This window comes from Terrimonas sp. (assembly GCF_003075435.1).
Taxonomy (GTDB): Bacteria; Bacteroidota; Bacteroidia; order Chitinophagales; family Chitinophagaceae; genus Agriterribacter.
In genome coordinates, this window is sequence record NZ_QCZJ01000016.1 from 1 (window position 1) to 57,671 (window position 57,671).

The window sequence follows — 57,671 nt, forward strand, 5'->3', positions numbered from 1 at the left end:
GTGGGTCAACATGCAAGAATGTACTTTGACAATACATGACCATCCCTAATCAGAGTGGGTCAACATGATCAGGAATGATGGGTCAGCATGTGCAGGAATAGTGGGTCAGCATGTGCAGGAATATACACCAGGCTTACCCGCCAGCCCAAAATAATGGACTTTTCCTTTTTGACTACAACATTCTGACATTTGGCTACATCTGTTTTTTGATGGCTTTGCAATTTTGCGGTATTAAAGAACAGGAAAATTAAAACAGTATCAGCACTTTTAATCTCAACACCAATTTCACAAATAAATTCAAAATAAAATGAGTACAAAAACCAAAACCGCATTGGTTACAGGCGGGAGTCGTGGACTGGGCAGAGATATGGCGTTAGCCCTTGCCCAAAAAGGTATTGACATAGTTTTTACCTACCATTCAAACAAAGCAGCAGCGGACAAAGTTGTATCAGAAATTCAATCGCTTGGACGAAAGGCAACCGCTTTTCAGTTGGATACAAGAAATATAAGCCAGTTTGACGGCTTTATTAAACAAGCTACCGAACATTTACAAAAAGAAACAGGAAGCCCGGATTTTGATTTCCTGGTTAACAATGCAGGAACGGCTTTATACGCACCTGTAAAGGATACTACCGAGGCACAATTAGACGACACGTTCAATATTCACTACAAAGGCGTGTTTTTCCTGACACAAAAAGCATTGCCGTTTATTAATGACGGAGGCGGAATTGTGAACGTATCAACAGGGCTTGCACGTTTTGCAATTCCGAATTATTCGGTTTACGCTTCAATGAAAGGTGCAATAGAAGTGCTTACCCGTTATCTGGCAGTTGAATTAGGTGCAAGAAAAATCCGTGTAAATGCAGTTGCACCCGGAGCTATTGAAACCGATTTTGGCGGTGGCGTTGTGCGGGATAATAAAGAGATGAATGCTTACATTGCAAATGTTACAGCTCTCGGGCGGGTAGGTTTACCCGAAGATATTGGCGGTGTAGTGGCATTTCTATGCACCGATGACGCACGTTGGATAACCGGGCAACGCATTGAAATTTCGGGCGGACAGGGGTTGTAATAATTATCTTTGCACTATGGCAAATACAAAACCAATACGAATAAAATCGATCAGCGAATTTCACCAGTTGCGAAATTTGCCTGCACCCGGACACCCGCTTATCAGTGTGGTAAATGTGGCAGACTTTTCATATTCCGAAGAAACAATGAATATGAAAGTGATAATGGATTTTTATTCTATCTCCTTAAAACGGAATTGCGGTAAAATCCGCTACGGGCAAACACAATATGACTTTGATAAGGGTGTGATGTATTTCATTGCACCCAATCAGGTTTTTAGCGTGGAGAACAGCCCGAACGAACCCCGGCCAACGGGCTCTATGTTGCTCATTCACCCTGATTTTTTTTGGAATACAGCGCTTGCCAAAGCAATAAACCGATACGAATTTTTCGGCTATGCCGTAAACGAGGCCTTATGGCTTTCGGAAAAAGAAGAGTTCACGATTATTGGCATTATGCAAAACATTCAGCAGGAATACCACAACAGTATTGACAGGTTTAGTAAACAAATCATTGTTTCACAAGTGGAAAGTTTGCTTAATTATTCGGAACGTTTTTACAATCGTCAATTTATCACAAGAGAAAAAAGCAATCACCAGATTCTTGACCGATTGGAAAAATTGCTTTCCGACTACTTTAACAGCGATGATTTGGTTTCAAAAGGGTTGCCGACAGTTCAACATATTTCGGACACACTAAACACATCACCCAAGTATTTAAGCAGTTTAATGAAAGTTCTCACAGGGCAAAGCACACAGCAACACATACACGACAAACTTATTGACAAAGCCAAAGAAAAATTATCTACGACTAATTTATCCGTCAGCGAAATTGCTTATGAACTAGGCTTTGAACATTCACAATCATTCAGCAAACTTTTCAAGACAAAGACGAACGTTTCGCCTTTGGAGTTCAGACAATCGTTCAATTAAATTTTTTCCTTTCCTCTCTTTTTTATTTTTTGGCAGACAATCGACCAGGCCCGGCAGACAGCGGACGACAAAAGCCACTTACCTATAAAATGGGCTGTTGAGGTTATACCTTTTTTCTTGCAAGTTTCCCGTAACGCAGGACTTATATTTTGAAATTATCTTCTGGTGCAGGGTTGGTAGTGTTGCACTGTGCATTGCCGTTACTTTCTGCTAACTCAACAAATCCCTCATGCACAGCATTTTCTATCGGCTAAGGCCTTACCGGTAAATAATTAGTGCAACTTACTCTTTATCTTCTCCAGCGCCGCTTTAGCATAACTGCTTACCACCAGCCTCCCGCTAATAGCAGCGCGTTCAGGAAGAAGTGTATCCCAATCATCTGCATCACGCCATAAAATTTTTTTCATTTCAGCCATCGCTTCGGGATTGGCATGCATCAATTCATTGGCAAGCCGTTGAATTGATTCATCCATATTTTCAAGATTGGAATGCAGTTCGGCATACAGCCCTTTTCTTCTTGCCCACTCCGCGGGGCGCCACATTGCAGCGTCAATTGCCAGTTGGCTGAATGCTGCCAATCCTATTCTTTTTTCAATAGCAGGGCCAACCACAAAAGGACCAAAGCCTATTGATAGTTCGCTGAGCTTTACATCGGCGCCTTCTAACGCTATTGCATAATCAGCAGCGGCTGCAAGCCCAACACCACCGCCCACACATTTACCGTGTATCCGGGCAATGATCAATTTTGGACATTTGCGCATCGCATTAATTACATTCGCAAACCCACTGAAAAATACCCTTCCTTCTTCTGGTGTAGTTACTGCTTTTATTTCATTAAAAGAAGCCCCGGCACAGAATGCTCCTTCGCCTGCTGATCGTAACACAATCACTTTTGTTTCTGTATCCAAACCGGCACTGTGTATTTCCTGGGCCAGGTCTGCAAGTATTGCTGCCGGTAATGCATTACCCTGGGGATGAAAAAATTCTATTGTTGTAATGCCATGCTTTGGTTCAACTTTTACATATCCTTCCTTAATCTGGTGTATCATGTATAACGTTTAATGATTATTGTAGAATACCTTCAACACAATTTAATTATTATTTTAAAAGATACGAAACGTTTACCGGTATCTTTGCGGCAAATAAATCAAGCAGGTTCATGAAAAATTATATCGCTTTTCTTCTTTTGATGGCAGCATACGCCTGTAGCAATACAAACAATAACCAGCCGGCAGATGAGCATAACGCGTCGGTACCTAAAACAGCATCAGACAGCCTTTACAAATCTGTAATGGACGGGCATGATGTAAGTATGAAAAAAATGGGAGAAATTGTCCGGCTGAAAACGTTGATCTCGCAACAAAAAGATTCAATAGCCGGGCTGAAAACAAAGAATCAGCAAAATACAGCGGCGTTTGATATCGCTTTTAACAACCTGGTGTATGCCGAAGAGCTGATGAATAAATGGATGCAGGATTTTAATCCTGACAACGCGGGAAATTCGGAAGATGAAAAGCTGGTTTTCTTCAAAAAAGAAAAAGAGAAAATAGATACCGTAAACGCCCGGATCGACAACAGTATAGAAACAGCAAAAAAAATTACGGCTGCCAGGCCGTAATCCTCCATGAAAAAATATCGTAAACGCAATTATATTTTACCGTCTATCTCTTTGCTGATCACTTCAAAAATTTCATCAACAGTACCTTCACCCTTTATGTGTTTCACCTTGTCAAACTTCAGATAGTAGTCTGCAACAGGGGTGGTTTTCTTATGATACTCGGCTATGCGCGCCTTAATTACTTCTTCATTGGTATCATCGCTTCTGCCGGAAGTTTTGCCACGCCCTAAAAGCCTTTTAATCAATTCAGCTTCAGCCACATCAAGCGCCAGCATTAAATGAATGGCTGTTTTCTTCAGCTTCAGCAATTTATCAAGCGCCTCAGCCTGGGCTTCAGTGCGGGGAAAGCCATCAAACAAAAAGCCCTTTGCATTCGGGTTGTTGTCAAGGGCAGAGCTGATCATTCCTATAACCACTTCATCCGGAACAAGTTGTCCCTTATCCATAAAGCTTTTAGCTTCAAGGCCTAATGGGGTTTGAGCGGCTATTTCGCTACGCAGCAGGTCACCGGTAGACAAATGCTTTAACCCGTATTTCGCAATTAATTTTTCAGACTGCGTGCCTTTTCCGCTGCCGGGAGGACCAAACAAAATTAAGTTGAACATGTACTTACAAACCTTAGGTGAGCGGCAAATATAAAGGAACGTATTAATAAAGCGTTAACAAAAGCAGGAAATGTTGGTTTTAAAGCCCCTTATTTTAACAATCTGCGATTATTTCAATATAGTATATTCATGAGTACCTTCCGTAATTTTGTAAAATAAGAAAACAGTGTATATGCGTTTACTCACCGTTTTTATTCTGCTCTTGCCATTGATTATGCATCAATGCAGCTTTTCACAATCATCTAAAAAAAATACAACAACCATTATGGACAATAATACCAATAATAAAAGCAAAATATATTCCCGCACCGATACTTCAAAAGTTAACCTTACGGATGAGGAATGGAAGAAAACACTTTCACAGGATGTTTATTATATAGCAAGAATGAAGGGAACAGAAAGGCCCTGGACAAGTAAATTTGAAAAGTTTAATGAGGTGGGAACGTATTATTGCGCGGCCTGCGGTAACGCGCTATTTAAAAGCGATACCAAATTTGAAAGCGGGTGCGGGTGGCCGAGCTTTTATGAGCCTATCAGTAAAAGCAGCATCATATATCTTCCTGATCATTCACACGGAATGGACAGAACAGAAGTAGAATGCGGACGTTGCAAAGCGCATTTAGGACATGTGTTTGAAGACGGACCCCCTCCTACAGGTTTGCGCTATTGCATAAACGGCGTTATACTCGATTTTGAAAAAGCTTCAGAAGCGGAGAAAAAGTATAAAGCGGAAAAGAAATCATAATTGCCGGGGTTAATATTAACACCTCATCCTCCTATCCTTTTCCTTGCGGAGAAGGGTAGTGCAGTGGAATATTTCCAAACTATATATCCGCCACTTCAACATTTACATGAATTTCATGCTTACGCTTTAACAACCTCAGGTTCTCTCGTTTTTTAATTTTAAATTAACTCCCCACCCGATCCACCTCTTCTCCCGCACCGCCCGGTCTTTGCGGCAGGGATTTGAATTGCTTACCAAAACGGTATGTAAAAGATAAGGTGCAAACCCTGCTGTCGCGGGTAATCTTGAAATATTCCTGCGCATTGTAGAAAGTAGTAAGCCCTGCCATGGACTGTGTATAAAATATATCCCTGGCTGTTAGTTTAACTGTTCCTGTATTCTTAAGCACCTGTTTAGCCAAACCAATAGAAACCTGCCCCGTCGGGTCAAGCACCTCCTGCAGATCCTGCTGGCTTTTTGTGGTATATATACCAGATAATTCAGCAGACCAGCCTTTGCCCAACCTGAACTGGTTGGTAATATTTGTATTCATTTGCGTGAACGACACATTAAAGACTCTCCATAGCTCGCTCTTCATTCGTTTATACGTTACCGTTGCATCTGCCGATATAAACCACCACGAAAAAACCGATGACTGGAAACTTACAGTCAGAGAAAGGCTCTTCATCTTACCAACATTTCCTTCTGTATACACAAATGAACCGGTGCTGTCTTTCAAAAAAACCTGCGAGAAATAATCTTTCACAATACTGTAATCCAGGCTTGTAGTCAGCATGCTTTTATAACTATGGCTGATGCCGGCGTTCCAGGTATACTGTGGTTTGTAAAAGGGGTTACCGCGCTGGTAAGTATATTTGTTTATTACAAAAACAAATGGGTTCAGCTTTTGAAAAGCCGGGCGTTCAATGCGCCGGCCGGCACTAATGGAAAACAGGTTGACAGAATCTGCCTGCCAGCTGATGAATGCAGAGGGAAAAAGCCCGCCGTAATTCCTGGAGAATGAAGAATCTTTAACAATACTATTTCCTGCCTGCCTGGCTTTATAACCGGTAAGCTCATAACGTAACCCAAGCTTTGCCCTTATTCTGCCCGACTGTTTTTCCGCGTCGGTATATAGCGCGTGAATATTTTCATCGTAGAGAAAATGGTTGGTTTTTCCATAATCCGGTTGCCAATCGTTTAACTGCATAAAATAATACTCAGCTAAATTGTTTGTCCTGATATAAGAAGATTTCCAGCCTGTCTCCATTTTCAGATTGTTACTGAAGCTTTTTGTATAGTCGGCTTTGGCGGCATATATCCTGATGCGGGCATCAAGATCACCTTTTGAAGCTTCACTATACCCTCCCGGAGCATCAAGATCGTTTTTAAAAACCTGCATATTGCTGATGTCATAGTCAATATAATCAAAGTCGGCGCCTAACTCGCTGGTAGTGGAAAATACCTGCTTCAGATTCGCGTTTATACCACCATTTTTCCATCGCACATTATTATCGCTGTGCGTAAGAATTACAGAATCAGCGCTGCCGTTGTTATTTAACCATTGAGCCGTTGCATCTCCCGGATTTTTTCTTGACAGTGCAAGTGCCGATACCATAACGCCGAGCGTAGTTTTATTGCTCAATGCATAATCCGCACCCATTCGTAAAATATTATTTTTACCTCTTGCTGTCATAACAGTCGGCTGCTGCAATACAGATTCAACAGTTGTTTCGTCTGCCTTATAATACGTTCTCAGTGCATACAGATCCATAAAATTTTTATTAGCTGCAATGTTATAGTTAAAAAAGTAGTTGAATTTGTTGTTCCTGTAATTCAGAGATATGCTGTTGTTGCTTTTGTAGTAACGCCCCTGGCCATACGAAAGATTTGCACTCCCGTTAAATCCTCTCTGCCGGTTCTTTTTTGTTTTGATGTTGATAATGCCCGCATTGCCCGACGCATCATATTTGGCAGGAGGATTATCCATCAGCTCAATCAGCTCTGCCTGGCCTGCATTCATGTTTTCCAGTAAAGTAATTAATTCGGCACCCGATATATACAGCGGTTTCCCATCCATCATTACCAGCACGCCCTGTTTTCCCTTCATGTTGATATTACCCGATCTGTCAACAGTAATACCGGGAGATTTCTCAAGCACATCCAACACCGTTGCTCCTGCATTTGTTATTCCCGCGTCGATATTGATAACAGTTTTATCGGGTAATTGCTGAATGGGAGGTTTACGTGCTGTGAGTTTTATTGCTGTGAGTGTTTTAGCCCCGGAAGACAACACAAATGTTTTTTCATTTACAGATGCTGCTGCAACAGCTATTTTTTCAGAAATGAAACTTGCGTATCCTGCCATACTTACTCTGCAAACATATTCTCCCGGCTCTATATCCTGTATCGTTGTTTTCCCTTCTTTGTCAGAAATTTTATGCCGGATGATCGTTGAATCCGGCAATTTCAAAAGCTCAATAGTTACATTGCTTAGGGGAGCCTTCTGTTCGCTTACCGCGTATAATATAATGCTGCCCTTTAATTTTGGCTGGGCTACAATGCCGGATAGCATAGCGATGGTGCAGCATAATAAAAACAATTCTTTCATAGCAGATAACAACTAAATTACAATGCTATGCATTGCAGAACTATAACTTTTGTTTCAACGGAAAAATAATGCGATGAATGAAAGAAAATGTTTATCATGAAGTTAAAATCTGCAGCCTGGACCCTTATTACTTATCTGTATATACATTCTGTGTATTTTTGCCGCTCAAAAAAATAAACTGATAATGAACTGGCAGCAATACCTTGATTATACACATGAAATCTTAAGCGAAGAAAAACCTCAACCTCCCTATGACAACCCGGATTATCATCACTACACAAAAATGAATGACGCCCGTATGCGGAGGTGGGTTAAAACAAACCCGGTAACAGAAGAAACAAAAGCTGTTTTACTACAAATACAAAAGCCGCAGCAATGGATTGTTATTACCGAGCCCTGGTGCGGTGATGCGGCGCATATAGTGCCGATCATTTATTTAATGAGCGTGCAGAATAATAATATTACACTTCAGATTCAATTGCGTGATAGTAATTCTGAAATAGAGCAATATCTTACCGGCGGAACAAAGTCGATTCCAAAATTGATTGTCCGGGATGAAAAAGGCAAAGACCTGTTTAGCTGGGGACCCAGGCCCAGGGAAGGACAGGAGCTTTATCTTTCATTAAGAGCACGCAAAGCAGATTTTGAAGAAACGAAAGTGGCTATCCAAAATTATTACAATAATGATAAGTCGCTAAGCACACAAAAAGAAATTATTGCTTTGCTGAAAGAGCAACTTGCATAAGCTGCTTCATACAACTTCAGCAACATTATTTTTGATTGATCACTGTTTCAATAACCAGGAATTCGCTTTCTTTTTCGCATGTAATGTTTATGCTGTCTGTATCCCAAATGCCTATTGCATCACGTTGAGGAACTTTTGTTCCGTTAACGGTAATAGCTCCTGAAATATTAAAAACAAACAGGCACATATTTTCTTCGCGGAAATGATAGGGTATTTCTTTTCCCTTATCAAAATACCCGATCGATAGCTTTGCATTTTGATTTATCCAGCAGTGCTCTGCACCTTCTTCATAAGAAACGATGGTAGCCAGTTTATTTTTTCTTTTCTCTTTAGGAAAGTTCCGGGTTTGATACCTGGGATTAATGTTTTGCTGCTTCGGGTAAATCCATATCTGTAAAAAGTTTACTTCTTCTTCACCTATATTATATTCTTCATGTTTTAGCCCGCTGCCCGCGCTCATGATCTGAATACCACCTTCTTCAATTACAGTACTATAGCCCATCGTGTCTTTATGGTTCATCTTTCCTTTCAGTAATATGGAAATTATTTCCATATTAATATGCGGATGAATCCCAAAGCCTTTGTCTTTCACGAGATAATCATCATTAAAAGCGAACAATGTTCCAAAGGCGCTCCTTACAGGGTTTTGATAGTTACTGAAACTAAAAACAAAATTGCTTCTAAGCCAGCCGGCATCTTTTTTACCCCGCTCTGATGCGGGAAAATATTGTGTTTGCATAAACTTTCTTTTTCTTTTATTGCTACATTAAACGTTAAGCATCAGATAGTACACCTGATCATCTCATGTCTTATGTTTCATTCTCACAAATTCCTGCGTTTATTTGCGGCAGATGATTTAAGATTACAGTCATTAAGAAATTAAGAAACATAAGTATCCTTAATTCCCTTAATCTCTTAATGGTTGTACAGACTGTATACATATCAATACTCATCATTTAAAAACCAATTGGTTTGCCAGGTTAATTTCATCCTGTGTTATAGTATGCCCCATGCCGGGATATACCTTTTCGGTAACAGCAGCGCCCATCTGTTTTAATATACTGGTAGTAGCATTTACCCGTTCTACCGGCACATGAAAATCAGGGTCACCTGTTCCTATAAATACCGGTGTTTCTTCAAAGTTACCTTTATAGTTTTCAGGATAAATTTTATCTCCAATTAAACCGCCGGTAAAAGCAACTGCCCCGCCATATTTTGAGGCATTGCGTGCTATATACTCCAGCGCTAAGCATGCGCCCTGCGAAAATCCGAGAAAATAAATTTTATCTTTTGCTATTCCCTTTTCAATGGCTTCCCCTGCTGCTTTCCCTACAAGTGCCAATGCGCCAGCCAGCCACGGCTGATTCTCTGCTACAGGCGCTAAAAAGGAATAGGGGTACCATGTATTATTTGTTGCCAGGGGCGCTAATAACAGACAATCTTTTACATTAAGATGCCCGGCTAAGGATAGAATATCTTCAGCGCTGCCGCCACGGCCGTGCAGCATTATTAGTGCTTTAGCCGGGTTCTTTATATTTCCGGATATTATAATATTTTCTTTATGCATTTTTTATTATTAGCAGTTGTATACTTTATTTCAATACAGGCAACACTCTTTCAATCTCAGCTCTTGCAGGTTCATATTGTTTAGGCAATTTTAATTTGCTGCCTAATTGTATCAGCGGTTCATCTACTGTAAATCCGGGATTATCTGTAGCTATTTCAAAAAGCACGCCACCCGGTTCCCTGAAATATAATGAGAAGAAATAATCACGGTCAATTTTGGGTGTTATCTGCAAACCGGCACTTAATATTTTTTCCCTGAATGCCATCTGCACATCATCAGTTTCTACCCTGAAGGCAATGTGGTGATTAGTGCCTGCGGCATTATAACCACGCTTCCCTTTTTCATCAACCAGGATATCTATTGTTGACGCTGTTTCTATAGCATCAGTTATAAAGCGATACCTGTTCCCTTCCTGCCCGGTTTGTTTATATCCCAAAATATCAGTGAGCACTCTTGCTGTTGGCTCAAGTTCTTTTAAGCTTAGTGTTGTTCCCTGGAATCCTTTGGTAGCAACGCTTTCAGCAACTTCACCTGTTACCCATCCTTTACGGTTATCCGTAGTTTTCGGCACTACCAGTGCCAGGTTTAATCCATCGGGATCTGTGAACGGGAGATATATTTCCCCGAAACGTTCAACTGCTTCTTGGGTTTTGATATTGAATTGTTTAAAGCGTTCTTTCCAGAAATCTATACTTCCCCCGGCAACAGCATATGCTATTTCAGTAGCCATTCCCACACCATTGGTGCCCTGTCCTATTCCTTCCCACGGAAAAAATGTTAAGATAGTTCCGGGTGTGCCTTCTTCATTGCCATAATAAAAATGATAGGTACCGGGATCATCAAAGTTTACGGTTTTCTTAACCAGCCTCAGCCCTAATACTTTTGTATAAAAGTCATGGTTACGCTGGGCAATATTGGCAATAGCCGTTATATGATGCAATCCTAAAATTCTGTTTGACATAGTGTGATCTTTATAGATGCAAATTTTGCACTATGCCTGCTCAAAAAAAATAATATAGATTAAGTTGTCTGTTACGCGCGGGGCAATTATTTCTGATGTCTTTAAAATACCGGACCGCAGATTATTTACTTATAAAGTAGTTATGCATAAACAGCATTTGGTATTGAACGGCATTGGTCCAGTAAGCCCAGTTATGCGCACCCGGTCTCACAATATAATCATGCGGTATGTTGCGGTATAAAAGTTCCTTGTGCAGATTTTCATTCACTTCATAAAAAAAATCACTGCTACCACAATCAATAATAAAGGAAAGAGAAGCTGGGGTAAGCAGGTGAAGCATATTGATCACTGTATTTTTTTCCCAGCGGTCTGGGTATTGGGCGTAAGGGCCAAGGCGTTTTGCCATATCCCAGTTATTGGGAAAAGGGCGTATATCAACACCCCCGCTCATACTGCCGGCAGCACCAAACACATCCTGGTGCTTAAAGGCCAGGTATAATGCACCGTGTCCGCCCATACTCAGCCCGGTGATGGCTCTCCCTTTTCTGTCTTTAATGGTTTTGTATTTTGAATCAATCCAGCTAACCAGCTCTGTTGCAATATATGTTTCATAACGAAAAGATGAATCAACAGGGCTATCCCAATACCAGCTACCAAAATTTCCATCAGGACAAACGATAATGATGTTATAAGTATCAGCTAATTTTTCAACACCGGTTGCCTTTTTAACCCAATCGGCATAATTGCCGCTATAACCGTGCAGTAAATACACAACAGGCAACGCTTTGGCAGCAGCATAATTATCTGGTTTTATCACTACCGCCTTAATATTTTTATTCATGATATTGCTGCGGGTTTCAACAGTATCGGTAATGGCGGCGTGAAGCTGATATTGAAATCCGAGAAGAAAAATCAATCCTGACAAAAAAGTTTTCATTGTATATACTTTGAATTAAAATTAATGATAGGTTATGAATTTGCAAGCTCATTATAATTTTTTAGTAGTACATTGAACAAGTCTTTATATAATACTTTTTTATGAATAGAATTTTCATGCTTTTATTCCTTTCAATGATTGTTGGTTTCTCTTACTCACAAGCCTCACATACCTACAAATGGTTTGACCCGGCTCAATCCGCATTTCCTGTTATTGAAGGCAGAGGATGGCAAGCTGAGTTAAAAGATGCTTACGACAGGTTTCCTGCAAAAGCAGAACAAACAGTTAGGAAAGAAGTATGGAAGCTGTCAAAAAATGCTGCAGGAGAATATATACGATTTACGACCAATGCAAGCGAAATTGTTGTTCGCTATATAGTATCCGGTGGAAAAAACTTTGACCATATGCCGTCTACCGGCGTGAGCGGGGTTGATCTATATGTACAGGATAATGCGGATAACTGGCATTGGGTAAGGGCAGCTTACAAATTCGGAGATACTATCGAGTACAGGTATTCTGGTTTTGCTTCACCTGCTCCGGTAAAAGAATTCCGGTTATACCTGCCTTTATATAATACACCTGTATGGTTGAATATAGGCGTGCCGGAAACCAATACATTTTCTGCATTACCTGTAAACAAAGAAAAACCTTTGGTGCTGTATGGCACTTCTATTTTACAGGGCGGCTGCGCCAGCAGACCGGGATTAGCATGGACAAATATTTTAGGAAGAAAGCTGAATATGCCTATTATTAACCTGGGCTTTTCCGGTAATGGACGGCTGGAGCAACCGGTAATTGATCTGATCAATGAAATTGACGCGAAACTTTTTGTACTTGATTGTCAACCGAACCTTGTTGATAAAAAACAGTACCCGGAACCTGAGCTTGAAAACCGTATTCGTAATTCGGTAAAAAGCCTGCAATCAAAACATCCCGCTACGCCAATATTATTGGCTGAACATTGCTGCGGTTTTCCTGCTGTAAATCTTGATTCTGCCTCTGCAAACCGGTATATATGGACAAGCGAAGTGATGGCAAATACTTTTTCAAAAATGAAAAAAGAAGGGGTAAAAAATATTTATTTACTCACGGCAAAAGATATAGGCTTTGATATGGAAAGCACGGTAGACGGTACACATCCTAACGATATAGGTATGATGAAGTACGCGGAAGCGTATGAAAAAGCTATAAGGAAAATATTTTCTACAGGCAGGTAAAAGACTAAAATCAGAGCTGTTGTGAAAGGATAGGGCATGCCCTGCTATTTTCCACTGACTAAATTCCGTATCTGATCATCAATTTGTTTTGCTTTGATTCTTGCTTCTTTAAGCGGCAGTCCAACTTTCATTTCGGGCCTCGTATGTTTTATAGCGGTAAGCCAGGCATCTTTCATTATACCTTGCTTTTCTGCAACCATCTGCAAAATTTTTTCTCCGTTGGGATAAGTTGATATAATATCATTAATGCTTGCGGCGCCGGCAATTTTATCTTCATTAAGATATAGCAAAACCTGCTTTGCCATCAGCCAGTGCCCTTCGTCGCCGGGATGAACGCCGTCTTTGGCTAAAACAAAAGAAGTGTCTTTCGCCCGGTGATCCAGCAAATATTTTTTCATGGGAAAATGAATATCCGCTACATCCCATTCTGCCCTGTAGCGCTGGCTAAGCAGCCATTCACTATACCTGTCAAGCACTTCAGCATAGCCCGCATGCCCACCGTTTTTTTCATCAAATATCGGGGGTGTAAGGTGAACCATTTTTGCACCGGTTTTAATTACTGCATCGTGCAGCCAGATTATACCTACTTTGAACTTCTGGAACCTTTGCTCATCAAATGGCTGGTATATACCATCATTCATGCCATAACTTGCAAATACGATATCAGGCTTGATAGCAGCAAGCACCCGCGCTAATCTTTCGTGCAGGTCTGGTCTTGGAAATCTTCCATCCGCATGCCCCTCTTCCGAAAGCCCTGAAACCGTTTCGCTCGGCAGTCCTACATTTATAAACTCGTAATGTTTACCGGGATAATTAATGGTAAAATAAGTTTCAATATCTGTAACATATTTACCGGCATAGGTAATACTGTTACCGATAAAGAGTATACGCTTTACTTTTTTAGGAAAGGGTCCGGCATTTCTATACGAGATGGTAAGCACACCGAATAAAGCAATGCAAATAATACTACAATATTTTTTCATGATTGATCATTAAAAATCAATGCTCGATGGTTATATCTTTTGAGACAGACTGAAAATCTTTAATCCCGTCTTCCGTTACTTTTGTTTGCCAGAGATTAGTTTTCTTAAGTGCTTTCATTTCCTTTAAAACAGCAAAACTTTTATCGGTAATATCATTCTCCCCAATATTCAGAATATTGAGTTGTTGAAGTTTACCCAATGGTGTTATTATTTCATCAGCAAGTTTTGTTTGCTGCATATCTAACTTGTTAAGCATGCTGAAGCTGCCAATGATTTGTAAAGCTTCTTTTGACAGTACACAATGTTTTACATCGAGCTGGTATAGCTGTTCTTTTACTGCATAAAGCTTATTTAACAGATTGACTATTTCAGATTCAGTTGATTGCTGCACCATAACAAATGAAGCCTGCAACAGATTGCTCTCAGATGATACAGACCGGAGAATAATACCGGCTTCTTTAAGTTGCTTTAAAGCAGCAGAATCTGCTGCCGCTGCAACAGGAAGAATGATGTCTTTATCATTTGCCGCATCAATACCAAGATAAGCAGATATGAGATATTTGCTTTTATCATCTGCATGCTGCTTTGCAACATTTTTTTCATAATCCGCTCCCGTGTTTATCCACCATTTGATAAGTGATATCTCTACAGGTGTTAACGCCGGTTGATTATCCGCAGGCATAAATTTAGAGCTGGTAACAGGCAGGGTTACACGATGGAGCAGTTCGCTCTTTTCTAAATCTGCAGCAATAACAGCAGCGCCGCTTTTGCCTCCTTTTGTTATGCCATCTTTGCTGCTCAAATCAAGATCGCCTTTTTGTTTGCCGGGGTTATGACAGCTTATACATTTGTTATTGAGTACCGGCTGAATAATATCTTCATATACAATTACAGAATCTACAGAGGCAAATGTTTTTTTAGGGATGGTTTTGGGTGCCGCGCCAAAAATTTTTTGCAGAGAAGCCGGCAGGTATTTCGTCAGGTATCCTTCCCCGTGAGTCATGTTGCCACCAAGGTGCCCACCAATAGCAATCAGTATGGTAGAGATAATAAGTAAAGCATTGCTGGTTTTTTTCCCTGGCTCAGGTTTTCTCCTGGTTAACCAACAGGCAAAACAAACAATAGCCGCTGCAATACCTATCCATTTATGCCAGGAAAGTGTATTTGCATCATAGCCGCCCTTGCCGGATAATAAAAACCCGGTAACTATTGCAAACACAGCGCCGGCAAAACCGGCAAGCAATGCTATATCAATTGCTTTATCAAGCAATATGCTTTTGCGGTACGCTGATATAATAACCAGCAATACCGCAAATACAATAATACCTATCGGAAGATGAACAACAAGAGGATGAAACCTGCCTAAAAATTGCGACCAGTCTGTTTGCATGGATATTTTTTAAACTCTCTCCAGTTTTACAGGATATGTTTTCTCAGCATTCCATTGGCATACATACACATTCTTTTCATCATCTACGCATACATCATGGCCGTGATAAAAAATCGCACCATCCATGAACATGGGTTGCAATACGCCATTTTTGTATACAGGCTTTGTACCGCCGGGGTTTGAAACTACTTTATTATTCTTGTCAAGTATAGTAACAAACCCGGATTTCCCCCCATTCATTTTTCCGCTGTCTCTAAAGTTTGACCAGCACACGCCGGCATAAATATTTTCTCCGTTAATAACCGGGCGACATACATAAGCGCCCGGAAGCTTTACTGTTTCTATATATTTACCATCAAGCGTGAAAAATTTAAATGCGTTCTCATTACGCGAGGTGCAAATTAATTTGGGTGATGATGGATTACGTGTATCAACAGCAATACCATGCGCCTGGCTCAGGTTATGTTCGGGATTGACGTTATTGTGCCCGCCAAAGTGCCTGATATATTCTCCTTTGTGATTGTATTGAATAATATAATCAGAGCCGTAGCCATCTGCCACATAAAAATCACCGTTCGGTGCAACGGCAGTTTCGGTTGGCTGAAATTTCTCATCATCTTTATATACACCTATAGTTGCAGGATGACCCAATGCAAATACAAGATCACCATTGATCGTTGTTTTATACACAGAACCCGATTGTCTTCCGCCCTTACCATTTCTGCCGAGATAATAACCGCTATCGGCAATAAACAAAAAATCTTCACCGCCTTCATTGGTTAGTGTTAGCCCGTGCCCACCTGAATATTTTGTGCCCCATGAATCAAGCAGTTTACCTGATTTATCATATACAAGTATATTATTCCTTATTTCGTCTCCCAGCATTACCAGCCTGCCTTTAGAGTCCTGCACCATTTCGTGGCAGTTAAGCACCGGTGTTTTTGAAGGGTCAAGATCACCCCAGGTTTTATTTACCTTATACCTGAATGCTCCGTGACCGATGATGCTATCGTCATTTGGGTTTGTTTTGCCAATAATATTAAATCCTGCTACCGCTCCGGTTGTAAGCATAATTGTTTTTTTTAGAAATGATCTTCTGTGATTGTTATTATTCATAATGCAAGAAATATAAAATGGTTCAATTTACACTGTTTTAGTGAATATCGGTTGTAAGGGAAAGGGTTATTGCAAGACCGTTTCCAGTTCATCAACCCAGTATTTATCTCCTTTATATATACCCAATAAGTAATTGTATTGGTGATGAAAGTCTGATTCATTTAAACAGCGTTTCAAAATTCTTAACGCTTCTACTGCTGCCCCTTCTTTATCTCCCCTTTTTACTAAAGCCAGGAGATCGCTCTTGAGCAATTGAATAGTTTGTTCTTTCCAATCACTAACAATATAAATGAGAATCCAATAATTCCATAGTTCTTCGTGATCTTTTTTAAAAACCTTTTGGATGTATGGAATTAGCGGTTTTCCTATTGAAGCAAGTAGTTTAGCAACATCTCTAACAACTGGCCAATTGCCATCTTGTAAGAACTCCAAAAGCTCACTAAGGCAATGGGATAACCTGGCATATCCTAAATGCCGTATTACAATTCCCGCCTCATAGGATTTTATATATTTTGCCGAAACCAATTCTTTTAATTGGTCTTCAGTAAGACTGTCAAATATTTTCAATGTTTCAATTTGATCATCGGGTTCTTTATCCCATGAAACATTTGATAAAAGGTTGTCAAGCGTTTGCATCGTTCGTTTTTAAGGTTGTTGATTGAACAAAAACTAACGAAATAATTCCCCTTTTTTGCAAAACCGGCTTCAATTGGTTTGCCGGGGAGCGTTATTGATGATATGAAGTAAAATTACAAATGATAAGATTATAATTGTCAGCCTTTATGCTTATAGGGATTCGAACCTTGCATGAGGCTTAATCAAGGATATGATACCTATACAGTTGCATGCAAAAGATATAGAAAGCGAATTATAAAGCCGCCAACCTTATGACCTTAGTAACACAGGGCAACAACTCAACATTAACCTTATTAGCATCATTGAAGGTAATAAGGTGAGTTAAGCGATCAACTGTCTGTTACTAAGGTAATAATGTTTAGATGCTAAAAGCAGTTGCATGAGGCTTAATCAAGGATATGTTATCTATAAAGTTGCATGCAAAAGATACAGAAAGCGAATTATAAAGCCGCCAACCTTATTACCTTAGTAACAGGGCAATATCTCAACGTTAACCTTATTAGCTTATGATATCCCATTTCAATGTTTTCTGATATTGTTTTAAAAACTTATTATACTCTTCCGCAATGCTCATTTTTTGATGATGGATTGGTTGATTAAGTATGTATTTACATACCTTGTCCACATCTGTTTTTGAAACAGAAAAGGCAGATGCTGATTGTTGCCATGCAAATCTCTCCGTGCATAATTTATTATCGTGAATAAATTTTGCGGAACTGTCTGATATAATAGTAAGCATTGTCTCCTCTGATATCTTTGATGAACGGGATACAAGAAGATGCACATGTTCAGGATTGGCGTAAATACTATATGTTTTTGAATTATTGTTATTAACGATGCCCGTAATGTACTTTTCTAATCTTTCGCGATAATTTTCTACGATCAGCGGCATACGGTTTTGCGTTATCAAAATAAAATGAGTGTAAAGATTGTAATATTCTATTTTCATGGTTAGCTATATTGAAGGTAATAAGGTAAGTTAAGAGATCGCTTATTTGTTACTAAGGTAATAATGTTTTGGGTGATAAAGTGTTTTGATCAGACGCGTTTCAAATTATCCAGACGGTTGCGCCGGCAAAACGTAGGATATACAGGAAAGGGGATAGCCAAACATCCAACTATTTGCTTATAGGATTCTTAACCTTATTGTTCGGAATCCTGCGCAATGAATATAAAGCTACCAACCTTATTACCTTAGTAACAGGGCAACATCTCAACGCTAACCTTATTAGCTTATCATTGAAGGTAATAAGGTTAGTTTAAGCGACTACCTGTCTGTTACTAAAGTAATAATGTTTAGACGCTAAATGTTTTTAGCCCCTTGCAATTATTAAATAGCCTCTTCCTATTACATTTCAACTTTTCGTTTTTCAAAGACATTTTTAAAATGGATAATTTTTTAATTGCCTCAAATAACAGCAGCGTATAAACTCACCCTATCACCCCCTTCACCACTTTCCCCGCCACATCTGTAAGCCTAAACTTTCTCCCCTCCGAATCATACGTAAGCTTTTCATGATCTATGCCCAACAGGTATAACAAGGTAGCCTGGAAATCATGAACGTGCACAGGATTCTTCACAATATTATATCCAAACTCATCTGTTTCACCATAAGTCAATCCCGGCTGCACACCACCACCCGCCATCCACATGGTAAAACAGCGTGGGTGATGGTCTCTGCCATAATCATCTTTGGTGAGTTTGCCCTGCGAGTAATTTGTTCTTCCGAATTCTCCACCCCATACTACTAAAGTATCATCTAATAAACCACGTTGTTTCAAATCTTTTACCAATGCCGCCGATGCCTGGTCTGTGGCCTTGCATTGATTAACCAGCGCTTTGGGCAAATTGCCATGCTGATCCCAGCCCTGGTGATACAACTGTACAAACTTCACATCCCGCTCAAGTAACCGCCGTGCCAGTAAGCAATTGGCGGCATAGGTTCCCGGCGTTCTTGAATCCGGTCCATACATATCAAAAACCCAATCAGGCTCATCAGACATATCTGTTATTTCAGGAACAGAAGCCTGCATTCTGAAAGCCATTTCATATTGCGCTACGCGATTGGCAATATCAGGATCCCCAAATGTTTCCATCTGCGCCTGGTTCAATGCTTTTAATGCATCAAGCATTTCTCTGCGATCAACCGCTTTATAACCTTCCGGATCGGAGAGATACAATACCGGATCTGACCCCGAGCGGAACTGAACGCCCTGGTATTTGGACGGAAGGAACCCATTTCCCCAAAGTCTTGCATACAATGGCTGATCTTTGGGTGCATTGTTTGAAACAAGAACAATAAAAGCAGGCAGGTTTTCATTATCAGATCCCAAACCATAACTTATCCATGCACCCATACTTGGCCGCCCTGCAATCTGGTTACCTGTTTGCATAAAAGTAAGCGCCGGGTCATGGTTGATCTGGTCCGTATGCATTGATTTTATAAAACAAATATCATCTGCTATAGCGCCGGTATACGGCATCAATTCGCTTGTCCACGCTCCACTCTTACCGTTTTGTTGAAATTTAAAAGAAGAACCAACCAACGGCAACGCAGATTGTTGTGCGCTCATACCGGTTAGTCTTTGCCCTTTTCTCACAGAATCGGGCAGATCCTGTCCATGCATTTTTTCAAGCATGGGCTTATAATCGAAAGTTTCAAACTGAGACGGGCCTCCGCTCTGGAAAAGATATACCACTCTTTTTGCACGGGCAGGGATATCGGGAGCACCCATTACACCGGCGCCTGCTATAACGGGGCTTCCTTTTTTTACAGGATTGCCTGTTTGTCCTGTAATCAACGAGCCCAATGCAACTGCACCCAGGCTCAGCGATGCTTTTTGTAAAAAAGACCGCCTGTTGAGGTTGCTTGCAATGAGTTGTTCGATTTCTTTATTCATAGCTTTTTGATTTAAGGTGGAAGGTGTAGGGTGTAGGGCCGAAGCGGCTACCCTACGCCTTATACCTTAAACCCTTTACCTTTTCGTTACAAATGCATCCGAATTCATGATCGTACTCACCATCACCGTTGTTGCCGCAAGCTCTTCGGGTTTTAGGTTTTTGCTTATTTTATATTCTCCGGTCGCTAACCAGCCTTTCATTTTCGTTTTGTCTTTACTGAATTTATTATACTGCGCTGTGTATAAGCCTTCGAGAATTGCTGTCTCTTTTTGGGTTGGTTTAATACCTGTTAAAGAACGATATGCATACACGATCCTGTCAGTTTCATTGCTATACTTTTCAATAGCCCGTTCAGCCAAAACTTTTGCCGCCTCTGTAAACTGCGGATCATTCAATAAAACCAGGGCCTGCAGAGGTGTGCTCGTTTTTTGACGTTGCACAATACAACTGCTTCGCAGCGGCGCATCAAATGTACCTAACGATGGGGCAAGATTGGTGCGCCGCCAGAATGTATACAAGCTTCTGCGGTACAGGTTGGCGCCGCTATCCTGCCTGTATACTTCACTGTTTACCGACCATATGCCTTCGGGCTGATAAGGCTTTACACTTGGGCCGCCGATGCTGTCGTTTAATAATCCGCTTGCTTTTAGTGCAGCATCACGGATCATTTCTGCAGGTTGCCTGAATGCAGGGCCACGCGCCAGTAGTATATTATCCGGATCATTTGCCAGCAAAGCTGCATCTGCGTGTGAGGATTGCCGGTAGGTTGCCGACATTACGATGAGCTTTTGCATTGCTTTTATATCCCAGCCCGATTCTCTGAAAGTGACGGCCAGCCAATCCAGCAATGCAGGATTAGAAGGTACGCCACCCTGGTTACCGAAATTATCCGCGCTCTTTTGTATACCTGTGCCGAAATAAGTTTGCCAGTAGCGGTTGACGATCACTCTTGCCGTTAAAGGATTTCTTGCATCAAACAACCATTGCGCAAGCCCCAGCCTGTCTTTCCTTAAATTTTCAGGATAAGGAAGAATGGCGTTGGGCACATCAGGAAATACCTCTTCACCCAATGCATCATATGCGCCGCGAAGCAATACATGCGCAGGCCTGCGCTGCTTCATTTCCTCCATCACCATTATCTCAGGGATATTTTCGGATGCTATATTTCTTTGCTGTCTTATTTCCTGCAGCTCCTTTTGTTTTTGCTGCCATGCTTTTGATATATTGGAAAAATAATATTGCTCAAGATCTCGGTCTGGTATAGACGAAGTGAAGTTTGTGCGATTGTAATTCGCCTGGAGCAGGCCGGCAGCTTCTGAGGCATTCAGCGCACGATCATATACTACCAGTTCATCAACCAACCCGTTTTTAAACCCCGTACCACGCCAGTCTGCACCTACCTGTAACCCGATCTGATCATCCCGGTGGTATACAATATCTTTATACAGGTTATCTTTTTCCGTTACCATTTCCGCTTCCTTTCCATCTGCATATAATTTTATTCCTTCGGCTTTGCCCGAGCCACTATACGTTAACGTTAGTTGTATCCATTTTTCTTTTGGTAATGTATCTTTTGTGATTTTTAAGATTTCATTATAAGGCCATGCATGCGCCATCAGAAACCTGGCTTTACCATCTTCTATATTCAGGTAGTAACCATGAAAAGCATAAGTGATATCGCCATTGCCCTTATGAACGATGATGGCTTTATTTACATCCCTGGGAATATTGATCCAAACACCGATGGAGAATGGTTGAAAGCGATTATATATGCCAACCTTTCCGAGCTTCAGAATATCATCCCCGTTTGATTTGAAGGCATTGCCAAATTTGCCCGGAACAATTACCGCATCTGCTACCGTACCTCCACCCCCCTTGGGGTCTTTTTCGTTGATGAACTTTTTATCAGCGAGTTTATCAAAGGTAAAATGGGCCTGCAATCCTTTACTCAAATCAAAAGGCGCTTTTTTGTTGAGCGTTTGTTTCCATTGTTCAAAAGCAAGCTTTTCCTGTTGTGTGATAGCATCAAGCTGTTGCAGTTTCTCTTTTTCCTTATTGATAAGATATGCGAGAACAGAATCCTGCTTTTTATCTGTTAACAGCATTGAAGGACCCGGTGTTGCCTGGTCAAATGATATCTGCCCCGGCTCATCAATATTGTTAAAGAAACTATACAGGCTGTAAAACTCTTTAATCGAAACAGGATCAAATTTATGATCATGACATCTTGCACAACCTATTGTTAAACCCAAAAATGCTGTGCCTAAGGTGCTGGTCCGGTCAACCACATATTCGCTCCGGAATTCTTCATTGATGATACCACCCTCCGCATTTTGCGCATGATTCCGGTTAAAGGTTGTTGCCAGCCTTTGCTCACGGGTAGCATTGGGCAGCATATCGCCAGCAAGCTGCCAGGTTGCAAACTGGTCGAAATGCATATTCTGATTAAAGGCTTTTATCACCCAGTCTCTCCATTGCCATGTTGCACGGTAACGATCAACAGTATATCCATACGTATCTGCATAGCGGGAAACATCCAGCCAGTCAGTCGCCATTTTTTCGCCATAGTGTGGTGATTGTAATAATTTATCTACTACTTTTTCGTAAGCGCTTTTTGAATGATCTGCCACAAAAGCCTCAATCTCTTCAACGGTGGGTGGTAATCCCGTAAGGTCAAGCGTTACGCGTCTTAATAAAGTTTCTTTATCAGCTTCCGGCGATGGCTTCAGCTTATTTTCTTCCAGCTTTTGCAATACAAAATAATCAATAGGATTATTTGCCCGGTCTTTTTCTTTTATTTCAGGCAATGCCGGCTTTACCGGAGCAATAAACGCCCAATGCGGCTTATATACTGCACCCTGTTCAATCCATTTTATCAATACCGCTCTTTCATAATCTGTTAACGTACGGTTTGATGCTTTGGTAGGCATTGCAAGGTCAGGATCGGTAGTTACAAGCCGATGATAAAATTCACTCTTGCTGAGGTTGCCAGGAACAATAGCACGCTTTCCATCTTTCAATAATGCAGCGGCACCTTCGGGAGTTGATAAATCAAGCCCGGCTTTTTGCCCGTTGCCCTTATCAGGTCCATGACATAAAAAACATTTATCAGAAAGAATGGGCTTTACATGTTGATTGTAATCTATTACTGCGGGAAGGCTGCTTTCAAGCTTCGCGATTGCTTCAGGCTTTTTTACACGACCCGCCTGTACGAATATAAAAACGCAGGTTGCTAAAACAGCAACTACCAATATAATTTTAGTGGAAATCTTACCCGGCATCTACAATCATCAAATGGTTAAAAGGGATTTTTTGCCTTCTAAAGTTACAGATAAAATCTGCGTTAGCATCATGAAGTGGCGATAATCGCAAGAACCTTTGAGCCAATCCTGATATGGAGCAGGATAGAGATTTTATTTAATGTAATATTCAAGCAATTTTATAATACTTCTTCCTTAATAAAAATGATATCATTCGCTATAATAAATCCCCATCCCTTTTTCTTCAAACGCTTTAGATAAAAGCTATTTTTTCTTCGTCTTCAGTTTTTCTTTTACTTCTTTCAAGCGGAATTTTACAATTTTAGTGATCAATGAAAACGGTATGGGTTTATCAAGCGGAAATTGTACCGAGCCCTTTCCCTGTTTGTATTTTGAAAGTTCTTTTTCAAATGCTGTATGCCCGCTGGGTGTTGCATAAAACCCGATATGGTTTTTAAATGCCGCAAAATAAACCAGGGGCCTACCCTGTATTGAGAAAGCAGGCATTCCGTAGCTGATGGCTTCATCGGCATCCGGTGCAGCCTTATGTATAACTGCCCTGATTTTTTTGAGCAAATCCTGCACCTCTCCGGGTGCATTACTGATATATTCTTCAACGGAAGCTACTTTAATTTGCATATGATGGTTTCATTGAATGACCTTTTTCGTCCCTGCCAATAATACATTAAATTAAGAAGTTTGCCACGAATGCACAAATACAGCATAAACCCAACCATGTATTCTGTGCAACATACGCTTACCGGGCTCTTAACAGGTATCTTTAAAGAAAAAAGTTATTGTAAATCAAGAAAAATGAAACACAGATAAAACAGATGTAAAGGATAATCACGGAATGTGTCCGCGTTATTCCGTGTGCTATTCTATAAAAAGGAGATGGTTGCAGCGCTTAATCGTCCCGCTTTCCACGGAACAATGGGATTATTTACAATACAATAAACCTGTATCTTCATATCAGAAGAAATCCACTTCTACCATGCGTCAGCAGAAAATATTTTTCATCTTTATTCTACTAATTGCCGTTACGATCTGCTTTGTAAAATGCATTCAGCAATCTTCGGGTAGTGATCCCCGTGGCCCGTTATATGCCGGCGCTGACGCCTGCCTGCAATGCCACAAAAATATAGCTGACAGCTATATGCATACCAGCCACAATAAAACATCCGCTCCTGTTTTTTTTGATAGTATCAGGACTGCATTGATCAATACAAAAACTATGGTCAATTATCCTAACGGGCATACTGTTAAGTTAGAAGAGGAACGAAGAAATATACTGCAGTCACAATTTGAAGGAGATAAAAAGATCCTTTCCGAGAAGATGGAGATGGTTTTTGGCTCCGGTGAAAAAGCCCGGACTTTCGGATATTGGAAAGATGAACAACTGTTTCAATTGCCGCTTACTTATTTAACCAACCTGCACCAGTGGACCAACAGCCCCGGATTCCCGATAGATCACCCTTATTATACACGCCCTATAATAAGCCGCTGTTTTGAGTGTCACTCTTCTTATGTATATCATTATAATGAAAACACAAGGCCGCTGGAAATAACAGAAAAATTTAAACCTAATACTATTGTATATGGCATAGACTGTGAGCGTTGCCATGGCCCTGCAAAAAAGCATATTGATTTTCATCGTGAAAATCCCGCTGAGAAAAAAGCAACATATATCGCTGATATTAAATCGCTCTCCCGTACACAGCAGTCGGATCTTTGTGGCACATGCCACTCAGGAAACCCGGTATCTTTTAAATCCATTTTTGCATTTATGCCCGGCGATTCGCTGAAAAATTATTACATGTATTATCCCGGCTCGTTTATAAACCCTGATGTGCATGGTATGCAGATGCAGTTGCTGCAGCAAAGCGCATGCTACAAACAAAGTACGCTCACCTGTTTAACGTGCCATAACCCGCACAAAGCAGAAAACAAAACACAGCAAACAATAACGGCAAGCTGTATTTCATGCCACAACACTTCCCTGCATAACACACAAATGATACAGGAAAAGAAAAATTGTATTACCTGCCATATGCCATTAAGAACATCCAGGAGCCTTGACTTTAATAACAGTACAGAGAATAAAAATATTCCTTATAAGCTGAGAACGCACAGAATTGCAATTTACCCGGAAAACGAATGGGAATAGCATCTAAAATGAAACGCCCTCCCCTATGCGTCAATCTATGCTTGTTGATTAAATTTTTTTTGATATAAAAGCAGGGTACCCGCTATAAAACTATTTATTTGTACAAAACAGGAAAAGTTTTTTTACATCATCTATATTATTGAAGTTGATTTTTTCAACTTTAATATAATTATCAATAGCCCTGCGTTTTTCTGAAAAAAAATTATAAAAACCCTTCTTGTCTGCCAGGATGAAGTGATTATAAACATCCCCTAAATAAAAGGTATATTCCTTTTTAAAAAACACGTCTTCTTTCGTTTGCAACCGGAAGGCCCGTCCGTCCCTGTAAATATTTGAGTAATTATCAATAGCAGATGTTCCGGAACTAATGCCATAGGCGCCTTCTTTTCTCCTGTCACCCATAGTTATCCGTTCTTTTACGGCAAGTGTATATTTATCCGTCTTCATTAGCTGCCGCAGGTAGCCTTTATAATAATAATATGTAATGCTGTCAATATCTACTTTATGCAGAAGACCGGGTTCAGCTATTGCAAGGGTATCACCTCCTGATAGAAATTGTAATTCATCAAGAAGGCAGTGATAATTAAACCGTTGATTTGACCTGCTTCCGTTTTTCAATATGGCAGTACCATTGGTAAATGAAGAGAAAAAATAAATTTCCTCAACAGGGATAGCCTTTTCAGGCACTTCACCGGCTTTCACCAGAAAAAGCTTATGCTGTGCCGGAACTGCGGTTACGGCTATCAAAAACAAACAGGTGCAAAACAGCCTGGTCATGTCAATAGTATATATCTAAATGTACGACTTTAAAAGTAGGACACTTCAAAAAGCGTAAATACATTGTTGTTGCCGGGCTTTCATATATTCTCTATTTTTATTCAAAATCAAACCATTGAATCAACGTTTTTACTCCCTTGATGTATTTCGCGGAGCTACGGTTTGCCTGATGATACTGGTAAACAATCCCGGTTCCTGGTCGCATATATTCAGCCCGCTGGAGCACGCAAAATGGCACGGCATCACGCCCACCGACCTCGTATTTCCCTTCTTCTTATTTGCGGTTGGTAATGCAATGGCCTTTGTGTTACCCAAATTAGAGGCGGCGGGCTCTGCAGCATTCTGGAAGAAGGTCATCACAAGATCATTGTTAATATTCTTTATCGGGTTGTTTTTAAACTGGTATCCTTTTGTGAGCTGGCAAAACGATGCGCTCCAGTTCAGATACTGGGTTAACCCTAAAAACACTGAAAGTGGCGTTCGTATACTGGGAGTACTGCAACGTATCGCCATTTGCTATTTTTTTGCATCGGTAATTGTATATTATTTTAAGGCAAGGGGTGCTTTTTTTACGGGCAGTGTATTACTGCTGCTTTATTGGTTTTTATGTTATGCAGGCAACCCCGCTGATCCCTATAGTTTGAACGGCTGGTTCGGAACAGCTATTGATAAAAAAATACTTGGTGTGGCACACATGTATAAAGGCGAAGGCGTTCCTTTTGACCCGGAAGGTTTGATGAGTACCCTGCCTGCTATTGTGCAGGTGATATTCGGGTACCTTGTGGGGGATTATATACGCAATAAACCAAAAGCTTATGTGACAGAAAATAATTTTGGTAATACTATTCCGGCATCGGCTTCATTGTACCCTATGATCACAGGTTTGTTTGTGACCGCGGTTGCATTATTAATTACTGCTTATTGCTGGGGCCTGGTGTTTCCCATTAATAAAAAAATATGGACAAGCTCCTATGTACTTTGTACTACCGGCCTGGCCATAGCTATTATCGCGTCAATGATTTACGCTATTGAAATACGCGGCGCAAAAAATTGGCTCACCCGTTTTTTTGATGTGTTTGGCAAGAATGCCTTGTTTGTTTTTGCATTAAGCGCTTTTCTTCCCAAAACACTTAATCTTATTCGTTTGGGCAACGGCGTTACACCCTGGAACTGGATATATAAAAATCTTTGGATAAATGTATTGCCGTCTGTTCCGGAACTTGGCTCACTGCTTTATGCTTTAACTGTGATCAGTTTTATGTGGTTGATTTGCCGGTGGATGGATAAGAAGAAGATTTATGTGAAGGTGTAGGGGGCGTGCTAAGTGTCTTTCGCTTAGCACCGTTGTCCTGTCGCCTCCGGCGACGATGATATAGTCGCCGGAGGCGACAGGAGAGCTATGCGTGGCGAAGACGCCACGCATAGCTAAAAAGACGCTTAGCACAACTAAAACAACAGACTTCCTACGTTATTCTCCAACCACATCTTCTCTTCCTTTCTTTCCCCAAATCTTATGTTTCGCTCCATCCATCTTCACAATTTTTGGTGTAAACTTTCCTACTATGTCTACCAATGCTTTCTGCGATTGCATTACTACATTGATATCTTTGTACGCAAACGGGGATTCATCTAATCCGCCTCCCAGCAATTTAACGCCAAACTTTTTCAGCTCATCTTTAAACTGTTTATCGGTAACAGAAGCTATCGCCCTTGTACGGCTCATTTTCCTGCCTGCGCCATGCGATGCGGAATTAACTGAGGCTGATTCACCTTTGCCCTTTACTATAAATCCATCCGCCGTCATTGAGCCCGGGATTATCCCCAATACATCTTTAGCTGCAGGCGTAGCGCCTTTACGGTGCACTATCACCTCCCTGCCTTCCCATTGTTCTTTCCATGCAAAATTATGATGGTTCTCTACCATTTTGATTGGCTTATGTGCCAACTGCTTTGCGATTTTTGCATGTATTACATGGTGACAGGCAGAAGCATACTCACCCGCAAGGTTCATGGCATTCCAGTATTCTATACCTTCCTCTTCATCCAGCGATAACCAGGCAAGATTTTTTGCTTCCTGCGGCAGCCGTCTTTTGCTTATGGCCAGCTTAGTATAATGGTTGGCTATATTGGCTCCCAACGCTCTTGAACCGGAATGTGTTAAAAACCCAACGTATTTACCGGCATCAACGCCCAGTACCTCATCTTTCTCTGCTATTTCAATTATACCAAATTCAGCAAAATGGTTTCCGGAGCCGGAAGATCCCAATTGTTTCCATGCCCGCCCGTGCAGGTTTTTCAGCAATGGCAACTCGTAAAACAATGCATTGTCCATTACTTCATTATCCGCCACCCGGTCAAATTGCGCTCCGCTTCCAAATAAGGTAGCATCACCCAGCTCCCGTGCAAAATAAGATTCTTTATCAGTCAGCTCTTTGGGATTGATATCGAATATGCTCAAACACATACGGCAACCAATATCAACACCTACCCCGTAAGGTATTACCGCATTATCTGTTGCCAGCACACCGCCTATCGGTAAACCATACCCGCTATGTGCATCAGGCATTAAAGCACCGGCTACAGATACCGGCAACTTTGCCGCCTGGTACATCTGGTGCATAGCGCCTTCTTCAATATGCTCCTGCCCGAATACGTTAAATTGTATCCCGTTCTGGTTTAAGGAAACAGACTCTCCTTCTAACAGCTCTTTTTTGGGAATCAGCTTTTCTGCGATCAACCCCAGCACCGCATCATTTTCATATTCCACCGGCGCTTCCAGTATTTTCTTCAGTAGCTCCATCACATCCTCTTTTGCTTCATGCTTATAATGCTTCTGCATTACATTCATTGCAATGCTTATTACAGGCCCTTCAGGGTAACTAATTGCCCTTAATGCTTTACCTGTTAATTTCAACTTGCTCATGTTTCTTTGATTAATAATACAAACATATAAGTATGCTATGCAATCTTTTTGCACAGCATACTTATACATTCTAAAAATGTATAGCATTAAGCACCGGCGGCATCAACATTGTAAGCAAACACCCGGGCTTATTAACAGGAACCATATTTAGTTCGTAGAAAACAGTATACGTTTTGAAAACCATTAAGAAGTTAGGGGTCATTAAGGTTTTTTACTCAAATGTCTTAATGGTTAATTATAAGAACTAATAGTGTGACCGGATAATAACTATTTCGGTTTATACTTCGATTCAGCGAGTATTTGTTTGGCGTCAAGTTTAAGCAGGGTATCCAGGGTTGTGTAAGGATGCTTTTCCATATACTTTTTTACGATCTGCCATCCCACAAATAATGAAATTTGGCCGGGAGACCCTTCTCCCAGTTCCTGCGTTTGCGGACCTTCTTCTACATATGACTGTATGCGGAGGAAATCTGAATTATATAACAGATTATTCTGTATCAAAAAACTCCATATCAACCCCTCGTTTTTATAACAACCGGTTAGCTGGTTTGCCGTATAACCTATCTTCAACGTATCAGGAGTTTCTGGCATAAACTTATCCAGCAGGTATAGACGCTTGCCTTTATCAATGCAAAAATCAAGTAAGGTTTTATCGTTAGGGTTGGGAGGATAAATATCATCCACAATATTTTTTAAACAGTTAACCGGGATATATTGCGGGGAAAATTTTGCTGAAACATATTTGGGAAACAATGATTGCGCTGCCTGGCTTTGATATAAAGAAGCTTCGCTGCCAAGATGGAGCTGCAAGCCAACCGCCAGTGCGTCCTGCGTAATTACATCTCCGGTTTTGCCGGTTGGCGTTTGAAATATCGCGTCAAGCGGGCCAATAAAGGTGATTATTTTTTCCGGTGCGTGATATGCAGGAAAATAATGTTTTGCAAAACGGATACCCTGCTTCACTTCATTCTCAATTTTGCTGAAATCTGCAAACACTTTATCCGCCGTATCCTTCACAATATGGTAATCACGCAAAAACGATTTAATAGCTGCCTCAGCTTTACTGCCATCTTCTGCCACAGATAGTCCAAGTATGTTCTGTATAAAATCCGCGAAAAACACCGGGTATTTCTGTTGCAATAATGGAAATGATGCGGGAACATTATTGGTGTCAATCGAAAAAAAATCTTTTTCAAAGCGCTGCGTCTGCAGGTTTACTTTTATACCCGACACATCAGGCGTTTGCTTACCATCTTTACAGGAAACAAAAAACAGCAGCAATGTCAAAAATATTATAGTGGTTTTTCGCATAGCAGTTGAAACGGGATTATTGCTAAAAATTAAAATTGTTGCGTTGCTAAACAGGATACCGATAATTACAGGATCAATTACCTCCACCCTCAAAGTGAAGCGAGAAAAGGATCATGCTTGAATTCATTCTGTCAATAACATTTGAATATTTAAATGTAGGGTCGGGCACATGCACATTCCTTAAACCATGGCTCACCTTGATCTCCGGGGATACAATTACATATTTATTAAAAAACTGGAAGCCAATACCGGCCTCTACGCCAAAATCCGTTTTGTTCACTTTCACCAGGTTATCCGAGTTTGTAGTACCGGAATTAGATGCAAGATCATAATCGAACTTAATGCCGGCAAGTGTATAAACCCTGAAGTTTCTGATCCTGTCGCTTTTTAATCTCACCTGCAATGGCCAGCTCATTACAATTGATTCTACTTTTTGCGTACGCACCAGGTTATTGTCGCCCATATCAGGATATTTCAGATCATACTGAAACTTTTTTTCACTGAATATAAGGTTGAGCGGGTAAAAACGAAGGTCCCATCTTTTGGATAACTGAAGATTTGCCATAATACCAAGGTGTATGCGGCCGCTGTTCAAGCCGTTTACAGCCTGTATGCTATCCTGGTTTAAAAAATAATTGGAGTGGGAGATGTTATAATGTGATGTGTTATACCCCAATACTATACCGAAGTAATATCTCTTGTCGTCATGATCGGCAAGATTATAAGCATTGCGTAACTGTGCGTTTACAATATTTACAAAGCAAGACAATACAATAACCGGCAGCACTATTTTATACCGCAATATATACTGCAAATACCCAGGCTTAATTTTTTGCATGATGTGTTTCGGAATCCAACGTTATTTAATATACCTACAAAATCTTTCCCTTCCGGAAACTGTTGCACCGATTCAGTAAGATACTGGTATGCCTTCTTGTTTTTTGATACTACAGAAGCCACACGGGGCGCCACCATTTCCATGTACAAATTGTAAAGTTGTGCTATGCCTGTTATTTTAGGTTTTGAAAATTCGAGTATAATTAATTTGCCGCCGGGTTTCAATACCCTGTTTATTTCTTTAAGCCCCTGCTCAAGCCGCTCAAAATTACGAACGCCAAAGGCAACGGTTACAGCATCAAACGTATTGTCAGAAAAGTTTATTGCCTCACTATCACCACTTTGTAACTCAATCTGCTTATCTAATCCTAACTTTAACACTTTCTCCCGGCCTATCTCCAGCATTTTGTCTGAAATATCAATGCCGGTTATTTTCTCCGGTTTAAGCAATTCATATGCCATGATGGCTACATCACCTGTCCCGGTGGCTACATCCAGCATAATTTTAGGCTTTTCTTTAGCCAGCATCTTCAATGCCTTTCTTCTCCACCCTTTGTCAATGCCTGCCGACAAAAACCTGTTCATAAAATCGTACCGGAAAGCAATGCGGTCAAACATTTCAGCAACCTGCTGCTTCTTGGTTAGTTCTGATTCCTGGTAAGGCACTACCTTATCATGATTATATGTAGCCATCAGCGGCAAAAATAAACAATAATGTATATCAGGGTTTTAGAATATTATTATTATTGATGTTACTTTAACTTTCTTCCACTCACATATATATTCCCTTTTAAAACAAACCTATAAGGCAGCAAAGCATCTTCGCCCGCATAGTCAACACCAATTCTTGGCGTAGCCAAAACATCCTTATTCGTAACCTTAAAATTATCATCTGCCACAAACATCAAATCATCAAGCAGGTTAATGCCGGTATGTTTGGTAAAAATGCCCAATGCTTTAGCTACATTACCGGGGCCTGAACCAAGTGTCCGGTCAGGTTTCTTTTTTCCGGTACGTTCCAGCATTATATTTATTCCGGTTACAGGTTCTATTGCCCTTATTAAAACGGCATTAGGAATATCTTTTTCGTTGGTAACAATATTAAACAGGTGGTGAATGCCATAGCAGAGGTACACATAAGCCATCCCTGCATCTCCAAACATAATTTCTGTTCTGTTGGTTCTTCGGTTGTTCCATGCATGTGATGCTCTGTCTGCAATGCCATTATAAGCCTCGGTTTCTACAATACGCCCCGACGTTTCAATACCATCAAAACGTGTAACGAGCAATTTACCGATAAGCTCTTTGGCTATTTTAACTACATTCGTGCGGTTATAAAACTCATAGTCCAGTTTCTTTAAAGCCATGACCTGTTCAGTATAATTTTTTGTTATGTTTGAATAACGGTCGGTCCGTACATCTTAACAAGTTAATTAAACCGTTTTAAATATTTCCGGTTGCTTAAAGAAATCATTATAGCTATTCAATCGTATTTTAAAGCTCACCAGTTTATCCGCAGGCATAAATTATGGAAATGGATCATTATTCCGGGTTTGATTTACGCGATACTTTTTTTTGTGAGCATATATTTCTTTGGAAAAAGCGCAAACTATTTAATAAGCGTAGTAAATATAAAGCTGGGCTTAAAAGCCTGGGTAGAGGGGATGAACAGCAGTTTGGTGAGATTCCTGTTTGCCGTAGGCGGCGTTATTCTGTGGATCATTTTAATGATGATGTATTTCTCCTGGTTCAAGTATATCTGGTTGATTGTAGGTTCTCCGGTATTCGGCTATCTCAGCGAAAAAACAGAATCAATTATTGAAGGCAAAGAATATCCTTTCAGTTTTATTCAATTAATGAAAGATATTACGCGGGGCGTTAAACTGGCATTGCGCAATGCATTATGGCAAACCGTATATACTATTTCCATCCTGCTGCTGTCTCTTATACCGGTTGCAGGCTGGGTTACACCAATGATTTCTTTATTTGTAGAATGCTATTACTACGGATTTTCCATGCTCGATTATAGTTGTGAGCGCCAAAAGCTTTCCCCTTCTCAAAGTATTGAGTTCATAAGCAAACGCAAAGGTCTTGCTATTGGTAACGGGCTGGTATTTTACCTGATGCATACCGTTGTAATCATAGGCTGGATACTGGCACCGGCTTACGCGGTAATAGCGGCAACGCTCAGTTTGTACGATCAGAAAGATAAATAACATGCAAAAAAAAGGAATTGTGTACCTAATACCATCTGTAATAGAAGAGCAGGCGCCTGATACCATTCCCGCATGCATTATTAATGCCGTAAAAGATTGCCGGGTATTTTTTGTAGAAAATGAAAGGACCGCAAGGCGTTTTTTAAAAAGCATATGGAAGGAAATGGTGATTGATGATTATGAATGGCATACCATACACAAGGCAGAGAACGACGTAAAAGCTGTTTTTATTTCCACATTAAAAGCAGGGAAAAATATTGGCATCATAAGCGAAGCAGGTTGCCCCTGCATTGCAGATCCGGGGCAGTTGCTGGTTGATGAAGCACATAAAAATAACATTACTGTTAAGCCGCTTGTTGGGCCAAGCTCAATTTTACTTGCATTAATGGCAAGCGGTATGAACGGGCAGCATTTCCGCTTCAGTGGTTACCTCCCTATTGATAACATGCAGCGTACAAAAGCTATTAAAGCACTTGAAGCAGAATCGCAGAAAACAGGTTGCACCCAAATGTTTATTGAAACGCCTTACCGCAATCACCAGTTGATGGAAGCGCTGTTAAAAAACTGTAATGCAGCCACACGGTTATGCATAGCCGCATCTATTACTTCACCAAATGAGTATATTAAAACCTTAGCTATTGCAGAATGGAAAAAAGAAAAAATTGATATTAATAAAAAGCCCGCTATTTTCTTACTAAGCGCAGGCGGGTAGCTAAACCTATGGGTTTACGGCTGTACCTTCTGCCTTTCACCCTATGCCTTTTACCTTGCCTCTACCTCACAATATTTCCCGTACCTGGGTCTTTCATTGCTACTATACTATCCACAACATACCTGCTGAAGCCGCGCCAGGGCAGGGCGCCATTATATTCTTTATAATATAACTCAAACACTTTACCTGAGTTTGCCATTAAAATATGAGCAACGTCTTCATTTACTACAGAAAATTCAAAATCATATGACTGGATGGTGCTCGGCGCTAACGACCTGATGCCGGATTGTATCAGCTTTCCTTCGTAGGTTTTAAACAAATACCCTTTTTTTACACAGTAGTTAAGTTCTCCCGATTTTACCCCTTCGCCTAACACAAAATAATACCTGAAATATCCAAAGCCGAGCAGTGCAATTATTACTATAACCAAAAAATAACCCAGGAATTTTCTCATAAACGCTGTTTAAAGATTCAAGTTAATAAAATGTTGCTGAATTGAAATGCACCCTAATATACTAACAAGAACCACATTTAGTTCGTAAAAAATAATATCTGTTTTGAAAACCATTAAGAAGTTAAGGTACATTAAGGCTTTTTACTTAATCTTCTTAATTCCTTAATGGTTCTTTATAAGAACTAATAGTGTTCCGGATAATATTAGCCTGATTGCACCCGGCTTATAATATTTATCTTTGCAAATCTATAAATATAAACAACTGTATGAATATAGGCATTGTTTGTTACCCAACTTTTGGAGGCAGCGGGGTATTGGCTACAGAATTAGGCAAGGCATTAGCAGATAAAGGACATACTGTTCATTTTATTACCTACCAGCAACCGGTAAGGTTAACAGAGTTTCGTGCCAATATTCTTTATCATGAAGTGAGGGTGCCTACATACCCGCTATTTGATTACCCGCCGTATGAATCCGCATTATCGAGCACAATGGTGGATGTTGTAAAGAATAATGATATAGATCTGTTGCATGTGCATTATGCCATTCCCCACGCATCATCAGCCTATATGGCTAAAAAAATTCTGGAAAAAGAAAACAAGTACGTGCCTACTATTACTACGCTGCACGGAACCGATATTACCCTGGTAGGCAGGGATAAAACCTACGCGCCGGTAGTTGCTTTTTCTATCAACCAAAGCGATGCTATAACGGCAGTTTCGGAAAACCTTAAACAGGAAACATACAAAACGTTTAAAATAGAAAAGGACATTGAGGTGATCCACAATTTTGTGGATGTTCGCCGTTTTGCCCGCAAGCCTATTGATGCCTTCCGGAAAGTCATCGCGCCTAATAATGAAAGAATCGTATTGCACGCTTCAAATTTCAGAAAGATAAAGCGTATAGAAGATGTAGTGAAGATTTTCAACAAACTGAATGAGATTGTTCCTTCAAAATTATTGCTGGTAGGCGATGGCCCGGAAAGACCGGTGATAGAAGATTTAGCCAGGCAGCTTAATCTGTTTGAAGAGATAAGGTTTGTGGGCAAGCAGCAGAATATGGAAGAAATTTTTGCCGTAGCTGATTTGTTCTTATTGCCCTCAGAATATGAAAGTTTTGGTTTGTCTGCCCTTGAAGCCATGGCTGCAGGGGCCCCGGTAGTAGCTACCAATGTGGGAGGATTACCGGAAATTATCATTCCCGGTGTAAATGGTTATATGGGAAATATTGGAGATGTAGACCAGATGGCTAGCTACGCGATTGATATTTTAAAAGAAGAAAATACTTTTCAAAAATTTAAAGAGAACGCCCGGAAGCAAGCCGAAAAATTTGATATTACAAGAATAGTTCCCCAATACGAAAAGCTTTACGAAAACCTGTATAATAACTTTTGTAAGAGGGGATGTAAATAATGGTGAACAGGCAATAGTGAATGTGAATAGACCCGCAATAGATTTTTACCATTCATTATTCACTATTGCCTATTCACTATTGCCCATTGACAATTCACTATGCCACCAACCATAATAGATACCCACTGTCATTTATACACAGAAGACTTTGATGCTGATATAGCAACGGTAATACGCCGTGCGCAGGATGTTGGCGTGCAACAGTTTTATTTACCGAATATAGATAGTGCGTCAATTGACAGCATGCTGAAACTGGAAACTGATTTTCCTGGTGTATGTATTCCTATGATGGGATTACACCCCTGCTCCGTAAAAGAAGATTACAAAAACGAATTAGCTGTTGTAGAAAGCTGGCTGCAGAAAAGAACCTTTGCCGCAGTGGGAGAAATCGGATTAGATTTTCATTGGGATAAAACTTTTACTGATCAGCAATATGAGGCATTTCATCAGCAGATTGAATGGGCGAAAGCATATAACCTTCCAATAGTAATTCATACCCGTGAAGCCATGCAGCAATGCATTGATGTAGTAAAGCAGCATAAAGATGAAAAGCTGAAAGGCATCTTTCATTGCTTTGGCGGGTCAATAAACGAAGCAAAACAAATTATTGATCTTGGATTTTACCTTGGCATTGGCGGAGTACTTACCTATAAAAAAGCCAGGCTAAAAGAAACACTGAAAGAGATCAGCATTAAGCACCTGGTGCTCGAAACCGATGCTCCGTATTTAACACCTGTTCCTTTTCGCGGCAAGAGAAATGAAAGCGCTTACCTGCAATATATAATCGAGGCCTTGGCCGAAGCAAAAAACATACCCATTGAAGAAGTTGCGTCTGTAACAACAGCAAATGCTAATTTCGTTTTTCAAAAGCAGCAGCATGTCGCGTAATTCCTCCCCGGCAAAGCTTTTAATTATATATACCGGCGGTACTATTGGTATGGCTTTCGATAACAGCGGCTCGCTGGTACCGATGGGTTTCCGGGAAATCAAATATCATATACCTGAAATTGCGAAACTGGGTTATGAGTTTGATATGCACGCTTTCACCCCGCCGATAGATTCTTCCAACATGTCGCCGGAAATATGGGTAGCGCTGTGTGGTATTATTGAGCGCAATTATAATAGTTATGATGGATTTGTCATTCTTCACGGCTCAGATACAATGGCATTCACCGCATCTGCTCTTAGCTTTATGCTGCAGAACCTTGATAAGCCGGTAATATTAACCGGCTCACAGTTGCCCATAGGCGAAATTCGTACAGACGCCAAGGAGAATATTATTACCACCATGGAAATTGCCGGTGCAAAAAAAGAAGGCAGGTCAATTGTGCCGGAAGTATGTATTTATTTTGATTATTTTCTTTTCAGGGGTAACCGGAGTAAAAAATACAACACAGAAAAGTTTGAGGCATTTCATTCACCTAATTATCCATCACTGGCAGAAGCGGGCATAGACATATTGTATAAAGAAGCTTATATAACCAGTCATCCCCAACAATCATTTCACGTCAATACAAAATTAGATACCAATATAGCGGTGCTTAAAATGTTTCCCGGCATTACGCAATCTGCGGTGGAATCAATACTCAATACCCCAGGTTTAAAAGCCGTAATTATGGAAACCTTTGGCAATGGCAATACTATTACCGCTCCCTGGTTTATTCAATTACTGGAAAAGAAGATCAAAGCAGGCATCATCATTGTTGACCGAACCCAATGCGATGGCGGCTCGGTAGAGCTGGGCAGGTATGAAACCAGTGCTTATTTAAAAGAAATAGGCGTTACCGGCGGCAGCGATATGACTTTTGAAGCTACCGTTACCAAACTGATGTGGCTGCTGGGGCAGGATTTACCTGTGGCGGAAGTAAAAAGATTGCTGGAAATCTCTTTAAAAGGGGAGTTGACGGAGAAATAGCAGAAAATCTGCGGAGACGGCGAGATTCGAACTCGCGATACAGTTTCCCGTATACACACTTTCCAGGCGTGCTCCTTCAACCACTCGGACACGTCTCCATTTGAGGGATGCAAAAATAAGGTTATTCGGTATTGTATCTAATAATCTTTTAAAATTTTTGCCGCCATGCAAATGCTGACGCAGGATACTTAGTACTTAAACACGGCAACCACCCGCTTATTATACCCGGGCATCCCGGGCGAAGTAACGTTATTTATGATCCGGGATATGTTTTTACCGGCTGTCAAAACGGTGTTTTCTGCTATCTTATCAATATATGCGGCCTCATTTCCTATTTTCACTTTCCTGATGATTTTAGCAGGAAACCCTTTCATCCTGCTTAAAACAGGGATATTGAATATGGGATAATTCTCCGATAAGCTCGTTTCAATAAAAAGCAGTGGGTTAAAATATGCAGTATCTGAATAGGATTCAATTACATGCGTGTAAACAGCCGTTGCATCCTTTGTTTCCACTTTTTCTAACGCCGCAGCATTATTATAGTAGTAGGTACTGGTAGCTTTTAATGTAGTACCGGCCTCATTGGTTATATAATACTTTAATGCCGTTACCCGCTCTTTCTCATCATAGCTGTATTCCATTTTATAGGAAGATGGAAGCTGAATATTTTTATATGTATTTACATAGTACGAAATACCTGATTCGCTGTAATGAAAAGCATTTTTATATAATGACCTGTCTTCATACAACTCTTTCAGTCGCTGATTCTCCCAGTTGAAAATTGTGGCATTTAAAACGTTTCCGTAACGGTAAGATATTTCTTTTAATGTGCTGTCTTCATTATAATGCATAGTTGCCGTTATTCCATTATCATATTCAATGCTTCGCACAAGTTTGATATATGGCTTATCATTTTCGGCAGGGTTTGGGTTTTCTGTATTGTTCTTTTCACATGCATTCAACCCTCCTGCAATAAAAACAAGAAAAATCAGCCTGATAGCTGCATGAAATAATCCGGATAAGTTCATTGGTATCTTTAAAAATGTTTAATCGTTTTCCACGGTGACCATATACAGGATAATGACGTTGCATAAAGATGTATATGCTCCGGTAAAATTTGTTAGAAAGTTATCATGCTGTGCTTTTATAAACGGCATTACAATTCACCCCTCCAACACAAACACACTCACCCCGGTTTCCCTTTCATTCAATACAACCTGCCCGTTCCATTGTTGTGTGCAATATGGCAGCAGCATATTAATAAAGGGCTTTGCTACCAGTCGCTGCGGCGTACTGATGATAATAGTAACCTTATTGTGCAGAAAATGCTCAAGAACACGCATCAATTCCTCAAAAATCCCTGGCTCATAATTCACATCACTCAGTAATAAAACATCAGGTAAAGCAGTTTTAACCGCATCCTTCCAATCCATTTTTGTTGCCTGGGCATTCTTCAATTGCAAATGCGCTATAGATCGCCGTATGCATACAACCGCCTGCTCTTCTCTATCGGTAATGGTTACCTGCTTGGCCATAGTTGCCGCAAACAAACCAGGTAAACCCAACCCTGCTGCTAACTCTACAACATTTCTTTTTTCAATATAGTGTGGATGCTTGTATAAGAAATGGCACAACCCGATTGATGCCGGCCAAACCTGCGCCCAGTATGCAGCATGTTTGTTATTGCTGTATGTTTTTTGCACAGCTTCTGTATCCGGAATAAATATTTCCAGCCGGGTGTTGGAGATGGAGAAGGGGTGGAGGCGAAGGCGAAGCGGCATAATGCAAAGATGGGGAAGTATAAATCATTTTTTCAACGCGTTAATAATTACCCGGCTTTCGATGTGGTTTGCTGTAATACAATCCCAACTCACCGTCGCTTTTGCCCAGCAGGCTTTTCCCTTTATATTGTTTGGGCAAGGAGATTTTGCGACCGTGCAGGCGGCTTGCTGTATTTATCCGCCACTTTTAGAAACAGTAAATAAGCAACCTGTTCTAAATAATCGCCATACCCAACGCCATTATAGTGAAGCGTGTTGCAGAATGCCCGTATTTTGGAAACGACAGAGGATGCGTTGTTACTCATATACCTGCTTCAGCCAATTGGCTGATTTGCAGGGTTGTTATACTTTGGATTGAATACCTTTTTATATTGCAAGCTGATTGCACCAAGATTAATAAGCAAGCCCACAGGTAAATCATACGCTACTACATAATTTTTTGCCTGCGGTTTTATAATAAGCCCTGAAGGCAGTAATTACAATTTTTCAATCATTCCCTTTTGCGTATCAAAAACCATAGGATATAATGAATAGCTGAACCACTCGCCAAACATTTTGAATGTGCGGTGCTTAGGCCACATGGCTTCATCTATATACCAGCCAAACAATTCCTCTTCAAAGAGCTCGCTGAAGTTTTTCCTGAGCCATGTCTCCATTTGCTGCCTGGTTTCGTAATCAGGCAGCAGGTATATATTACCGGTTCTTATTTCATCTTCAATAACAGTATCCGGGTCATGTGCAAGCAGCCAATCGAAAAATGGCTGCTTTGGCACCATTACAATGGCGGAACGTTTCAGGTTTTTAAAATCGTCGTCGAGCATGGTTATAATAGTTATTTGTATGCTCAAATCCTTTTAATTTCATCGAGCTTGTCAAACAATTTAGCTCCTGCAAGTTTTTCAATCTCGCTGATTATAACCTTTCCTCTTGCATTAAAAAAATTTAAAAAACTTCTCTTATTATTTGTATCCCAAACAGGACTCGTGGTAGATGCAGGAATCAGATGGCTTCTCATCACACGAGAAAAATGTCGGTGTTTTTTATACTCTTTCAAATAATTTCTTGGATGTACATCACTTATAGATTGATTCTCGTCAGCCTCTACATAGCAAATGTTGCAAATTGAGTTTATCCATTTTGGATTAATGTGTATCCTCCTTAAATGTGCTTTGGGGAAAATATGATGCCTGTCTTTTCGATTTGAAAAAGACGATGTATTATCCAGCATCATTTCATAACCATTTGCTAAGTATGAAGGCTTTTTACTTCGCAAAAGAAGAAAATAAGCCTTGGCAACACTGGATGATTTTTGATAATCCATTTTTAAAAAATCAAGAGGGCTAATTTTTTCAGAAGAAATAAATTTTGCGCCATTATTTTTTGCCAATCGCTTGAAAAACTTAATGTCCTCCGGAATATTCCTGTTAAAAGCCGCTCCCGAATATCTTTCACCACATGCTGTAAACCAAAACCATTTTTTTATCTCTTTTATTTGTGAGGGCTTTGCTCTTGATTTGTTCAAATAAAAGAAAAATGCAAGTAGTGTATATATATTTTGATATGGAAGTAGCGAAGGGTGATTGACTTTTAAATGGTTCACCAGAAAATCAACCGCTTCTTCATAGCCATATTGCAGGCTTTTCCAAATTTTAGTGAACTCACCATTATATTTTTTATTTTTCTCAATTTTTGTCAATACTGATTCCAATGCCCGTCCCGTAATTGTTGTTGCTCCATATGCAAGCCCCAAGGCACTCTGCATTGCTTCATTAGAAATAAAATTATAGGAATGTTTAAGTCCTCTCTTTGTGTCTAAAATATTATCACGCAGGCTTACATCTGTTGCTTTCGCGAAAAGAGTGTCTGCCCGGTTAACCCTCATTCCTGCAGAATTAATTCTTACAAAAACCTCCCTGATATCCTCTACGTTACTACCGGTAAACATTAGTAACAAAAAGGAAAAGTGGTGAAATGCCTTATAACATTTCGATGCCTCGATAGTCTCCCAATTTGTTAACCCAAGCCTACGCTTTAAAAGCGCAGGCTGTGTATTAAGCAAATCAAATAATCTTATATATCCTTTGGTGTTCTCATCATATCTTGATGAGAAGACAAATCGTCGGTCTGCTTTTTTATCGCAGTTAAAAAATAAGTGGCGAAAGTTTATATCAGAGCCTGCATCCGGTCTTTCTTCAACCCCCATAATTACGCCATATATTGTAGATAACCTTTGTTGACCGTCAATAATCAATTCAGCATGTTTTGCTTTTTTATTAAAAGGTGGTACAATTGTTTTGTTATTGGGTCTTATATTAATGGCTTTTGAAAAAGGAGCATTCCATACCAGCCCAATCCCTATAGGATAATTTCGAAATATGCTATCCATCAACTTTAAAATCTGTTGCTTTTTCCAAACATATTGGCGTTGAATTTCAGGAATGGCAAAATCCCTATTCTCAAATTTCCGTTTTAGTTGTCGCAGACTATATTTCTTAATGCTAATCATTGGGGGCTTTTACTTTTTTAATTTCGTATCCCATTTTTTTGATTATAAAACTTAAGCATTGCCTCATTTTTTTCATTGAATTTTTCGGCTTTATTCTTATAAGGTGAATTTCCCAACGCCATCTTCCAGTTGCGCATAGCTTCCCTGATTGTTGAAAAACCTGTAGAGGTGGTGTCATCAAGTATTTTACAAACAGTAACTAAAAGCTCGGTTTTGCTAAAAACCGGCCGGCGTCTCGGCTTTGGGTTCCGATAATCGGTGAAGCGGGTAATTTCCCCTGTACTTTCGTATTCAAAGGGCAATGGCTCATTGTTGAGATATTTCAACTTTGCGTTTGCATAGCCTTCTGTTTGGTCTTCGTGTACTGTGAGGCGCTCTGCTTCCTCTTCTCTCTTGGCTTCAATAATGCCTATTGGTCTTTTATCAGCAAATAAAATATAATCTGCCGGGCCTATATCGGTTTGATATTCTCTTACTGCTATACCCCTGCCTGCGGGAAGATTGATGCGGGATTTATCCTGAATAAGCCAGCCGCTCTGCAGCAATGCAGCATAGATCCTGTCTCTGGCTATTTGTTCGGGATTCTGGTTCAATGGCAAAGGGTTTATGTTGCAATATAAAAAAATTGAACCCTATATTCAAATCCCTTCTCCTGTTACACTTGACAACACATTAACTCTCCTCCTCAAAATAAATCTTATAATACTTTCTCCCGGTTTCTTCATCAATGCCCTTTTCAATCAGGTCGCGGCGGCCGTGAATATAGATGTGAAAATTTTTATCCAGCTTCAGCACTGATTTAAAAACCCGTTGCTGCTTCTTTACCGCTGCAAGATTGATATCAAACCCGTCCTCAATTTCAAAATTCCTCGAAGCTTCAAAATTCTTCTTGTAATCCATAAAAGTTTCCACCACATCCGGGTGATGGATAACTTCTTCCGCAAACTCCTGCAAACTGAATTGTTCTTTTGTTTTAAAATAATCCATTGAACGGTTCAAAAGTTCTATCTGGTCACCTTTTGATACTTCAAATTTTTCCGCATACTCATTGGTTACAAAATTCTTGCAAAGGCTCAGGTACTGATCGGTATGATTATAGCTGTCCGCTAAGGGTTGTACCTGCAAAAAATCGCTGATCCAGTATTGGGCATCCTGTTTATTGGTATTATCTGCCACGCATATTTTATACCCTTCAGCAGCGTTAGTATTAAATATAAGACAGCCTTTATCTAATTTATTTATACTGATGCCTTCTTCGTTTTTCAGTTCCCAGTCATCTTTCAGGTGATATAGTTTAAGAAAAGTCTCTTTCGTTTCTGATTTAAAAATGCCAATGGCAGAAATAAAATCATTTTCAAAAGGAATATTTTCAAACACCGCTGCATACAGCTCCCCATCCTTCACTTTTACATGGGTGCTTTTACTGTACAAAAAAGCAGCCATCTGCCCGGAAATTTCAATGAAACGCTTCGGCTCCTCAAATAGCTGAGCAGTGTAATGATACATCTCGTTCAGCTTCAGGTCGCTGAGATGTGTAAAATGGTATAGTTTGTTTGTATCAAATGCTCCGAGAAAATATTGCGTAAGTAACTTTGGTACTATGTCGCCGGATATACGCAATAGATTTTCCGAGCGTTTAAAATCTTCTCCACGGGTAGGATTTCCCACCTTATGAACGATTATTTCATTCAACTGAACAGCGTCTATCCCTGTCATATGTTTATATATTGGGTGGTGAAGATAAGAAGCATGCTTTTTTTCATCTAAAAATTATACTTCTTTATGGCAAAGGATTTTCTTTTATGTATTTTAGCAGCGCAATCCTTAAACACCGCATGGGAATTATTTACGCTATTCAGAAAAGAATATACCGCATCAGGAGGAAAACAGTGATCCTCGACATAGATTTAGCGTTGATATATAATATTGAGCCCAAAATATTTAGGCAGGAAGTCAAAAGAAATATACAGCATTTCCCCGGGGGATGTTTGTTTCAGCTCACAGAAAAAGAATGGGAAACGCTGCGATCAGCTATTAATGCCACACATAATGGCATCTTACACCAGGCAGATAACCTGGCGCAAACGCCTTACGCATTTACCGAGCAGGGAGTAGTTGCTTTAAACGCAGTGCTTCATAATAATCTTGTGGTTAAGATGAATATTGCCATTATCAGGGCTTTTGCCGAAACCGGAAAAGGCAGCAGGCATTAATATCAATCAGCAATCCCGGCTTAGCACAAAACTTCCGGTATAAGGGCAGTCTCATTCATTTTCTTGTTTCTAAAGCAATTTCTATTTAAAAAACCTTTATCTTAAAAGCTTAAATCAGTGAGGTACTACTCATAGTGCCACTTCACAATAACGATGGCTTAAATTTTGAAAAAACGATGGTAAAAATAAAAACAGGCTTGAAGGCAGCTGACTTACATTTCAAACTGGAAACTTTCTGGGATCTCTCTGCCAGGAAAATTTTTCTCATTGAAAAAAACTACGATAAAACCAAAGGCTCACCGGTATTTACTGCCGCAGGTAAATACACCTCAAGAGGCTGGACAGAATGGACTCAGGGCTTTCAATACGGTGCCGCCATCCTGCAGTATGACGCAACAGGCGATAAACAAGCCCTTGCAACAGGAAGGAAAAATACGGTGAACCTGATGGCGCCGCATATCAGTCACACAGGTGTGCATGATCACGGTTTTAATAATATAAGCACATATGGCAACCTGCTACGCCTGATGCATGAAGGGAAAATTTCTTTTGATGAATGGGAAAAGCAATTTTATATACTGGCATTAAAAATTACAGGCGCTGTACAGTCCAGCCGCTGGACAGTTATCAAAGATGGTGGCTTCATCCATTCCTTTAATGGCCCTCATTCTTTATTTGTAGATACCATCCGCTCCGTTCGTGCATTGATCGTTTCGCATAGCCTTGGGCATTTTTTACAGGCAGAGGGAGATGTAAAAATCAATTTGCTTGAACGAGCGGTACAACACCTTTCGGCTACTGCAAACTATTCCGTTTTTTATAATAACGGCCGCGATATCTATGATTCCTGGGGACGTACAGCCCATGAATGTATTTTTAATGTAAAAGATGGCAATTACCGCTGTCCTAATGCACAGCAGGGCTATACCGGCTTCAGCACATGGACAAGGGGGCTTGCCTGGGCTATTTGTGGCTTTGCAGAAGAGCTGGAGTGGTTTGATCAATTGCCGGAAGATGCCGCAATACCCGGAGGAAAGAAAGCCATAATAGACACGATGCTTAAAGCGGGAAAAGCAACCTGCGATTACTATATTGAAAATACACCGGCTGACGGCATTCCTTATTGGGATACAGGGGCGCCGCAATTGCACAGGCTGGGAGACTATCTCAACAAACCTGCTGATCCTTATAATGATTTTGAACCGGTAGATAGCTCCGCAGCAGCAATAGCTTCACAGGGACTTTTGCGGTTAGGAAGATTCTTACAACAGAAAGGAGATACAGAAAGCGGTAACCGCTACTGGCAGGCAGGATTAACGGTACTGGATACCCTTTTTGATGAGCCTTACCTGAGCACAAAAGACAATCACGAAGGCTTGATCCTGCATTCTATCTATCATCGCCCTAACGGTTGGGACTATACGCCGCAAGGAAGCAAAATACCCAATGGAGAATCCAGCATGTGGGGCGATTATCATGCAAGAGAAGTTGCATTATACCTGCGGCGTATCATCAACAACGAAACCTATTATACCTTCTTTAATATGCAATAGCGCAGATTATTGGGGGAATACTAAATACAACAACGATGAGCATAGCGCCATATAAAGATCTTTCCCGGTTATGCATACATACCATTACTACAAAGCCCTGGGCTATTGAAACCGCTGCACGTAACTATGCAGCAGCTGGAGTAAAAGGCATTACTGTCTGGCGTGATGCATTGGATGGGCGTGATATACATCAAACAGGCAAAATGCTGCGCAACGAAGGATTGACTATTGTATCGCTTTGCAGGGGTGGATTTTTTCCAAACACAGATAAAAACAAAAGAAAGCTGGCTATTGATGACAACCGTAAAGCTATTGAAGAAACCGCGGCATTAGGCGCACCATTAATTGTATTGGTTTGTGGCGCCGATCCCGCGCAAAGCCTGGAGGATTCGAGAAAACAGATACAGGAAGGTATTGAAACTGTGCTGGATGAAGCAAAAGCGGCAGGCGTAAAACTTGCCATTGAGCCTTTGCATCCCATGTATGCAGATACACGTTCCGCTATAAATACATTAGCGCAGGCAAATGATATGGCTGAGGCGATCAATTCCCCATGGGTGGGTGTGGCGGTAGATGTATATCACCTGTGGTGGGATCCTGCTTTGGAGCAGGAAATAAAACGTTGCGGGCAACAGGAGCACCTTCTTGCCTTTCATATCTGCGACTGGAAATCACCAACAACAGATATGTTGTTCGACAGGGGGTTGATGGGCGATGGTTGTATTCCTCTGCGCAAGATCCGGTACTGGGTAGAGGCAACAGGTTTTGCAGGATTTAATGAAGTAGAAATATTTTCAACCCGGTACTGGAAAGAAGATCAATCAGCTTTTTTGGAAAAAATAAATAAAGCGTACCTGGAACATGCGTAACGATGGTACATGCATTCGTGAGATGTGAAACGTAAGACGTGAGGATCACAGGTTTATCGTCTCCCTTTTCATAATTCAATCAACATAAGCAGATAAAACATTTAAATCATACACTGATGAAAGAATATAAAACAGGCATTATAATGAATGGTGTTACAGGCCGCATGGGAACCAACCAGCACTTGTTGCGCTCCATCGCTGAAATCATTAAACAGGGGGGTGTAAAAATCAGTCCGGGAGAAACCATTATGCCTGATCCTGTATTGGTTGGCCGTGACGAAAACAAGTTGAAAAAACTTTGTGCATTATCGGGCGTGAGTAAAATGACCACAAACCTTGATGAGGTAATGGCCGACCCATACTATACTATCTATTTTGATGCACAAACCACTACAAGGCGGGCAGATGCTATACGCAAAGCCGTGAAAGCAGGTAAACATATTTATTGTGAAAAGCCCATTGCCATTGATGTAAAAGAAGCTCTGGAATTATATAATCTCTGTAAAAATGCCGGACTTAAAAACGGCGTTGTACAGGATAAGCTCTGGCTGCCTGGCATTATCAAATTGAAACGCCTGATACAACAGGATTTTTTTGGACAAATACTTTCCGTGCGTGGCGAATTTGGCTATTGGGTCTTTGAAGGCGATTCTATTCCTGCCCAGCGGCCGTCGTGGAATTACCGCAAAGAAGATGGCGGAGGAATAATTGTTGATATGCTTTGCCATTGGCGCTATGTGCTGGATAATGTTTTTGGAAAAGTTAAATCAGTATCCTGCCTCGGTGCCACACATATACCAGAAAGGGTTGATGAGCAGGGCAGGCGCTACAAATGTACGGCTGATGATGCAGCTTATGCTACGTTTGAACTGGAAAATGGTATTATAGCACATTTCAATTCTTCCTGGACAGTGAGGGTAAGAAGAGATGATTTGCTGACACTGCAGGTTGATGGCACCCAAGGATCTGCTGTTGCCGGTTTGCGGGAATGTTATATACAACACTATGGCAATACGCCAAAGCCTGTATGGAATCCAGATATTACACAGCCTATTAATTTTTTTGAAGGCTGGAGCAAGGTGCCGGAGCAGGAAGTGTATGAGAATGCTTTTAAAATGCAGTGGGAATTATTTTTAAAACATGTAGTAAAAGATGAACCCTTTCCCTGGGATTTATATGAAGGAGTGAAAGGCGTGCAGCTTGCAGAAAAAGGTATTGAAAGCTGGGAAAAGAAATGCTGGGTAGATATACCGGATTTGAAGGCCGAAGGTAAAAGGTAAAGCGCAATGTTATTTACTTAAAGGCATAATAAGGGTAGCGCCTATGGCGCATAATTGAAACAATAAACTGATTCGTCCACAAACAAATTGTGCCTATGGCACAAAAAGAAAGCCAAACGGAGCTGAGGGATTGATTAGAAGGTAATAGTAGATGTGAAAACGGATATCTGAAAGCTGATAGCCCATTGCTTTCTGCCGCATAGCGGCTACCTGTTTGTTGAAAAATGCCAGCGGTTTTCTTTGCCCCGTATGGGCTACCCCTGTATAACAATCGAATCGCCTTTTAGGAGGGTTAACTAAATGACATTGAGGTGAAGGGTGGAAGATGAATACACATTATTATCGTTTCACATTTCACGTCTCACAAAAAAACTAAACAGCAATGAAAAGAGTAGCATTGATTACCGGTGGAACAAGAGGAATTGGTTTTGGCATTGCCACACAGCTGGCAAAAGCAGGATTTAATCTTGCCGTAAACGGAACGCGGCTGGACGAAGCGGTACAACCCGCTATTGATGAACTGAAAGTATTGGGAGCTGAAGTGATTTATTGCAGGGGCAGTATTGCATCTTCTGCCGACAGGGAAAGCATGATCCGCAGCACCAGGGAACATTACGGCGCTTTACATATACTGGTGAATAATGCAGGGATTGCCCCTCGCGAACGCAGAGACATACTGGATGCTACCGAGGAAAGCTACGATGAAGTGTTGTCGACAAACCTGAAGGGTTGTTATTTTCTCACACAAAAAGCTGCCAACTACATGATTGAGCAAAAACAAAACAATCCAGGCTTTAGCGGTTGTATCATTAATGTAAGCTCAATATCTGCAACAGTAGCTTCAATAAACCGGGGAGAATATTGCTTATCAAAAGCCGGGTTAAGCATGGCAACGCAATTATTTGCGATAAGGCTGGGAGCATATAATATACCGGTATATGAAATAAGACCGGGTATTATCCGCACCGATATGACGGCAGGTGTTAAAGAAAAATATGACAAATTGATTAGTGAGGGTTTGTGTATTCAGCAACGCTGGGGCGAACCGGAAGATGTGGGCAGGGTCGTTGCAGCGCTTGCCAAAGGAGATTTTTTATATTCTACCGGCCAGGTAATTATGGTAGACGGTGGGTTGACAATACCGAGACTGTAAAAGGGAAAGGGGAAGATGAAAGGCAGAGGATGAGAAGCAGAAGGATAAAAGCGGAAAACTATTTTGGTTAAAGAAGTTGAGGGCCTGGTGAAAGGCATTTATACATACTAATGATAATGCACACACTATATCACTAAAAACCATATCATACTTATATGCAAACAGCTTCTTCTCCATCCACCTTCAGTCAACTTGTACGGATACCGGTTTTGGTAGCGGCACTCGGTTATATGGTTGATATGTATGATCTTTTTCTCTTCAGCATTGTGCGTGTACCAAGCCTTGCATCGCTGGGGCTTTCGCAGGAAAGCATAATGCATGATGGATTAATGTTACTGAACCTGCAAATGGCAGGCATGCTGACAGGCGGCATTTTCTGGGGTATTATGGGAGATAAAAGAGGCCGGTTATCTGTATTGTTCGGATCTATTTTAATTTATTCAATTGCAAATATCGGGAATGGGTTAGTGCATTCCGTAGGCGTCTATGCCGTGCTGCGTTTTATAGCAGGCTTTGGATTGGCTGGCGAACTGGGTGCAGGCATTACACTGGTATCAGAAATTTTACCGGCAAGGATAAGAGGGTATGGAGCAACGTTAGTGGCTACCATGGGCGTGCTGGGTGCATTACTGGCATATCTTGCCTCTTACTTCTTCGACTGGCGTATATCTTATTTTATTGGCGGCGGATTAGGATTGTTATTGCTTATACTCCGTTTCCGGGTTTTTGAGTCGGGCATTTTTGTGCAGCTTAAAGAACAGAAAGTAAAGCGTGGAAATGTAAAGATGCTATTCAATAACAGGAAACGATTTTTTAAATACCTGAATGGAATAATCATTGGAATGCCGATATGGTTTGTAGTGGGCATATTAATTACATTTTCTCCGGAGTTTAGTACTGCATTAGGTTTAGACAAGCCGGTTAATGCCGGTAAAGCAGTGATGCTTGCATTTTCCGGCCAGGTTGCAGGCAACCTGGCAAGTGGCTTTTTAAGCCAGTATTTGCAGAGTAGAAAAAAAGCTATGCTCGTATTTATCATTTTATCTGTTTCGCTGGTGCTTGTTTATTTATTGGCGCCAATTGATTCTTCCACCATCTTATATATCGTGTGTGCCTGTCTTGGATTTTCCAGCGGATACTGGACGCTTTTTATTACTGTAGCCGCAGAGCTTTTTGGCTCTAACCTAAGGGCTACTGTAGCTACTACTATTCCTAATTTTGTAAGAGCAACGGTTATTCCGCTTACCGCGCTTTTCGCATTGCTGAAACCTCATTCCGGCATTATTTACAGCGCGTTAATTACAGGATTGGTAGCGTATCTTTTAGCATTTGCAGCGCTGTTCTTCCTGGAAGAAACTTTTAAAAAAGAGATGAATTACAACGAGGAAGAAAATGAGTTAATGTAGCAAACCGGGTTTGGCTAGCTCAGGAAGTTACTTCCATTTCCAGCTTAAATCGCTATGGTAAGGTATTTTAATTTGTTCTGCCAATTGGTGCAGGTAATTTTTTACAGCATCTTTATCTACTTCGGACTTTGGAATGATCAGATTTTCTCCATACTTCGTCCAGATAAAAAAATATGCGCCGGTCTCTTCCACACTTTGAAGGGCACTATAAAATATTTCTGAGACCCGCATACTATCTGAATCAATTATAGAAGATGATTTAAATTCAACTGTTGAGGTTAGCCCAAAACGATTTTTGAACAATTGCGCGATTGAATTCTGGTAAGCTTTTTTAAGCCTGCCTAGCGCAATAAAAGGCGCAATAATCAAAAAGACAACACAAAAAAGAATAAACCATAGTAAAAAAGAAAAGTTTCCAAGTATAAAAAAGTAAACAGTTATCATAGTAATGGTAAGTACCGCATTGTTTATTGTACCCCTTTTATATTTTTTTGCAATCTGGCTCCGGGATGCATAGTATAGTTGGTTTTCGAGATAGTCCTTTTCAAAAAGAAGATATTTAAGTGTCATCAGCTTTAATAATAAAGGAGTTAAGTTACACTTTTTAATATGGGCTCAGAACTTTTATACCGTTATTTAAAAGCGGTAATTTTTTTGAACAACGCTGGTATGTGAGAATGTATCCTTACTCCTGGGAAGATATACAAACTGTTGGTCCGATATATTGTATTCTCTGTTATATTTCAGGTATGCCTCCTCCAAAAATTCCTTATCTTTCCCGTCATTATTTTATCATTCTATCAAACATTTCTCTCATGAAAAATTCAAGAAGGGCCTTTTTGAAAAAAAGCTCAATGGCACTCGCTGGAGCAACCTTGTTTTCCGCTGATTTGTTTGCAGCCATCAATACGCCGGAACTGCTGGGGGTGCAGTTATACAGCATACGGGAGGACATGAAAAAAGATCCATTGGGCAGTTTAAAGAAAGTGGCTGAAATAGGGTATAAAAATGTAGAGCATGCCAATTATATTGACAGAAAATTTTATGGTTACGGTGCAAAAGAATTCAGGAAAATACTGGATGACCTGGGCTTAAAAATGCCAAGCGGGCATACCGTTATGCGCAAAGACCATTGGGATGAAACCAAAAATGATTTTACTGATGCCTGGAAATGGACTGTGGAAGATGCCGCGATACTCGGGCAGCAGATTGTAATAAGCCCATCGCTTGAACAGGCTCAGCGTAAAACGTATGATGATTTGAAACGCTTTATGGATGTATTCAACAAAAGTGGTGAGCTGTGTAAAAAATCAGGCATGCGTTTCGGTTACCATAATCATGCTTTTGAATTCAGCGAGAAGTTAAACGACCAAACGATATTCGATATCATTCTGCAAAATACCGACCCGAAATTAGTGGCGCAGCAATTAGATGTTGGTAACATGTATAATGCAGGAGCAAAAGCGCTTGACGTAATGAAGAAATATCCTGACAGGTTTGAATCAATGCACGTAAAAGACGAGATAAAATCAACCGAAGGACACGAGCCTTACGAGAGCACTATTTTAGGAGCAGGCGTAATTCCGGTAAAAGAAATTATTGACCTCGGCAGAAAATCAGGCACCAAACATTTTATTGTTGAACAGGAATCCTACCAGGGCAAAACACCAATGGAAAGTATAGCGCAGGATTTTAAGATCATGAAAAAATGGGGATATTAAGACAATAGGCAATAGTGAATGGTCAATAGTGAAACAATGTAGTTTTCTTAGCTATTATGGAACAATGTAATGGATACTATCTAACATCCCGCAGGTCTTTTACTGAGGAAACTACATTAAATAGTGAAATTTGAACGTGAGAACTGATACCTGATAGTCGATATCAGCTTTTGTGATTTTTCCACCAGCGGTAAACGATAAAACCAACTACCGCAAAAGGGGTGAGCATCAGGTAAACAATGCCCATATTCAGCGCTTTAGCCGGACCTTCGCCCATTTGTTGGGCTGTTTTGGTACAAATGGAGCACTGGGCTGCAGCTTCATACCCCGAAAGCAGCAGAAAAATAACTGCAATAAAAATTACGGGCTTTATCCTTTTCATTTCGCGGCAAAGTTACAACAGAACTTTGGGAGAAAGCAACTAAATAAAATCTAATATTTGCCACCATTGTAAAGCAGTTTAATTTTGCATCATGAAAATAGCACTGGCGCAGCAAAACTATCACATCGGCAATTTTGAAAGCAATATTAAAAAGATAATAGCGGGTATTGAAGCAGCTAAAAATCAGGGAGCAGAACTGGTTGTTTTTTCCGAATTGTGTGTTTGTGGTTATCCTCCAAGAGATTTCCTTGAGTTTGAAGATTTTATTAATAAATGTTACGACGCTGTTGAAAAAATAAAGCAACACACTGCCGATATCGGAGTGATCATCGGTTCGCCGGAGCGCAATAAGGATAAACGCGGTAAAGACCTTTTTAATGCCGCCTGGTTTTTATATAATAAGGAAGTGATCAGCGTAGTGCAAAAAACATTGTTGCCTACTTATGATGTTTTTGATGAGTACCGTTATTTTGAACCGGCTTTCGAATGGCACATTGTTCCTTTCAAAAACCGCCGCATAGCATTAACCATTTGCGAAGATGTATGGAACCTGGGAGATAATCCGCTGTACCGCGAATGCCCCATGGATAAGCTGATATTGCAGCGCCCGGATATCATGATCAATATTTCCGCATCTCCTTTTGATTATGATCATGATGAAGACAGGAAAGAAATTGTAAAAGCAAATGTATTGAAGTATAATTTGCCGATGCTGTATTGCAATGCGGTTGGTTCACAAACAGAAATAGTATTTGACGGGGGAAGCCTGGTATATGACGCACAGGGTAATCTTATAAAGGAGATGAAATATTTTGACGAAGATCTTGTAGTGGTTAATATCCCCGGGGCTGCAAGCGAGCCAACCAATAAAAAGATTGAACAGCCTGCAATTATTTCCGGCAGAACAGATGTTGAAATGCGGGTTTCCAAAATAAACAATCCCGATAAGATCATCGACTTTCTTACCGCACCGAATAATATACGCCAGATACATGATGCGCTGATCATGGGCATACGGGATTATTTCAGCAAGATGAATTTTACCAAAGCCATTTTGGGTAGCAGTGGCGGTATTGACAGTGCTGTAACGCTTGCGCTCGCCTGCAAAGCACTGGGTGCTGAAAATGTGAGAGCAATACTGATGCCTTCTCCATATTCATCAGATCATTCTGTAAAAGACGCGGTGCAGCTAAGCAAAAACCTGGGCAATCCTTATGATATTGTTCCCATCAAAAACATATACGAATCTTTTCTCGACACACTTAAGCCAATTTTTGGCGACCTTCCTTTTAGTCTTGCGGAAGAAAATATTCAAAGCCGTACAAGAGGCAATTTGCTGATGGCTATTTCCAATAAATTCGGTTATATACTTTTGAACACCTCTAATAAAAGTGAATTAGCCACAGGCTACGGCACGCTATATGGAGACATGGCAGGCGGACTGAGTGTGCTGGGCGATGTATATAAAATGCAGGTATACGCTTTGGCAAGGTATATAAACAGTGAGAAGGAAATTATCCCGGAAAATATTATTATCAAAGCGCCTTCCGCGGAATTGCGCCCCAATCAAAAAGACAGTGATAGTTTGCCGGAGTACGATATTCTTGATAAATTACTATACCAGTATATTGAGAGAAGGCAGGGTCCTAAAGAAATCATTGCAATGGGTATTGATGCCGTGCTGGTGGCAAGAGTATTGAGAATGGTTAACATGAATGAATATAAACGAAACCAGTTTTGCCCAATAATACGGGTGAGCGCCAAGGCGTTTGGCGTGGGAAGAAGGGTGCCGATTGTTGGGAAGTATCTGAGTTAAAATAATTCTATGTGCGGTATCGCCGGTATAGTATCACATAATCCAGCCAATATTCATCTGCCCGTACTTAAAAAAATGGCTGATGCAATTGCGCATCGCGGGCCCGATGGAGAAGGTTTTTGGATAAATGACGGGCATACTGTTGGATTTGCTCACCGTAGGCTTGCTATTATTGATCTCAGCATGGAAGCAGCTCAACCCATGCATTTTTTTCATAGCGACACAGATCAGCATAAGCGCTATACGATCATATACAATGGAGAGATCTATAATTACCTTGAAATAAGAGAAGAGCTTTTTTCAAAAGGCTACCGGTTTAAAAACAGGTGCGATACAGAAGTTATTCTTGCCGCATATGATTGTTATAAAGAAGCATGCCTGCAACATTTTGACGGCATGTTTGCATTTGCCATCTGGGATGAAAAGGAGCAAACGCTCTTTATGGCAAGAGACCGCTTTGGGGAAAAACCATTTTTTTATTGGTATGATCAGCACAAAGGCTTCTTTTTTGCCAGCGAAATGAAAGCCTTATGGGCGGCAGGCGTTGAAAAACGAATTGACGAGCAATCCTTATTATATTATCTTGCTTTAGGCTTTACACAGTTCCCGAATGAAAAAGAAAGAACTTTTTACAGCAATATAAAAACCATTCCCCCCGCTCATTATATCAAATGGAATATTAAAACCCCGGATTTTAAAGCAGTTAACTATTGGGATATTGATAAAAGTTTTCAGAAAGACCCGGGTGAAAAAGAGGCGCTTGAAAGATTCCGTTCTCTTTTTTTTACTTCTGTTAAACGAAGACTAAGAAGTGATGTGCTGGTTGGCACAAGCCTGAGTGGCGGACTGGATAGTTCATCTATTGTTTCTGTAATAAACAATATTATTTCAACTGCAGATTATAAAAGCTTCTCCGCCGTTTTTCCCGGATATGAAAAGGATGAATCCGCGTATATAAATGAGGTGGCTGTGGCGTTTGGATTAGACGATTATAAAATTGCGCCGATGCCCGAAGGCTTTATTAATGATTTTGATACACTCTGCTATCAGCACGAAGAGCCCTTCGGCTCCGCAAGCGTGTATACACAATATGCAGTATGCCGCCTGGCAGGGCAGCATCAAACAAAAGTATTGCTTGACGGGCAGGGCGCTGATGAAATACTGGCGGGTTATTCCAAATACCTGCACTGGTATCTGCAGGAGCTGATCTCAACAGGTAAATTTGCTGCCTTTTCAAAAGCAAGGCATGCATTGCAAAAGCACAATCCTTTTGAGTGGGGATACAAAAATTATGTATCTGCTTTTACGCCTTCATTCACGGCATCATTATTAGAAAAAAGAACATATAAAAAGCTTAAAGAGAACAATGAGCTGACAGGTGATTTCATAAAGGAATATAATAGTGTAAACAAAGTATATAAGCCGGAAGTGCGTCAATTAAACGATATCCTGTACTTTGATACTATGGCTATGGGACTTGAAGAATTGTTGCGTGTTGCTGATCGCAATGCAATGGCTCATGGTATTGAAATGAGGCTTCCGTTTTTAAGCCATGAATTGGTTGAGTTCATTTTCTCACTACCATCAAAATATAAAATACACGGGGGATACACCAAATGGATTTTGCGGGAAAGTGTTAAATATATTATCCCATCGTCTATTGTATGGAGAAAAGATAAAGTTGGTTTTGAGCCTCCCCAGAAAATGTGGATGAGCCACCCCCTGCTGGCAGAAAAGATCCACGAAGCAAAGAAACATTTATCCGCTGCCGGTATATTAAAAAAAGAAGTAGCTGATGCCGGCAACCGCCCGACTGATGCTTATGATCGTAAAAATTATGACTGGCGCTACCTGGTGGCGGCAAATCTGTTGAAAAAACATAGGGTATAAGGCCCTACACCTTATACCCTATACCTTACACTCCATACCTGCTTACCTGCTATTGCTGTTTTTTCAGTTTTTCATACCTGAACCCTTCAGCAAAAGCATTGAATTTAATAGTATAGTAATATTTAGCGTCCTGCATTCTTACAAAATAAGCCACTTCATCACCCGCGGTTATTTCTGTAACACCAAACGCGGTTTTATCTGCATAACGCTGGCTGATCGCTTTTAAAATATTCATAGGAAGCTTTGCCGGCTCATAAAAGCGCATTGAGCTTGTGATCACCCCATCCTTATCATAATAAACAATATACCTTATATCATCCTGGATAAATCGTACGGAATAACTATTATCGCCTTCATTCCACTTAACCTGCTCAGCGGCGGTAAAAGTTTCTTTAAATGCTTTTAATACTTTTTCATTTACTGCGGAAGGACTGTTGGCAAATACAGCTGCTGACAGCAGTGTAAACATCGATAAAACAAATATTCTTTTCATAACAGAGCTTTTTAACGAGAGATAAATTTTATTAACAAGTCAAAAATATAATTGGTCTTTATAGTATAAAATCCAAACTACGCAGAAGGCAGCATCATGATAACAACAGCAGCTATATTTTGTTACCTGATAAACAAAACGAAAACCTGCATGTCCTGGAATGCTTTACTGTACTGCATTACAGGGGCTGGCGCCTATTGTTACTTTGCCGCGGTTAAGTTTCTGTTAAACTGGAATTGCGGAAAAAAACATGATAACTTTAAACTCACTTCAATTATGCATCTTTGCAGTTCATTTAATTATTCTGATGAAAGCAGCAACAAAATTTATTCATGCCGGGGTGCATCCCGATCCTTCTACCGGCGCTATAATGACGCCCATTTACCAAACATCAACTTACGTGCAGGAGGGACCCGGAAAGCATAAAGGTTATGAATACGCAAGAACACAAAACCCTACCAGAACACAATTGCAGCATGCACTTGCGGCAGCGGAAAATGGAAAGTATGGCATCAGCTTTGGCAGCGGACTTGCCTCAACGGATACACTGCTGAAACTGTTTAAACCAGGAGATGAAATCATCAGTACAAATGATTTATACGGTGGTAC

At 40.5% G+C, this 57,671-nt stretch carries 55 protein-coding genes and 1 tRNA gene (1 of these 56 running past the window's edge); 23 read left to right on the forward strand and 33 right to left on the reverse strand.

Translation table 11 applies throughout. The annotated features are described in order from the left end of the window. Window positions 1–307 precede the first annotated feature (307 nt). Together DC498_RS16470 and DC498_RS16475 are read left to right on the forward strand one after the other, a co-directional pair. Entirely contained in the window at window positions 308–1,072 is a 765-nt protein-coding gene (locus tag DC498_RS16470; protein WP_116875286.1) for an SDR family oxidoreductase, read from the forward strand. A gap of 16 nt (window positions 1,073–1,088) precedes the next feature. Beyond that, window positions 1,089–2,003 carry a helix-turn-helix domain-containing protein gene (locus DC498_RS16475; RefSeq protein WP_116875287.1) on the forward strand — a complete coding sequence of 305 codons (915 nt, stop codon included), beginning with the start codon at window positions 1,089–1,091 and terminating at the stop codon, window positions 2,001–2,003. A gap of 272 nt (window positions 2,004–2,275) precedes the next feature. Here DC498_RS16475 and DC498_RS16480 read toward each other — a convergent pair whose 3' ends face one another. Then, on the reverse strand, window positions 2,276–3,052 hold the full coding sequence (locus tag DC498_RS16480; protein ID WP_116875288.1) for an enoyl-CoA hydratase/isomerase family protein: 777 nt from the start codon (window positions 3,050–3,052) through the stop codon (window positions 2,276–2,278). Between the two features lie 110 nt (window positions 3,053–3,162). Here DC498_RS16480 and DC498_RS16485 point away from each other — a divergent pair, with 110 nt between their 5' ends. Next, window positions 3,163–3,621 (forward strand): hypothetical protein, encoded by a 459-nt coding sequence (locus DC498_RS16485; RefSeq protein ID WP_116875289.1) that lies wholly within the window; start codon window positions 3,163–3,165, stop codon window positions 3,619–3,621. Window positions 3,622–3,650: 29 nt separating this feature from the next. Here DC498_RS16485 and DC498_RS16490 read toward each other — a convergent pair whose 3' ends face one another. Beyond that, on the reverse strand, window positions 3,651–4,226 hold the full coding sequence (locus DC498_RS16490; RefSeq protein ID WP_116875290.1) for an adenylate kinase: 576 nt from the start codon (window positions 4,224–4,226) through the stop codon (window positions 3,651–3,653). A gap of 172 nt (window positions 4,227–4,398) precedes the next feature. Between DC498_RS16490 and msrB the strand changes: the two genes are divergently transcribed. Then, window positions 4,399–4,971: a peptide-methionine (R)-S-oxide reductase MsrB gene (msrB, locus tag DC498_RS16495; RefSeq protein WP_116875291.1), complete on the forward strand. Its 573-nt coding sequence runs from the start codon at window positions 4,399–4,401 to the stop codon at window positions 4,969–4,971. 163 nt (window positions 4,972–5,134) lie between these two features. On the opposite strand, the gene DC498_RS16500 is transcribed toward msrB, so the two are convergent. Then, a complete protein-coding gene (locus DC498_RS16500; protein WP_116875292.1) occupies window positions 5,135–7,561 on the reverse strand; it encodes an outer membrane beta-barrel protein in 2,427 nt (808 codons plus the stop codon). Window positions 7,562–7,745: 184 nt separating this feature from the next. Between DC498_RS16500 and DC498_RS16505 the strand changes: the two genes are divergently transcribed. Further along, the gene (locus DC498_RS16505) at window positions 7,746–8,306 is read left to right on the forward strand and encodes a thioredoxin family protein (protein ID WP_116875293.1); all 561 of its coding nucleotides are present in this window, start codon (window positions 7,746–7,748) and stop codon (window positions 8,304–8,306) included. Window positions 8,307–8,331: 25 nt separating this feature from the next. On the opposite strand, the gene DC498_RS16510 is transcribed toward DC498_RS16505, so the two are convergent. From DC498_RS16510 to DC498_RS16525, 4 genes are all read right to left on the reverse strand, one after another. Continuing rightward, the gene (locus DC498_RS16510) at window positions 8,332–9,045 is read right to left on the reverse strand and encodes a pirin family protein (RefSeq protein WP_116875294.1); all 714 of its coding nucleotides are present in this window, start codon (window positions 9,043–9,045) and stop codon (window positions 8,332–8,334) included. 213 nt (window positions 9,046–9,258) lie between these two features. Next, window positions 9,259–9,873, reverse strand: a complete 615-nt coding sequence (locus DC498_RS16515; protein WP_116875295.1) for an alpha/beta hydrolase — start codon at window positions 9,871–9,873, stop codon at window positions 9,259–9,261. Window positions 9,874–9,898: 25 nt separating this feature from the next. Then, window positions 9,899–10,834 carry a ring-cleaving dioxygenase gene (locus DC498_RS16520; protein WP_116875296.1) on the reverse strand — a complete coding sequence of 312 codons (936 nt, stop codon included), beginning with the start codon at window positions 10,832–10,834 and terminating at the stop codon, window positions 9,899–9,901. Window positions 10,835–10,955: 121 nt separating this feature from the next. Next, window positions 10,956–11,771, reverse strand: a complete 816-nt coding sequence (locus DC498_RS16525; RefSeq protein ID WP_116875297.1) for an alpha/beta hydrolase — start codon at window positions 11,769–11,771, stop codon at window positions 10,956–10,958. 101 nt (window positions 11,772–11,872) lie between these two features. Here DC498_RS16525 and DC498_RS16530 point away from each other — a divergent pair, with 101 nt between their 5' ends. Next, complete coding sequence (locus DC498_RS16530) at window positions 11,873–12,988, forward strand: SGNH/GDSL hydrolase family protein (protein WP_116875298.1); 1,116 nt, start codon at window positions 11,873–11,875, stop codon at window positions 12,986–12,988. Window positions 12,989–13,032: 44 nt separating this feature from the next. Here DC498_RS16530 and DC498_RS16535 read toward each other — a convergent pair whose 3' ends face one another. The 8 genes from DC498_RS16535 to DC498_RS16570 all read right to left on the reverse strand — a co-directional run bounded on the left by DC498_RS16535 (window position 13,033) and on the right by DC498_RS16570 (window position 23,914). Further along, window positions 13,033–13,971: an SGNH/GDSL hydrolase family protein gene (locus DC498_RS16535; protein ID WP_116875299.1), complete on the reverse strand. Its 939-nt coding sequence runs from the start codon at window positions 13,969–13,971 to the stop codon at window positions 13,033–13,035. A gap of 16 nt (window positions 13,972–13,987) precedes the next feature. Continuing rightward, window positions 13,988–15,361 (reverse strand): c-type cytochrome domain-containing protein, encoded by a 1,374-nt coding sequence (locus DC498_RS16540; protein ID WP_116875300.1) that lies wholly within the window; start codon window positions 15,359–15,361, stop codon window positions 13,988–13,990. A gap of 9 nt (window positions 15,362–15,370) precedes the next feature. Next, window positions 15,371–16,432 carry a 6-bladed beta-propeller gene (locus DC498_RS16545; protein ID WP_240628035.1) on the reverse strand — a complete coding sequence of 354 codons (1,062 nt, stop codon included), beginning with the start codon at window positions 16,430–16,432 and terminating at the stop codon, window positions 15,371–15,373. 111 nt (window positions 16,433–16,543) lie between these two features. After that, window positions 16,544–17,113: a DUF5071 domain-containing protein gene (locus DC498_RS16550; protein ID WP_116875302.1), complete on the reverse strand. Its 570-nt coding sequence runs from the start codon at window positions 17,111–17,113 to the stop codon at window positions 16,544–16,546. Between the two features lie 499 nt (window positions 17,114–17,612). Continuing rightward, window positions 17,613–18,062, reverse strand: coding sequence for a transposase (locus DC498_RS16555; RefSeq protein ID WP_116875303.1), 450 nt, complete (start codon window positions 18,060–18,062; stop codon window positions 17,613–17,615). Between the two features lie 482 nt (window positions 18,063–18,544). Then, entirely contained in the window at window positions 18,545–20,014 is a 1,470-nt protein-coding gene (locus DC498_RS16560) for a DUF1501 domain-containing protein (RefSeq protein ID WP_116875304.1), read from the reverse strand. A gap of 75 nt (window positions 20,015–20,089) precedes the next feature. Then, window positions 20,090–23,296: a DUF1553 domain-containing protein gene (locus DC498_RS16565; RefSeq protein ID WP_116875305.1), complete on the reverse strand. Its 3,207-nt coding sequence runs from the start codon at window positions 23,294–23,296 to the stop codon at window positions 20,090–20,092. A gap of 243 nt (window positions 23,297–23,539) precedes the next feature. Beyond that, window positions 23,540–23,914: an iron chaperone gene (locus DC498_RS16570; protein ID WP_116875306.1), complete on the reverse strand. Its 375-nt coding sequence runs from the start codon at window positions 23,912–23,914 to the stop codon at window positions 23,540–23,542. 259 nt (window positions 23,915–24,173) lie between these two features. On the opposite strand from DC498_RS16570, the gene DC498_RS16575 reads away from it, so the two are divergent. Beyond that, on the forward strand, window positions 24,174–25,442 hold the full coding sequence (locus tag DC498_RS16575) for a cytochrome c3 family protein (RefSeq protein WP_240628036.1): 1,269 nt from the start codon (window positions 24,174–24,176) through the stop codon (window positions 25,440–25,442). 90 nt (window positions 25,443–25,532) lie between these two features. On the opposite strand, the gene DC498_RS16580 is transcribed toward DC498_RS16575, so the two are convergent. Continuing rightward, window positions 25,533–26,219, reverse strand: a complete 687-nt coding sequence (locus DC498_RS16580; RefSeq protein ID WP_116875308.1) for a hypothetical protein — start codon at window positions 26,217–26,219, stop codon at window positions 25,533–25,535. 115 nt (window positions 26,220–26,334) lie between these two features. Between DC498_RS16580 and DC498_RS16585 the strand changes: the two genes are divergently transcribed. After that, on the forward strand, window positions 26,335–27,531 hold the full coding sequence (locus DC498_RS16585; protein ID WP_116875309.1) for an acyltransferase family protein: 1,197 nt from the start codon (window positions 26,335–26,337) through the stop codon (window positions 27,529–27,531). A gap of 156 nt (window positions 27,532–27,687) precedes the next feature. On the opposite strand, the gene DC498_RS16590 is transcribed toward DC498_RS16585, so the two are convergent. The 5 genes from DC498_RS16590 to DC498_RS16610 form a co-directional block, all read right to left on the reverse strand. Beyond that, window positions 27,688–29,142: an RtcB family protein gene (locus DC498_RS16590; protein ID WP_116875403.1), complete on the reverse strand. Its 1,455-nt coding sequence runs from the start codon at window positions 29,140–29,142 to the stop codon at window positions 27,688–27,690. Window positions 29,143–29,409: 267 nt separating this feature from the next. Further along, window positions 29,410–30,453: a gliding motility lipoprotein GldB gene (locus tag DC498_RS16595; protein WP_116875404.1), complete on the reverse strand. Its 1,044-nt coding sequence runs from the start codon at window positions 30,451–30,453 to the stop codon at window positions 29,410–29,412. 73 nt (window positions 30,454–30,526) lie between these two features. Beyond that, on the reverse strand, window positions 30,527–31,267 hold the full coding sequence (locus DC498_RS16600; RefSeq protein WP_165813869.1) for a type IX secretion/gliding motility protein PorT/SprT: 741 nt from the start codon (window positions 31,265–31,267) through the stop codon (window positions 30,527–30,529). Beyond that, on the reverse strand, window positions 31,240–31,983 hold the full coding sequence (gene ubiE / locus DC498_RS16605) for a bifunctional demethylmenaquinone methyltransferase/2-methoxy-6-polyprenyl-1,4-benzoquinol methylase UbiE (RefSeq protein ID WP_116875311.1): 744 nt from the start codon (window positions 31,981–31,983) through the stop codon (window positions 31,240–31,242). The genes DC498_RS16600 and ubiE overlap by 28 nt, the downstream gene beginning before the upstream one ends. 59 nt (window positions 31,984–32,042) lie before the next feature. Further along, complete coding sequence (locus DC498_RS16610; protein ID WP_116875312.1) at window positions 32,043–32,657, reverse strand: DNA-3-methyladenine glycosylase; 615 nt, start codon at window positions 32,655–32,657, stop codon at window positions 32,043–32,045. 90 nt (window positions 32,658–32,747) lie between these two features. Here DC498_RS16610 and DC498_RS16615 point away from each other — a divergent pair, with 90 nt between their 5' ends. Further along, the gene (locus DC498_RS16615) at window positions 32,748–33,506 is read left to right on the forward strand and encodes an EI24 domain-containing protein (RefSeq protein ID WP_116875313.1); all 759 of its coding nucleotides are present in this window, start codon (window positions 32,748–32,750) and stop codon (window positions 33,504–33,506) included. 1 nt (window position 33,507) lies between these two features. After that, window positions 33,508–34,218, forward strand: a complete 711-nt coding sequence (locus tag DC498_RS16620) for an SAM-dependent methyltransferase (RefSeq protein ID WP_116875314.1) — start codon at window positions 33,508–33,510, stop codon at window positions 34,216–34,218. A 61-nt stretch (window positions 34,219–34,279) separates the two neighbouring features. Here the strand turns inward: DC498_RS16620 and DC498_RS16625 are convergent, their stop codons facing one another. After that, window positions 34,280–34,672: a hypothetical protein gene (locus tag DC498_RS16625; RefSeq protein ID WP_116875315.1), complete on the reverse strand. Its 393-nt coding sequence runs from the start codon at window positions 34,670–34,672 to the stop codon at window positions 34,280–34,282. A 266-nt stretch (window positions 34,673–34,938) separates the two neighbouring features. Between DC498_RS16625 and bshA the strand changes: the two genes are divergently transcribed. The 3 genes from bshA to DC498_RS16640 all read left to right on the forward strand — a co-directional run bounded on the left by bshA (window position 34,939) and on the right by DC498_RS16640 (window position 37,999). Further along, on the forward strand, window positions 34,939–36,084 hold the full coding sequence (gene bshA, locus DC498_RS16630) for an N-acetyl-alpha-D-glucosaminyl L-malate synthase BshA (RefSeq protein ID WP_116875316.1): 1,146 nt from the start codon (window positions 34,939–34,941) through the stop codon (window positions 36,082–36,084). A gap of 99 nt (window positions 36,085–36,183) precedes the next feature. Then, window positions 36,184–36,972, forward strand: coding sequence for a TatD family hydrolase (locus tag DC498_RS16635; protein WP_116875317.1), 789 nt, complete (start codon window positions 36,184–36,186; stop codon window positions 36,970–36,972). After that, entirely contained in the window at window positions 36,962–37,999 is a 1,038-nt protein-coding gene (locus DC498_RS16640; protein WP_116875318.1) for an asparaginase, read from the forward strand. The genes DC498_RS16635 and DC498_RS16640 overlap by 11 nt, the downstream gene beginning before the upstream one ends. Before the next feature lie 11 nt (window positions 38,000–38,010). On the opposite strand, the gene DC498_RS16645 is transcribed toward DC498_RS16640, so the two are convergent. From DC498_RS16645 to DC498_RS16680, 8 genes are all read right to left on the reverse strand, one after another. Beyond that, window positions 38,011–38,097, reverse strand: a tRNA-Ser gene (locus DC498_RS16645). Window positions 38,098–38,187: 90 nt separating this feature from the next. Continuing rightward, window positions 38,188–39,027, reverse strand: coding sequence for a hypothetical protein (locus DC498_RS16650; RefSeq protein WP_116875319.1), 840 nt, complete (start codon window positions 39,025–39,027; stop codon window positions 38,188–38,190). A 135-nt stretch (window positions 39,028–39,162) separates the two neighbouring features. Further along, entirely contained in the window at window positions 39,163–39,780 is a 618-nt protein-coding gene (locus DC498_RS16655) for a class I SAM-dependent methyltransferase (protein WP_116875320.1), read from the reverse strand. Between the two features lie 122 nt (window positions 39,781–39,902). Beyond that, window positions 39,903–40,085, reverse strand: coding sequence for a hypothetical protein (locus tag DC498_RS16660; RefSeq protein WP_165813870.1), 183 nt, complete (start codon window positions 40,083–40,085; stop codon window positions 39,903–39,905). A gap of 171 nt (window positions 40,086–40,256) precedes the next feature. Further along, window positions 40,257–40,628, reverse strand: coding sequence for a hypothetical protein (locus tag DC498_RS16665; protein ID WP_116875321.1), 372 nt, complete (start codon window positions 40,626–40,628; stop codon window positions 40,257–40,259). Continuing rightward, window positions 40,625–42,286: a DUF262 domain-containing protein gene (locus DC498_RS16670; RefSeq protein WP_116875322.1), complete on the reverse strand. Its 1,662-nt coding sequence runs from the start codon at window positions 42,284–42,286 to the stop codon at window positions 40,625–40,627. Before DC498_RS16670 ends, DC498_RS16665 begins: the two co-directional genes overlap by 4 nt. 17 nt (window positions 42,287–42,303) lie before the next feature. Continuing rightward, window positions 42,304–42,879 (reverse strand): hypothetical protein, encoded by a 576-nt coding sequence (locus tag DC498_RS26425; RefSeq protein WP_206197655.1) that lies wholly within the window; start codon window positions 42,877–42,879, stop codon window positions 42,304–42,306. A 79-nt stretch (window positions 42,880–42,958) separates the two neighbouring features. After that, entirely contained in the window at window positions 42,959–44,002 is a 1,044-nt protein-coding gene (locus DC498_RS16680; RefSeq protein ID WP_116875323.1) for a nucleoid-associated protein, read from the reverse strand. Between the two features lie 119 nt (window positions 44,003–44,121). Here DC498_RS16680 and DC498_RS16685 point away from each other — a divergent pair, with 119 nt between their 5' ends. The 6 genes from DC498_RS16685 (at window position 44,122) to DC498_RS16710 (ending at window position 50,760) form a co-directional block, all read left to right on the forward strand. Continuing rightward, window positions 44,122–44,499, forward strand: a complete 378-nt coding sequence (locus DC498_RS16685) for an ORF6N domain-containing protein (RefSeq protein ID WP_165813871.1) — start codon at window positions 44,122–44,124, stop codon at window positions 44,497–44,499. A gap of 176 nt (window positions 44,500–44,675) precedes the next feature. Then, entirely contained in the window at window positions 44,676–46,052 is a 1,377-nt protein-coding gene (locus DC498_RS16690; RefSeq protein WP_116875405.1) for a glycoside hydrolase family 88 protein, read from the forward strand. Between the two features lie 35 nt (window positions 46,053–46,087). Further along, a complete protein-coding gene (locus DC498_RS16695) occupies window positions 46,088–46,921 on the forward strand; it encodes a sugar phosphate isomerase/epimerase family protein (RefSeq protein WP_116875325.1) in 834 nt (277 codons plus the stop codon). 116 nt (window positions 46,922–47,037) lie between these two features. Beyond that, window positions 47,038–48,201: a Gfo/Idh/MocA family protein gene (locus DC498_RS16700; protein WP_116875326.1), complete on the forward strand. Its 1,164-nt coding sequence runs from the start codon at window positions 47,038–47,040 to the stop codon at window positions 48,199–48,201. A gap of 382 nt (window positions 48,202–48,583) precedes the next feature. After that, complete coding sequence (locus tag DC498_RS16705) at window positions 48,584–49,354, forward strand: 3-ketoacyl-ACP reductase (RefSeq protein ID WP_116875327.1); 771 nt, start codon at window positions 48,584–48,586, stop codon at window positions 49,352–49,354. Window positions 49,355–49,509: 155 nt separating this feature from the next. Next, on the forward strand, window positions 49,510–50,760 hold the full coding sequence (locus DC498_RS16710) for an MFS transporter (protein ID WP_116875328.1): 1,251 nt from the start codon (window positions 49,510–49,512) through the stop codon (window positions 50,758–50,760). A 27-nt stretch (window positions 50,761–50,787) separates the two neighbouring features. Here the strand turns inward: DC498_RS16710 and DC498_RS16715 are convergent, their stop codons facing one another. Continuing rightward, entirely contained in the window at window positions 50,788–51,330 is a 543-nt protein-coding gene (locus tag DC498_RS16715; RefSeq protein ID WP_116875329.1) for a YcxB family protein, read from the reverse strand. 284 nt (window positions 51,331–51,614) lie between these two features. Between DC498_RS16715 and DC498_RS16720 the strand changes: the two genes are divergently transcribed. Next, complete coding sequence (locus DC498_RS16720) at window positions 51,615–52,481, forward strand: sugar phosphate isomerase/epimerase family protein (protein WP_240628037.1); 867 nt, start codon at window positions 51,615–51,617, stop codon at window positions 52,479–52,481. A 163-nt stretch (window positions 52,482–52,644) separates the two neighbouring features. On the opposite strand, the gene DC498_RS16725 is transcribed toward DC498_RS16720, so the two are convergent. Further along, complete coding sequence (locus tag DC498_RS16725; protein ID WP_116875331.1) at window positions 52,645–52,863, reverse strand: hypothetical protein; 219 nt, start codon at window positions 52,861–52,863, stop codon at window positions 52,645–52,647. Between the two features lie 91 nt (window positions 52,864–52,954). Here DC498_RS16725 and DC498_RS16730 point away from each other — a divergent pair, with 91 nt between their 5' ends. Further along, window positions 52,955–54,679 (forward strand): NAD+ synthase, encoded by a 1,725-nt coding sequence (locus tag DC498_RS16730; RefSeq protein WP_116875332.1) that lies wholly within the window; start codon window positions 52,955–52,957, stop codon window positions 54,677–54,679. Window positions 54,680–54,688: 9 nt separating this feature from the next. Further along, a complete protein-coding gene (asnB, locus tag DC498_RS16735) occupies window positions 54,689–56,569 on the forward strand; it encodes an asparagine synthase (glutamine-hydrolyzing) (RefSeq protein ID WP_116875333.1) in 1,881 nt (626 codons plus the stop codon). Between the two features lie 49 nt (window positions 56,570–56,618). Here the strand turns inward: asnB and DC498_RS16740 are convergent, their stop codons facing one another. Further along, window positions 56,619–57,062, reverse strand: a complete 444-nt coding sequence (locus DC498_RS16740) for a hypothetical protein (protein WP_133176877.1) — start codon at window positions 57,060–57,062, stop codon at window positions 56,619–56,621. A 307-nt stretch (window positions 57,063–57,369) separates the two neighbouring features. On the opposite strand from DC498_RS16740, the gene DC498_RS16745 reads away from it, so the two are divergent. Next, window positions 57,370–57,671, forward strand: partial view of a cystathionine gamma-synthase gene (locus DC498_RS16745; protein ID WP_116875335.1) — the start only. It continues 838 nt past the right edge of the window; the window shows 302 of its 1,140 coding nt (coding positions 1–302); it begins with the start codon at window positions 57,370–57,372; the stop codon falls past the right edge of the window.

Bases quoted from the DNA above. Each gene is read 5' to 3' on its own strand.
- DC498_RS16480 (WP_116875288.1), bottom strand. From the start codon at position 3,052: ATGATACACCAGATTAAGGAAGGATATGTAAAAGTTGAACCAAAGCAT.
- DC498_RS16620 (WP_116875314.1), top strand. From the start codon at position 33,508: ATGCAAAAAAAAGGAATTGTGTACCTAATACCATCTGTAATAGAAGAG.
- DC498_RS16530 (WP_116875298.1), top strand. From the start codon at position 11,873: ATGAATAGAATTTTCATGCTTTTATTCCTTTCAATGATTGTTGGTTTC.
- DC498_RS16700 (WP_116875326.1), top strand. From the start codon at position 47,038: ATGAAAGAATATAAAACAGGCATTATAATGAATGGTGTTACAGGCCGC.
- asnB (WP_116875333.1), top strand. From the start codon at position 54,689: ATGTGCGGTATCGCCGGTATAGTATCACATAATCCAGCCAATATTCAT.
- DC498_RS16655 (WP_116875320.1), bottom strand. From the start codon at position 39,780: ATGCCGCTTCGCCTTCGCCTCCACCCCTTCTCCATCTCCAACACCCGG.
- DC498_RS16525 (WP_116875297.1), bottom strand. From the start codon at position 11,771: ATGAAAACTTTTTTGTCAGGATTGATTTTTCTTCTCGGATTTCAATAT.
- DC498_RS16705 (WP_116875327.1), top strand. From the start codon at position 48,584: ATGAAAAGAGTAGCATTGATTACCGGTGGAACAAGAGGAATTGGTTTT.
- bshA (WP_116875316.1), top strand. From the start codon at position 34,939: ATGAATATAGGCATTGTTTGTTACCCAACTTTTGGAGGCAGCGGGGTA.
- DC498_RS16660 (WP_165813870.1), bottom strand. From the start codon at position 40,085: ATGAGTAACAACGCATCCTCTGTCGTTTCCAAAATACGGGCATTCTGC.
- DC498_RS16590 (WP_116875403.1), bottom strand. From the start codon at position 29,142: ATGAGCAAGTTGAAATTAACAGGTAAAGCATTAAGGGCAATTAGTTAC.
- DC498_RS16565 (WP_116875305.1), bottom strand. From the start codon at position 23,296: ATGCCGGGTAAGATTTCCACTAAAATTATATTGGTAGTTGCTGTTTTA.
- DC498_RS16470 (WP_116875286.1), top strand. From the start codon at position 308: ATGAGTACAAAAACCAAAACCGCATTGGTTACAGGCGGGAGTCGTGGA.
- DC498_RS16695 (WP_116875325.1), top strand. From the start codon at position 46,088: ATGAGCATAGCGCCATATAAAGATCTTTCCCGGTTATGCATACATACC.
- DC498_RS16540 (WP_116875300.1), bottom strand. From the start codon at position 15,361: ATGCAAACAGACTGGTCGCAATTTTTAGGCAGGTTTCATCCTCTTGTT.
- DC498_RS16505 (WP_116875293.1), top strand. From the start codon at position 7,746: ATGAACTGGCAGCAATACCTTGATTATACACATGAAATCTTAAGCGAA.
- DC498_RS16485 (WP_116875289.1), top strand. From the start codon at position 3,163: ATGAAAAATTATATCGCTTTTCTTCTTTTGATGGCAGCATACGCCTGT.
- DC498_RS16625 (WP_116875315.1), bottom strand. From the start codon at position 34,672: ATGAGAAAATTCCTGGGTTATTTTTTGGTTATAGTAATAATTGCACTG.
- msrB (WP_116875291.1), top strand. From the start codon at position 4,399: ATGCGTTTACTCACCGTTTTTATTCTGCTCTTGCCATTGATTATGCAT.
- DC498_RS16715 (WP_116875329.1), bottom strand. From the start codon at position 51,330: ATGACACTTAAATATCTTCTTTTTGAAAAGGACTATCTCGAAAACCAA.
- DC498_RS16550 (WP_116875302.1), bottom strand. From the start codon at position 17,113: ATGCAAACGCTTGACAACCTTTTATCAAATGTTTCATGGGATAAAGAA.
- DC498_RS16680 (WP_116875323.1), bottom strand. From the start codon at position 44,002: ATGACAGGGATAGACGCTGTTCAGTTGAATGAAATAATCGTTCATAAG.
- DC498_RS16555 (WP_116875303.1), bottom strand. From the start codon at position 18,062: ATGAAAATAGAATATTACAATCTTTACACTCATTTTATTTTGATAACG.
- DC498_RS16730 (WP_116875332.1), top strand. From the start codon at position 52,955: ATGAAAATAGCACTGGCGCAGCAAAACTATCACATCGGCAATTTTGAA.
- DC498_RS16500 (WP_116875292.1), bottom strand. From the start codon at position 7,561: ATGAAAGAATTGTTTTTATTATGCTGCACCATCGCTATGCTATCCGGC.
- DC498_RS16610 (WP_116875312.1), bottom strand. From the start codon at position 32,657: ATGGCTTTAAAGAAACTGGACTATGAGTTTTATAACCGCACGAATGTA.
- DC498_RS16515 (WP_116875295.1), bottom strand. From the start codon at position 9,873: ATGCATAAAGAAAATATTATAATATCCGGAAATATAAAGAACCCGGCT.
- DC498_RS16570 (WP_116875306.1), bottom strand. From the start codon at position 23,914: ATGCAAATTAAAGTAGCTTCCGTTGAAGAATATATCAGTAATGCACCC.
- DC498_RS16640 (WP_116875318.1), top strand. From the start codon at position 36,962: ATGTCGCGTAATTCCTCCCCGGCAAAGCTTTTAATTATATATACCGGC.
- DC498_RS16650 (WP_116875319.1), bottom strand. From the start codon at position 39,027: ATGAACTTATCCGGATTATTTCATGCAGCTATCAGGCTGATTTTTCTT.
- DC498_RS16510 (WP_116875294.1), bottom strand. From the start codon at position 9,045: ATGCAAACACAATATTTTCCCGCATCAGAGCGGGGTAAAAAAGATGCC.
- DC498_RS16475 (WP_116875287.1), top strand. From the start codon at position 1,089: ATGGCAAATACAAAACCAATACGAATAAAATCGATCAGCGAATTTCAC.
- DC498_RS16740 (WP_133176877.1), bottom strand. From the start codon at position 57,062: ATGAAAAGAATATTTGTTTTATCGATGTTTACACTGCTGTCAGCAGCT.
- DC498_RS16670 (WP_116875322.1), bottom strand. From the start codon at position 42,286: ATGATTAGCATTAAGAAATATAGTCTGCGACAACTAAAACGGAAATTT.
- DC498_RS16560 (WP_116875304.1), bottom strand. From the start codon at position 20,014: ATGAATAAAGAAATCGAACAACTCATTGCAAGCAACCTCAACAGGCGG.
- DC498_RS16490 (WP_116875290.1), bottom strand. From the start codon at position 4,226: ATGTTCAACTTAATTTTGTTTGGTCCTCCCGGCAGCGGAAAAGGCACG.
- DC498_RS16725 (WP_116875331.1), bottom strand. From the start codon at position 52,863: ATGAAAAGGATAAAGCCCGTAATTTTTATTGCAGTTATTTTTCTGCTG.
- DC498_RS16720 (WP_240628037.1), top strand. From the start codon at position 51,615: ATGGCACTCGCTGGAGCAACCTTGTTTTCCGCTGATTTGTTTGCAGCC.
- DC498_RS16520 (WP_116875296.1), bottom strand. From the start codon at position 10,834: ATGTCAAACAGAATTTTAGGATTGCATCATATAACGGCTATTGCCAAT.
- DC498_RS16545 (WP_240628035.1), bottom strand. From the start codon at position 16,432: ATGCTTACAACCGGAGCGGTAGCAGGATTTAATATTATTGGCAAAACA.
- DC498_RS16580 (WP_116875308.1), bottom strand. From the start codon at position 26,219: ATGACCAGGCTGTTTTGCACCTGTTTGTTTTTGATAGCCGTAACCGCA.
- ubiE (WP_116875311.1), bottom strand. From the start codon at position 31,983: ATGGCTACATATAATCATGATAAGGTAGTGCCTTACCAGGAATCAGAA.
- DC498_RS16535 (WP_116875299.1), bottom strand. From the start codon at position 13,971: ATGAAAAAATATTGTAGTATTATTTGCATTGCTTTATTCGGTGTGCTT.
- DC498_RS16685 (WP_165813871.1), top strand. From the start codon at position 44,122: ATGGGAATTATTTACGCTATTCAGAAAAGAATATACCGCATCAGGAGG.
- DC498_RS16690 (WP_116875405.1), top strand. From the start codon at position 44,676: ATGGTAAAAATAAAAACAGGCTTGAAGGCAGCTGACTTACATTTCAAA.
- DC498_RS16595 (WP_116875404.1), bottom strand. From the start codon at position 30,453: ATGCGAAAAACCACTATAATATTTTTGACATTGCTGCTGTTTTTTGTT.
- DC498_RS16635 (WP_116875317.1), top strand. From the start codon at position 36,184: ATGCCACCAACCATAATAGATACCCACTGTCATTTATACACAGAAGAC.
- DC498_RS16710 (WP_116875328.1), top strand. From the start codon at position 49,510: ATGCAAACAGCTTCTTCTCCATCCACCTTCAGTCAACTTGTACGGATA.